Origin of the sequence: Proteus sp. G2669 (assembly GCF_009915245.1) — a bacterium.
In the GTDB taxonomy this organism is placed as follows: Bacteria; Pseudomonadota; Gammaproteobacteria; order Enterobacterales; family Enterobacteriaceae; genus Proteus.
In genome coordinates this window covers 1-57,671 of record NZ_JAABLX010000019.1, presented here as the reverse complement: position 1 = coordinate 57,671, position 57,671 = coordinate 1, and the positions used below count along the sequence as shown (strand labels likewise).

42 protein-coding genes, 1 tRNA gene and 1 riboswitch (1 of these 44 running past the window's edge) are annotated in these 57,671 nt (G+C 38.0%); of the genes, 23 read left to right on the top strand and 20 right to left on the bottom strand.

All coding sequences use genetic code 11. From position 1 onward, the window contains the following. Positions 1-1,526 carry the 3' portion of a methyl-accepting chemotaxis protein gene (locus GWI68_RS05240; RefSeq protein ID WP_109409141.1) on the top strand. 4 nt of this gene lie to the left of the window's left edge, so the window shows 1,526 of its 1,530 coding nt (coding positions 5-1,530); its start codon lies beyond the left edge, outside the window; it ends in the stop codon at positions 1,524-1,526. A 72-nt stretch (positions 1,527-1,598) separates the two neighbouring features. On the opposite strand, the gene GWI68_RS05235 is transcribed toward GWI68_RS05240, so the two are convergent. The 5 genes from GWI68_RS05235 to GWI68_RS05215 form a co-directional block, all read right to left on the bottom strand. After that, positions 1,599-2,765: a fimbrial protein gene (locus GWI68_RS05235; RefSeq protein WP_166539599.1), complete on the bottom strand. Its 1,167-nt coding sequence runs from the start codon at positions 2,763-2,765 to the stop codon at positions 1,599-1,601. A 3-nt stretch (positions 2,766-2,768) separates the two neighbouring features. Beyond that, on the bottom strand, positions 2,769-5,429 hold the full coding sequence (locus tag GWI68_RS05230; RefSeq protein ID WP_166539598.1) for a fimbria/pilus outer membrane usher protein: 2,661 nt from the start codon (positions 5,427-5,429) through the stop codon (positions 2,769-2,771). A gap of 38 nt (positions 5,430-5,467) precedes the next feature. Beyond that, entirely contained in the window at positions 5,468-6,184 is a 717-nt protein-coding gene (locus tag GWI68_RS05225; RefSeq protein WP_109409138.1) for a fimbria/pilus periplasmic chaperone, read from the bottom strand. Positions 6,185-6,249: 65 nt separating this feature from the next. Further along, positions 6,250-6,816 (bottom strand): fimbrial protein, encoded by a 567-nt coding sequence (locus GWI68_RS05220; RefSeq protein WP_166539597.1) that lies wholly within the window; start codon positions 6,814-6,816, stop codon positions 6,250-6,252. 318 nt (positions 6,817-7,134) lie between these two features. Continuing rightward, positions 7,135-7,434 (bottom strand): helix-turn-helix transcriptional regulator, encoded by a 300-nt coding sequence (locus GWI68_RS05215; RefSeq protein ID WP_109409136.1) that lies wholly within the window; start codon positions 7,432-7,434, stop codon positions 7,135-7,137. Between the two features lie 1,127 nt (positions 7,435-8,561). Here GWI68_RS05215 and GWI68_RS05210 point away from each other — a divergent pair. Continuing rightward, positions 8,562-10,091, top strand: a complete 1,530-nt coding sequence (locus tag GWI68_RS05210) for a methyl-accepting chemotaxis protein (protein ID WP_166539596.1) — start codon at positions 8,562-8,564, stop codon at positions 10,089-10,091. 206 nt (positions 10,092-10,297) lie between these two features. Next, positions 10,298-11,206 (top strand): LysR family transcriptional regulator, encoded by a 909-nt coding sequence (locus GWI68_RS05205; RefSeq protein WP_109409134.1) that lies wholly within the window; start codon positions 10,298-10,300, stop codon positions 11,204-11,206. Positions 11,207-11,268: 62 nt separating this feature from the next. Here GWI68_RS05205 and GWI68_RS05200 read toward each other — a convergent pair whose 3' ends face one another. Further along, the gene (locus GWI68_RS05200) at positions 11,269-13,554 is read right to left on the bottom strand and encodes an FdhF/YdeP family oxidoreductase (protein ID WP_166539595.1); all 2,286 of its coding nucleotides are present in this window, start codon (positions 13,552-13,554) and stop codon (positions 11,269-11,271) included. Positions 13,555-14,218: 664 nt separating this feature from the next. On the opposite strand from GWI68_RS05200, the gene GWI68_RS05195 reads away from it, so the two are divergent. From GWI68_RS05195 to GWI68_RS05185, 3 genes are read left to right on the top strand one after another with little or no spacing between them, the layout of a single operon-like run. Beyond that, the gene (locus GWI68_RS05195) at positions 14,219-15,571 is read left to right on the top strand and encodes a cytochrome ubiquinol oxidase subunit I (RefSeq protein WP_166539594.1); all 1,353 of its coding nucleotides are present in this window, start codon (positions 14,219-14,221) and stop codon (positions 15,569-15,571) included. After that, positions 15,571-16,578: a cytochrome d ubiquinol oxidase subunit II gene (gene cydB, locus GWI68_RS05190; protein WP_166539593.1), complete on the top strand. Its 1,008-nt coding sequence runs from the start codon at positions 15,571-15,573 to the stop codon at positions 16,576-16,578. Before GWI68_RS05195 ends, cydB begins: the two co-directional genes overlap by 1 nt. Beyond that, positions 16,562-16,735: a DUF2474 domain-containing protein gene (locus GWI68_RS05185; protein WP_109409130.1), complete on the top strand. Its 174-nt coding sequence runs from the start codon at positions 16,562-16,564 to the stop codon at positions 16,733-16,735. Before cydB ends, GWI68_RS05185 begins: the two co-directional genes overlap by 17 nt. Positions 16,736-16,808: 73 nt before the next feature. Here GWI68_RS05185 and GWI68_RS05180 read toward each other — a convergent pair whose 3' ends face one another. The 5 genes from GWI68_RS05180 to rpsU all read right to left on the bottom strand — a co-directional run bounded on the left by GWI68_RS05180 (position 16,809) and on the right by rpsU (position 22,795). Then, complete coding sequence (locus GWI68_RS05180; protein WP_166539592.1) at positions 16,809-17,726, bottom strand: bestrophin family ion channel; 918 nt, start codon at positions 17,724-17,726, stop codon at positions 16,809-16,811. Between the two features lie 543 nt (positions 17,727-18,269). After that, positions 18,270-18,346, bottom strand: a tRNA-Ile gene (locus GWI68_RS05175). Between the two features lie 332 nt (positions 18,347-18,678). Then, positions 18,679-20,532, bottom strand: coding sequence for an RNA polymerase sigma factor RpoD (gene rpoD / locus GWI68_RS05170; RefSeq protein WP_166539625.1), 1,854 nt, complete (start codon positions 20,530-20,532; stop codon positions 18,679-18,681). Positions 20,533-20,718: 186 nt separating this feature from the next. Continuing rightward, positions 20,719-22,467: a DNA primase gene (gene dnaG / locus GWI68_RS05165; protein ID WP_166539624.1), complete on the bottom strand. Its 1,749-nt coding sequence runs from the start codon at positions 22,465-22,467 to the stop codon at positions 20,719-20,721. A 112-nt stretch (positions 22,468-22,579) separates the two neighbouring features. After that, complete coding sequence (gene rpsU, locus GWI68_RS05160; RefSeq protein ID WP_001144069.1) at positions 22,580-22,795, bottom strand: 30S ribosomal protein S21; 216 nt, start codon at positions 22,793-22,795, stop codon at positions 22,580-22,582. A 342-nt stretch (positions 22,796-23,137) separates the two neighbouring features. On the opposite strand from rpsU, the gene tsaD reads away from it, so the two are divergent. Then, positions 23,138-24,160: a tRNA (adenosine(37)-N6)-threonylcarbamoyltransferase complex transferase subunit TsaD gene (gene tsaD, locus GWI68_RS05155; protein ID WP_166539591.1), complete on the top strand. Its 1,023-nt coding sequence runs from the start codon at positions 23,138-23,140 to the stop codon at positions 24,158-24,160. 70 nt (positions 24,161-24,230) lie between these two features. Here tsaD and plsY read toward each other — a convergent pair whose 3' ends face one another. Further along, positions 24,231-24,887 (bottom strand): glycerol-3-phosphate 1-O-acyltransferase PlsY, encoded by a 657-nt coding sequence (gene plsY, locus GWI68_RS05150; RefSeq protein WP_072070074.1) that lies wholly within the window; start codon positions 24,885-24,887, stop codon positions 24,231-24,233. Between the two features lie 104 nt (positions 24,888-24,991). Between plsY and folB the strand changes: the two genes are divergently transcribed. After that, positions 24,992-25,342 (top strand): bifunctional dihydroneopterin aldolase/7,8-dihydroneopterin epimerase, encoded by a 351-nt coding sequence (gene folB, locus GWI68_RS05145; RefSeq protein WP_109409125.1) that lies wholly within the window; start codon positions 24,992-24,994, stop codon positions 25,340-25,342. Here folB and GWI68_RS05140 read toward each other — a convergent pair whose 3' ends face one another. Both GWI68_RS05140 and GWI68_RS05135 read right to left on the bottom strand, forming a co-directional pair. Further along, a complete protein-coding gene (locus tag GWI68_RS05140) occupies positions 25,343-26,581 on the bottom strand; it encodes a multifunctional CCA addition/repair protein (RefSeq protein WP_166539590.1) in 1,239 nt (412 codons plus the stop codon). Positions 26,582-26,608: 27 nt separating this feature from the next. After that, entirely contained in the window at positions 26,609-27,229 is a 621-nt protein-coding gene (locus GWI68_RS05135; RefSeq protein ID WP_166539589.1) for a TIGR04211 family SH3 domain-containing protein, read from the bottom strand. A 219-nt stretch (positions 27,230-27,448) separates the two neighbouring features. On the opposite strand from GWI68_RS05135, the gene GWI68_RS05130 reads away from it, so the two are divergent. The 3 genes from GWI68_RS05130 to hldE all read left to right on the top strand — a co-directional run bounded on the left by GWI68_RS05130 (position 27,449) and on the right by hldE (position 32,759). After that, positions 27,449-28,372, top strand: a complete 924-nt coding sequence (locus GWI68_RS05130) for a CYTH domain-containing protein (RefSeq protein ID WP_166539588.1) — start codon at positions 27,449-27,451, stop codon at positions 28,370-28,372. Between the two features lie 26 nt (positions 28,373-28,398). Continuing rightward, complete coding sequence (glnE, locus tag GWI68_RS05125) at positions 28,399-31,239, top strand: bifunctional [glutamate--ammonia ligase]-adenylyl-L-tyrosine phosphorylase/[glutamate--ammonia-ligase] adenylyltransferase (RefSeq protein WP_166539587.1); 2,841 nt, start codon at positions 28,399-28,401, stop codon at positions 31,237-31,239. A 95-nt stretch (positions 31,240-31,334) separates the two neighbouring features. After that, positions 31,335-32,759, top strand: a complete 1,425-nt coding sequence (gene hldE, locus GWI68_RS05120) for a bifunctional D-glycero-beta-D-manno-heptose-7-phosphate kinase/D-glycero-beta-D-manno-heptose 1-phosphate adenylyltransferase HldE (RefSeq protein WP_166539586.1) — start codon at positions 31,335-31,337, stop codon at positions 32,757-32,759. Between the two features lie 96 nt (positions 32,760-32,855). On the opposite strand, the gene GWI68_RS05115 is transcribed toward hldE, so the two are convergent. Then, positions 32,856-33,560 carry a GntR family transcriptional regulator gene (locus GWI68_RS05115; protein WP_166539585.1) on the bottom strand — a complete coding sequence of 235 codons (705 nt, stop codon included), beginning with the start codon at positions 33,558-33,560 and terminating at the stop codon, positions 32,856-32,858. Positions 33,561-33,861: 301 nt separating this feature from the next. On the opposite strand from GWI68_RS05115, the gene GWI68_RS05110 reads away from it, so the two are divergent. Next, positions 33,862-35,490 carry an alpha-glucoside-specific PTS transporter subunit IIBC gene (locus GWI68_RS05110; RefSeq protein ID WP_166539584.1) on the top strand — a complete coding sequence of 543 codons (1,629 nt, stop codon included), beginning with the start codon at positions 33,862-33,864 and terminating at the stop codon, positions 35,488-35,490. Then, a complete protein-coding gene (locus tag GWI68_RS05105; protein ID WP_166539583.1) occupies positions 35,490-36,812 on the top strand; it encodes a 6-phospho-alpha-glucosidase in 1,323 nt (440 codons plus the stop codon). The genes GWI68_RS05110 and GWI68_RS05105 overlap by 1 nt, the downstream gene beginning before the upstream one ends. Positions 36,813-36,915: 103 nt before the next feature. On the opposite strand, the gene GWI68_RS05100 is transcribed toward GWI68_RS05105, so the two are convergent. After that, positions 36,916-37,236, bottom strand: coding sequence for an accessory factor UbiK family protein (locus GWI68_RS05100; protein ID WP_109409117.1), 321 nt, complete (start codon positions 37,234-37,236; stop codon positions 36,916-36,918). 202 nt (positions 37,237-37,438) lie between these two features. Further along, a riboswitch (FMN riboswitch) is annotated at positions 37,439-37,598 on the top strand. Between the two features lie 125 nt (positions 37,599-37,723). Here GWI68_RS05100 and ribB point away from each other — a divergent pair. Together ribB and ygiD are read left to right on the top strand one after the other, a co-directional pair. Next, on the top strand, positions 37,724-38,377 hold the full coding sequence (gene ribB, locus GWI68_RS05095) for a 3,4-dihydroxy-2-butanone-4-phosphate synthase (RefSeq protein ID WP_166539582.1): 654 nt from the start codon (positions 37,724-37,726) through the stop codon (positions 38,375-38,377). Between the two features lie 176 nt (positions 38,378-38,553). After that, on the top strand, positions 38,554-39,339 hold the full coding sequence (gene ygiD / locus GWI68_RS05090) for a 4,5-DOPA dioxygenase extradiol (RefSeq protein WP_166539581.1): 786 nt from the start codon (positions 38,554-38,556) through the stop codon (positions 39,337-39,339). 337 nt (positions 39,340-39,676) lie between these two features. Here the strand turns inward: ygiD and GWI68_RS05085 are convergent, their stop codons facing one another. The 3 genes from GWI68_RS05085 to tolC all read right to left on the bottom strand — a co-directional run bounded on the left by GWI68_RS05085 (position 39,677) and on the right by tolC (position 43,301). Then, complete coding sequence (locus GWI68_RS05085) at positions 39,677-40,840, bottom strand: glutathionylspermidine synthase family protein (RefSeq protein WP_166539580.1); 1,164 nt, start codon at positions 40,838-40,840, stop codon at positions 39,677-39,679. A gap of 8 nt (positions 40,841-40,848) precedes the next feature. Beyond that, positions 40,849-41,577, bottom strand: a complete 729-nt coding sequence (locus GWI68_RS05080) for a DUF1190 family protein (protein WP_109409115.1) — start codon at positions 41,575-41,577, stop codon at positions 40,849-40,851. Positions 41,578-41,906: 329 nt separating this feature from the next. Next, positions 41,907-43,301, bottom strand: coding sequence for an outer membrane channel protein TolC (gene tolC, locus GWI68_RS05075; protein WP_166539579.1), 1,395 nt, complete (start codon positions 43,299-43,301; stop codon positions 41,907-41,909). A 213-nt stretch (positions 43,302-43,514) separates the two neighbouring features. Here tolC and nudF point away from each other — a divergent pair, with 213 nt between their 5' ends. The 8 genes from nudF to pta all read left to right on the top strand — a co-directional run bounded on the left by nudF (position 43,515) and on the right by pta (position 57,039). Continuing rightward, positions 43,515-44,150, top strand: coding sequence for an ADP-ribose diphosphatase (gene nudF, locus GWI68_RS05070; RefSeq protein ID WP_166539578.1), 636 nt, complete (start codon positions 43,515-43,517; stop codon positions 44,148-44,150). 226 nt (positions 44,151-44,376) lie between these two features. Then, positions 44,377-45,216 carry a 3',5'-cyclic-AMP phosphodiesterase gene (gene cpdA, locus GWI68_RS05065; RefSeq protein ID WP_166539577.1) on the top strand — a complete coding sequence of 280 codons (840 nt, stop codon included), beginning with the start codon at positions 44,377-44,379 and terminating at the stop codon, positions 45,214-45,216. 3 nt (positions 45,217-45,219) lie between these two features. After that, entirely contained in the window at positions 45,220-45,795 is a 576-nt protein-coding gene (gene yqiA / locus GWI68_RS05060; RefSeq protein WP_109409112.1) for an esterase YqiA, read from the top strand. Between the two features lie 123 nt (positions 45,796-45,918). Then, complete coding sequence (parE, locus tag GWI68_RS05055) at positions 45,919-47,814, top strand: DNA topoisomerase IV subunit B (RefSeq protein ID WP_166539576.1); 1,896 nt, start codon at positions 45,919-45,921, stop codon at positions 47,812-47,814. A gap of 32 nt (positions 47,815-47,846) precedes the next feature. After that, entirely contained in the window at positions 47,847-50,804 is a 2,958-nt protein-coding gene (gene parC, locus GWI68_RS05050; RefSeq protein ID WP_166539575.1) for a DNA topoisomerase IV subunit A, read from the top strand. 64 nt (positions 50,805-50,868) lie between these two features. Next, the gene (locus GWI68_RS05045) at positions 50,869-51,618 is read left to right on the top strand and encodes a 1-acylglycerol-3-phosphate O-acyltransferase (protein ID WP_166539574.1); all 750 of its coding nucleotides are present in this window, start codon (positions 50,869-50,871) and stop codon (positions 51,616-51,618) included. A gap of 321 nt (positions 51,619-51,939) precedes the next feature. Further along, the gene (gene ftsP, locus GWI68_RS05040; RefSeq protein WP_166539573.1) at positions 51,940-53,361 is read left to right on the top strand and encodes a cell division protein FtsP; all 1,422 of its coding nucleotides are present in this window, start codon (positions 51,940-51,942) and stop codon (positions 53,359-53,361) included. Positions 53,362-53,814: 453 nt separating this feature from the next. Continuing rightward, complete coding sequence (gene pta, locus GWI68_RS05035) at positions 53,815-57,039, top strand: autotransporter Pta (protein ID WP_166539572.1); 3,225 nt, start codon at positions 53,815-53,817, stop codon at positions 57,037-57,039. A gap of 44 nt (positions 57,040-57,083) precedes the next feature. Here the strand turns inward: pta and GWI68_RS05030 are convergent. Next, positions 57,084-57,671: IS3 family transposase (locus GWI68_RS05030; RefSeq protein WP_166539075.1), on the bottom strand; the 588-nt coding region annotated here is incomplete at its 5' end.

Here is a 57,671-nt window from a genome sequence, read left to right as displayed (position 1 = left end):
GCATTAAACGATCTGCTAAGATAGGTTCGTCTGTATTATTATTGGTTTTTATTTTATCTTCGGCATTATCTTCATTTTTTATTTATAAAATGAAAAATAATTTCACCCAAGTGGAAACGTTGTTAACACGTTACACAGATGTATTAATGGCACGCTATGAATTAGCAACGATGCGTTCTAATGTGAATTTCTTAATGCAGGATACTGCATTAACAAACGCAAAAGATGCTGAGATTATTGAAAAAAACAAAAAATTGGCTGACAGCGCTAAACGTGCCATGGAAATGTGGACAAAAGAGAAAAAAGTAACTGTTGAAGCACAAAAAAGTGCCGATGCCATTGCAAAATTATTTTATAATTTAGTTGATAGATTAATTATCGCATCAAATACTTCAGGTTCAATAAATGTAAATGATGAAGAATTTGCTAATGATTTTGATAGATTAAATATTTTATTTGATAATTACATCACCATAAAAGCGAAGAATAGTGCTTCTCTTATAAATAACCAAGAAACCATGGTTAATTTTTCTATTTATTCAACCATTATTTCATTGTTAATTTTAGTGATTGTTTTATATTTTGTTATTCTTTGGGTAAATAAAACATTTATTTCTAATCTTCATACATTATCTGATATTTTAAATAAAGTTGGTCAAGGTGAGTTAGTTTTCACTTTACCTAAAATGAGAAAAGATGAATTTGGTGAACTATTCTCACATGTTGGCCATATGCAAAAAGCCTTAACTTCTACCATTCTTACTGTAAAGAGAGAGACTTTAGAGATAAAACGAGGTGCTTCTGAAATTGCATCGGGTAATCAGGAGCTTTCTTCTCGTACTGAAGAGCAAGCCAGCGCCTTGCAACAAACAGCGGCTAGCATGGAAGAGATTAAAACGGCTGTCGCCAATAACACCGAAAATACCCAAGAAGCCAATGTTATTATTAATCAATCCAATGATATCGTCATCGATGGCGCTAATGTGATGAAAGATGCGATGTTATCAATGAAGAAAATAGAACAAGGTGCATTAAAGGTTGGTGAAATTAATGAAGTTATTAATAGCCTTGCGAGCCAAACAAATATTTTAGCGTTAAATGCAGCAGTAGAGGCTGCGAGAGCAGGAGAACAAGGACGTGGTTTTACTGTTGTTGCTGCAGAGGTGCGAAATTTAGCCTCTAAAAGTGCAGATGCAGCCAAGGAAATAAGTCAGATATTAAAAGCATCTATAGAAGATGTGGCTGAAGGAACTGCTCTGGTTAATAAAACAGGGGAACATATGCAAGAAATTGTCACTTCAATTGCAAAAGTAAACAATATTATGCAAGGGATAAGTCTTGCTTCAGAAGAGCAACGTGTTGGTATTGAACAAATTGCGGTGGCAATTAATCAGATGGATACTGTTGTACAGCAAAATGCTTCTTTAGTGGATCAAGGCGCATCTTCAACGATGATGTTAGACGAAAAAGCGCAGATGTTGATGGATAATGTGGCCGTTTTTCAAATAGAAGAACAAGCATTATAACGATAAAAAACTCACTCTGAATTAACGTATCAGAGTGAGTTTTTATTTTATTCTGGTAAACAGAATAAGGGGTTAATAATATTCAATCATAAAGGTTGCAGCCCCATCCGCTCTACCTGCAGATATTCTGTCATCAACACGAATATATCGTGCACGTAATGGAACACTTACGACACCCGCTTTTTCAGTAATAGGTTGTACGAAGGTAGTTGGGGTGTTAAATTTAACAAAATCTTCGCCGACATCACCAAATGCAAGTTGGATCCCGACACCTGTTGCTGCACCAGGGACATCATTTACTTTAAAAGTACCCGGATATTCAGGAATAGCTGGATTAACAGGCTTTATTGTTACTCTTAGTTCGTTAGGATCGCGATCTGGGAAAGTCTGGCCGTTTTCACTGGTATATACATTTCCCTTGCCTCCTGAATAATAACCTCTAAAAGCAGGGCAATTGGTTAATATAATATCTGAGTTTATCCATTTTGTTGTACTGTTTTTATTGGGTAACTTAGATGTTTCATGCTTACCTAATTCCACTGTGTAATCTTGAGTTTTGCAACTTGAAGATGTGACAGTGATAGATCCTGTAACTTCTAAATATGAGTTAATAGCAGGAAACTCTGGTGAAATGACTTCATTTTTATCAGGAAAATTTACATCAAGTTGCATTCGCGCAATATTGGTTAAATTAAAAACGCCAGGTTGGATTGGTCCTATTTTAATTATCGAGTAATGTAAAACGGGTTTTGCCCAATAACCAAGCCCTGTCATATTTTTGTTGAGGTAACGCTGACCTTCCCAAGATAATTTGGGCACATTAAGTGGCAGTGTATTATTTTTATCTTTAGCTGCATAAAATACAATACCGAGACCAGGATTATTCGTTTTAAATACATTGGTTGGGATCCCAGCACCTGTTACTGGGGTGCCTGTTGTACTTAATAGTTTTATCTCTTGTCTTTCTTTAAAATAAACTGTCCTATCAGGATCTTTAGAGAAATCAGCACCACATTCATAATTAATTTTTGTGCTAGCGTAATCAAGCTGACCTTGGTATACGACAGCACCTATTGGCATATCAACACCAACATGAATAGCGCCATTTATTGTCATAAACTTATTATATGGAGCGCCTTTTAGAATACATTTGACTTCACCAGGGGCAGCCGCCATTACTTCAGTCACGGGTAAAAGTAGAAGCATTAAGGCTAATGAATTTTTAATAATCGGCTTCATACTTTACTCTCCACATACACTAGTCAGTTGAACAAAACTACTTTGGTTACTTTTATCTTGTGCTGGTGCACTATAGTTAATCGTACATTGCTGTATTTCACCTGGTCCCCACTTAATCGTTAAACGACCTGATGGATTTTTAACGCGGGCGTAGAGAAGTCCTCCCTGACCAATGCTACCCACTTCACTGTTCTGTTCATCGTAAGCGACACTACCAAATGGAATAGGTCCATTATTTCTTTGGATAGTAATCAACAATGGCGTACCCTTATCAGTTTCAAAGACAACTTTAGTTATTGCACCTTCAAATGGCGCGACAAAGGCTTGAGTATTTTGTAATTCAACGCTAGTGGTCATATTTTTAGGGTCAATGGTGATATCGTTTAATTGATACGGAGTTAAGTAAGGCACTAAAGCATAACCAAAGCTGTTAACTTCGATGCCTGGATAGCCACTCACCGCGGCCCCTTCTGCGCCATCAGCATCAACAATAGTGAAGGTGTTACCTTGATAAGGCGATGTAGCTAAACCACCTGACCAACCGACTAACGAACCACTCGCGCCAACTGATGCATTTTGATAGTGCTCACCAATACCGTAGGTTGCACTTAAGCTGCTAAAGTTTGTTCTTGCATTACCACTCATCGTCATACTTGAGCCAACGCCGTGGTTTGTATTCATTGCGGTTACACCATAAGAGTAACGGTTATCCGCACCCGCAGAGCCAGAAATACCGAGTCTTTCACCCACATAACCTCGACCATCACGAGTCACAGCGGCGGTTAGAGTTGGCATATGGTCAATACTGAGATCATACAATGGTAAGGTAAAGTTCATCTCAAAGGTGGTTTCTTTTTTACCTTCGGCATTACGGACTTGGCCTACGTTAAGACCGTAAGACAATCTACGCCAGTTGTTGTTATAACCCAATTGGTACTGTAAGTCGGTGGTATCATTATTCCAGTAGTTTTGGGTATAACCGGTGACATAAAAGTTCCCCCATCCCTCAGCTAACCCCTGATCGATGGTAACGTTAAAACGACTCTTTGGACGCCAGATATTACTAATACTTCTGCCATGTTTTTCTTCATTTATTGCCTGTACTGCAGAGGTATAGTCGTAGAAGTTTTCGGAGTTAAATTTATATGCCGCAATAGTCAAGTTACTGTTGGTATCTTGAATATATTTACTGTAACTCACCTGATAACTCTGTCCGCTATTAACAGCAGAAGCGGTCGTATTTAAATGCACTCGGGCTTGTGTGACGTCGGCAGAAAAGGCACCTAAAGGTGTACTTAATGCCAAACCAACTTGAACAGCGTAGTAATCTGCACCTGTACCCTGAACACCTGCATAGCCTGTAATAATATTGGTTAAACCACGGCGGTAGGTGGCTTGATATAGAGTAGGATCATAATCTACAGATTTGGAATTTAAATGACCTGCTGCAACAGTGTAGTTATGCTGCCCAGGGCGTAATAATTGCACTAGTGAAGCATAATAAACTTTGAAGTTTTGTTGTGAACCATCGGCTTCTTGAATGGTGACATCCAAGTTACCACCATAACCAGAAGGATAGAGGTCATCAATTTCGAATGGGCCTGGTGAAACCACCGTTTCGTGAATAACACGTCCATCTTGGCGAATAATGACTCGCGCATTGGTTTTCGCAATACCACGAATGGTTGGTGCAAACCCACGTTGAGAATCCGGTAACATTTTCTCATCACTAAAGAGTTGGATACCTCTTAGTGGTTGAGAGTCAAATAACTGGCCTGTTGTTAGCACATCACCAATTTGTACTACGCCTCTGATTGTGGTGATAATACGCTCTAAATAGTTATAGGTTGATGTGTAATCATGGCCATTGTTTTCGTCCCATGAGTAGTTACCAGTATGATGAAAACTCCATGTTCCCAAATTCACATGACTATCAATACCTGCAAACGCGGAATCATAATTTTTGCCGTTATTTCTAGATGTAAAATAGTTAGCATTATAATTCACTAATAGGGCATTGATCCCTCTATCCCATAGTGAAGGGCTTACATAACCTCTCGGTTTATAGCCAACAAGTGCTTGCGGCACTTCAACATTAAGGCGTTGTATTGAAGGATCATAGGTAACGGCTGTTGAAGGAACGAGATTGACTAATTCAATACATTCATGAAGCTCCATTGCACTTTTCAGCAATGGAGACTGTTTATCATTTTTGATATTGATAAGGCTCATCGTGTCTTTAGTGAGACAGGGTTCCACTTTTTGGCTAGCCATTTCTCTAAAAGTGATTTTTTGTTTAGCAATAAAATGATTATTAACGTAAACATCAACATCCCACGTACCAGGTAATATTGAGTTTTCCTTGTCAAAACGGCTGATATCAATATCACTTTGTGACGTATTCATAAAAATAGGGTTAAATGTGGTTGCGGTATTATTATTACCGTTTGTGGTAGGCAAATTATTGCCATTAGCACTTGCTGGTAAACTTTGTGTCGCAACATGCGCGGGTAATGTATTTACACCCGATAATGCATGATTACCATTCGGCAGCCATTTATTCTTCTCTGTTACTGTTATATTTTCTGCATAGGTATAGGGTGCGATTAGAAAAAAAGTCGCACCAGCAGATATTATAATAGTTTTTAAAATATAACTGCTCATTTAAATATTCCCGTATATTTTATGAAATCACTGGAGAATTAAAGTTTTGATTCAACTATTTTCATTGCGCCCCAATCGTTTACATATCGATAAACGACTTTATTTCCTATATTTGTTGATATGCCATTGGGTATAGCAAAATCATGGCTACCTAATGGTGGAACTAATTCACCATCAATAGGTTGTTTATCATTTCCATTAAGAGAAATAGAAACTAAAGAAACATAATAGGGGGCATTATTGATGACTTTTAACGTGTTACCTGAAACTGAAAACTTTAAGCCTTCAGCTGCTTCAATGGCTCCCATTTTGTCTTTTAGTGCTATTGGGCGATAAAATAGTTTTATTCTAGAGCGGTAAGCAATTTGTAATTTATTTTCTTCACCTGTTGCATTAGGTGGTATTTCTAATACGTTTAGCCAATAAATAGTTTCTTTATCTTTTGGTAAAGCAACGCCACCGGTATAACCAATTCTTAATGTCTGGGATTTAGTTGGTTCAATACGAAAAACGGGGGGCGTTAATACAAAAGGAACTTGAATAGTTTCTGGAGCTGCATCGACATCTCCGGTATCAAGCCAATTTTGAATTAATACAGGTACAGTTCCTTCATTAGAAACTTTAAGCGTTACTTCTTTTTCATTTTCATTATAAATAACACGAGTGCCACTAATAACAACGGCAGCATTTACCCATGTTGGAATAATAATTAATAAACTCAAAAAAAAGCTTTTAATTAATTTAGTGGTTTTCATATTTATCTTTATTCCATTAATAAAAAGCAAACAGGAGGGAGAAGCCTCCCCCCTGTTTATTTCGATTATTTATACTGCAGAGTATAAATAACGCTACTTGTTACTTTACCAGCCTCGGTTTTACCAATAGCGTAGTATTCAACAGCGTATGGCAGAGTGGCTTTTTCATCAGTAATTTGAACGTAAGCAGTTGCATCTACTTGAGAAGTATTACCAATTTTGATTGGTGCGAATGCATTGCTACCATCTAACAGTTGTAATTGAACCAGTTTTGCACCAGTTGTGGCGATATCCATATTGTTCAGACGACCAGCGGCTTGGTCAACAGTTGCACCAGTTTCAAAGAATGCAGATACTGTTTTATGACCTGCTTGACCGACTTTACAATCAGACAGGTTCATATTGAAACCAGTACGACCAGTTACTTGGCCAGCAGCTGTTAAAGTTGCAGTACTGACTGTGGGCAGAGTAATCGTTGCATCAGGGCCTTGGCCTTCGATATCAACTTTACAAGTTGTATCCGTTAATTCACCATTAAAAGTAATCGTACCAGTATTATCAACAGCAAATGCATTACCAGCCATCAGACCAAATGCCATTGCTAAAGATGCACCAATGATAGATTTTTTCATTCTAAATTCCTTCGTTTTATATTAGATAACTACGTTTTAATAAATCGCTAAATATAAATGATATTTAGTAATTTATTATTTGACTCGCTATTAGTGTAAAAACAAATAAAAGCTATCCATGGCGAATAAAAACACTTAATAAGTGTTTTTTATTTTCCTAATAATTATCTATTAATACGAAATAATAGTTTCGTCGGTTGTTAACACCCCTAACTTCATAAAGCTAATAGCTCATGAAAATAAAACATAATTAAATATCTTATTTTCATGGTTAATTGCTTATAGTGATGCTATAGTGATTTTTTTAAATATTTATTTTTAATTTAGTTGGCTAGCGGTTGTGCCACTAAATTCATAGTCTCTTTTTTTTGATTGTGTATTTGGCACCTTTTCGTTGTAGGTACTTATTACTTCACGATTTAAATCATCCCATGTTTTATCAAAAATAATGAGTAACTTATTTATTAAACTAAGTGACATGCTATTTTTGCCATTTTCATAACGAGATATTTGTTGTTGGCTAACAGAGATTATTTTTGCCAGTTCACGACCTGATAATTTCTTCTCTTTTCTCGCCTTTTTAAAAAAAAAGCCTACTTTAGTGTCTAGATCGTTCATAAATTAATTCCAATAACATGAGGTCTAATATTTAGAAGTTATCACATATTAAAATTAGCCATTTCGGTTTGAGTAACTATATTACACATAAATAAGTGCGTAAAAATGGTTTACCCTATGCGATATCACTATGTAATAGGTAATACCTATCAAGAGAGTAATTATTGTAAGGTTATACTTAAGTTTTAGTAAGTGATAGGCATATCAATATGTTAAGAAATTTAATGCAAACGCAAACTAATTCCGATACTCGTTTTATGAGTTTTTATTAGGTGAAAAATCTGGTTTGATAAGTTATATATTAAGTTATATTTCACTTTTAGTCTTTATAGGATGGATTGTATGAAAAGGTTAGGTAATGTAAGGAAGTATGTTTTACGCGTAAAGTGAGTATTTGTGAGAAAAGTAGAATGTAAGAATTCTCTGAATAAAATCAAAAATTGGGGTATATGATGAAAATGGATTATGTGTATTTATAAATAATCCATGAAATCCTTCTTTTTGGTGAATAAGACAGAAAATTAAAATTGATCTAACTCAATAATTATTGAGAGGAATATTCATATAAAGAGGAGTTGATTGTTTGATGCTAAGAAAATAACTTTTTGAACGCATTAATTGCAATGATGTTTTAGGCACTTTCTCTAAGGTTCGATTTATTCTTCTATATGAAAGTTAAAATAGCTTGTAGGTTCTATTTCTCCTTTCTTTCTAAAAGAAGCGATAATTTTTCATTAATAATATCCTAAGTGTTTATACCTTATCTGTGATTTTTTTAGAAGCTATTTATCTCTAATTTATGGATTGAGTTGTAAAAATACTTAAGATGTTTTAATCGTTAAATGATATTTGTCATTTATTAGAGTGTGCAAAATGTTTGCTGTGTTTTATTTAAATGAAAAATGCGTTCAAAAAGCGACCAATTAATAACACTGAAATATTATTTCACAACGGTATATGATCAAGGTTAACACTTGAATCTAAGAATAAAAAACTAATTGCCATCATTGATTGAGAACTGTATTAATCGTTTGTATCGATAATTCTGATTAATAAGTAAATAAAATCTATTTTGTGCCGATAAATGAATGCATTTGTATCATTTTATTATCGGGGAAGATTATTTCATGAGTATTGAAAGATCAGCAAAAGTAGGTTCCATCATACTGTTAACTATTTTCTTATTATCATCAGTATTGTCGTCATTTTTTATTTATCGCATGCAAGAAAACTTTGCATCATTAGATTCTTTGAATACAAGATTAAATAACGTTCAGGAAGCAAGGTACGAATTAGCCACTATTCGTTCTCATGTTAATTATCTGATGTTGTTAAAAACCATGACAGATGAAAACAAACAAGAAACGATTAAATCCATTGTTGCTGAAGCAAAAGAGTTAGCAACAAAATCAAAAGCGACTATTACACATTGGGTTGAAGTAAAGAAGATCAGCCCTGATGCACAACGCAATTCAGAGCAACTTTCTGTACTATTCTATTATCTTCTCGATGAACTTATTGCGCCTATAGATACACTAGATTATACAGAATCAAACCTTTCCAGTGATTTTAATCGCTTATCAGATCTCTTTGATGAATATCTCATAATAACTAAAGGTGTGAATGACGATATTAAATCGGAACAAGCTTGGATGGTGCAGTTATCAATTTACACAACCCTCATTGCTTTGGGGATCATTCTTGTTCTTCTTTATATTGTTATCCGTTGGGTAAATAAAACGTTTATCTTTAATTTGAATACTCTATCAGACATTTTGCAGAAAGTGGGAGAAGGGGATTTAAGTTTTACTTTACCTAAAAAACGAAATGATGAATTTGGAACTTTGTTTTCTAATGTTGGTGATATGCAAGTTGAGTTAACATCGACTATTCAACTTGTTAAAGAAGAAGCGTTAGAGATCAAAAAGGGCTCGGCAGAGATTGCTTCTGGTAATCAAGATCTTTCTTCTCGTACTGAGGAGCAAGCAAGCGCCCTACAACAAACAGCTGCGAGTATGGAAGAGATAAAAATTGCCGTTGTTAATAATACTGATAATGCGATTTTAGCAAACTCTATTACAGCAGAAACTCGTGATTTAGCAATTGATGGTTCTAATATCATGAATGATGCAATTAATTCGATGAAAAAGATCGAAGTAGGCACATTAAAAGTTGCTGAAATCAATGATGTAGTTAATAACATTGCAAGCCAAACTAATATTCTGGCATTAAACGCAGCGGTTGAAGCAGCGCGTGCCGGTGAACAAGGCCGTGGATTTACTGTTGTTGCAACTGAAGTGAGAAATTTAGCCGCAAGAAGTGCGGATGCTGCGCGTGAAATTAACCAAATTATCAGAGAATCCGTTGCCGATGTGGCTCATGGCCGTGAGTTAGTGAATAAAACGGGTGAGCATATGCAGGACATTGTTTCTTCTATTACTAAAGTCAGCGATATCATGCAAGGTATTAGTATCGCATCAGAAGAACAAAAAGTAGGTATTGAACAGATCGCAGTCGCCATTAACCAAATGGATTCTGTTGTTCAGCAAAATGCGGCTTTAGTTGAACAAGGTGCGACTTCTACGATGATTTTAGATGAGAAAGCACAAAATTTAACAGATAAAGTGTCAGTCTTTAAAATTAAAGAACAATATTAATCCGTTAAGTTAGTCAGTTAATATTGTATTTAAAACAAGCTCACTCTGAGAGTAAAATGAGAGTGAGCTTTTTTATTTAGTTAGGATTTCCCATTTTTATCTTCTATCTTTACTTATAGATAAAAAAGCTGGAAGGTAAATAAAACTGCGCGTACTGTTTATCTTATAGTATAAGAACGGCTATTTTTTCTATTCACCTGCTTATCATGAGGTCATCGCATATCGACATAAAACAATTATTTTATTTAATCGCATTAGATAAAACTCAACATTTTGGCCAAGCTGCTGAAATGTGCCATGTCACACAACCTACTTTATCCATGCGATTACGTAATTTAGAAAAAGAGCTAGATGTTGTGCTTATTAAGCGGAGTTCTCGTTTTGAAGGATTTACAGAAGAAGGCGAGAAAATCCTAAAGTGGGCGAAAACAATGGAGTCTGCTTATAATGGATTACAGGCAGAAGCGGCTAATTTTCGACAACAGTTATTAGGACAATTGCGTATAGGCATTGTGCCATTAACTAATTTAAACCCAATGAAAATGTTGCAGAAAATCTCATCCGTTTTTCCTGAAATTCGCTTTCAGGTTATGTCGAGTGATAGTGAAAAGATAGTCGATTGTCTTAATAATAATAGCCTTGATATTGGTATTTGCTATTTAGAAAAAGCGAATACTCAGCAACATGAAATTTATGCTTTAAAGCAAACAGAATTGGGGCTTTTATTTCATCGTAATCATTTTATGCCTTCGGCAAAAACGATTTCATGGAATGAAGCAGTTAAATTGCCATTGGCACTGCTTAATAAAGAAAATCATTTTAGACAATCCGTTGATCTGGCATTTCAGCGCTATAATTTGCATCCGAAAGTATTAGTTGAAAGTAGTTCTACACTTCATCTTATGCAATCAGTCGATGCAGGATTTTGTGCCTCAATTGTTCCTCTTTCAAAAGGAATTGAAAAATTGAACCCAAATCTTGATGTTGTTCCTATTGCTGATGCCACAATAAATTCTCCTCTTGGTATTATTATTCGGCGCGAAGAGCCTCGTTCGATACTGATTGAGAAATGCTTTACTGAAATGTGTACATATTTAGTTGATATGAGTTTGTAGATAAAAAGAGAAGCTGAGACTAAATATAGACTCAGCTTTTTATTTTTTAGTTGGATGAAACCTTAGGCAACTTGTGCTTTTTGGGCGTGAATTCTAACAGGTGTCGCTTTATATGAAGGTGTTCCACTTTCTTTATCAACATAGTCCAGTGGAATAAGGACATTAGCTTCTGGGTAATAAGCAGCAACAGTACCCGGTGCAATACTAAATGAAACAACAGTAATATCATTAAGCTGTAGCTTTCTATTTTGACTTACTGTTTCAATAGTCACTTTGTCGCCTTGTTTTAAACCTCTTGCGATTAAATCAACCTCGCTCATAAAGAGCACATCACGCCTACCGAAAATACCACGATAGCGGTCGTCTAATGCATAAATGGTTGTATTGTATTGGTCATGACTACGTATTGTGACGAGACGTAAAATATCATCTCCAGCGACTGGTTCATTTTCGTTAACACCCTCAAAAACAGAAAACATCGCTTTACCCGTTGGTGTATCCCAAATTCTTTCAACCGCAGGCAGTGGCATACGAAATCCACCTGGTACACGAATACGTTGATTATAGTTTTCGAAACCCGGAATGGTTTTTTCAATCATGTCACGAATGAGATCATAACTTTCCGTAAATCTCATCCAAGGTGTTTTGCTTTCAGATAACGTTGTTGCCGCCATTTCGGCAACAATAGATGGCTCTGATTTTAATAATGGAGACGCTGGCGTTAATTTACCTGAAGAGGCATGTACCATCAACATAGAGTCTTCAACGGTGATTGATTGGCGGCCTAATGCTTGTATATCTGATTCAGTACGGCCTAAGCAAGGCAAAATAAACGTATTTTTAGCAGTTAATAAATGAGAGCGATTTAATTTAGTTCCAATATGAACACTGAGGTCCAGTTTTCGCATTGCTGAAAAAGACAGTTCGGGATCAGGCAATGCCACAGCAAAATTACCTCCTAAGCAAATTAATGCTTTTGCTTTACCTTCAACCATAGCTTGCATGGCATTAACAGCATCATGACCATGTTTATAAGGTGGTTTGAAACCGAAGATTTGTTCTATTTTTTGCAGAAATTCTGTAGAGGGTTTTTCAGTAATACCGACGGTTCGATTGCCTTGAACATTAGAATGCCCTCGTAATGGACATATTCCAGCCCCCAGTTTTCCAATATTACCTTTCATTAATAATAAATCGGCAATTAAGCGAACGTTAGCGGTTCCTTTATTATGCTGGGTAATACCCATACCATAAGTAATAATGGTGGCAGGGGAATTCGCGTAAAGTGATGCGATACTTTCAAGAGAATCTTGTGAAAGCCCACTTTCATTTTCAATATCTTGCCAAGTTGTTTGGTTTAAATCGTCAATAACGGCTTCAAATCCTTGAGTATGTTCTGCGATAAAATCATGATCAAGAATATCGCCACGCTCTAAATCCCAAGCTAATAGCGTTTTCATAATGCCTTTTAAAGCCGCAGCATCACCCCCCGCCTTAACCTGATAGTAAGATGATGCAATATTGGTTGAGCTATAAGTTGCCATCTCAATTATGCTTTGAGGATCGGTAAAGCGTTCTAATGCACGTTCTTTTAATGGGTTTAAGACGACAATGGGGACACCTCGACGAGCCACTTCATGTAATGTTCCCATCATTCTAGGGTGATTGGTTCCGGGATTATGACCGATAGCAATAATTAATTGTGTACTATCGAAATCATCTAAAGAAACAGTCCCTTTACCAATACCAATTGATTGTGGTAACCCTACGCTAGTAGGTTCATGGCACATATTTGAACAATCTGGAAAATTATTTGTGCCATATTCTCTAGCAAAAAGCTGGAATAAATAAGCGGCTTCATTTGAAGCTCTTCCCGAAGTGTAAAATTCCACACTATCTGGTGAAGGAATATCTCTTAATAATTGACCTATACGATCAAAAGCCTGTTCCCATGATACAGGAACTAGAGTGTCAGTTATTGGATCATAAGAAAGAGGGTGAGTTAAACGGCCATAACCTTCAAGTTCAAAATCTGATTTTTTTAGTAATTCAGTCACTGTGTTTTGTGCTAAAAATTCTGGTGTGACTCTTTTTTTCGTCGCTTCCCAAGTCACGGCTTTGGCACCATTCTCACAAAATTGAAAAGTAGAGTGATGCTCTTTATCTGGCCATGCACAACCTGGGCAATCAAATCCATCAGGTTGATTGGTATTAAGTAGTGTTTTAGGTGCAATTAAAGCATCCATTTGAGTACGTACTGCAATAGCTGTTGCTTTTAATGCTCCCCATCCTCCGGCTGGGCCGTTATAGGGTTTTACTCCAGGAATAAGCGATTTATTTTTACTCATATAGATATTCCTAAAAAACAAATAATAATATTTATTTATGAAAATAAATGGGCAGGTGAATATAAAAACAATATGCTTATATAATTAAATATATAATGCTATTTGAACGCAATAATATATTTATACTTGTTAAAATTAAAATCTAGTAAATGGAGGATAATAAGATAATATAAACATACAAATTTTTTGTTATTTAAAAAGTTAAAACAATGTGACTTGGTTGTCAACGCCCTAAATACTCTCTATAGCCCTTTATACGGATATATCGAGTGGCGATAGAGCATATCTATCACTCAATAAAATCAATTTATTTGACTAGCTGTTACGTGATGGTTAACAATATTAACACGATAAAGAATGAAAATATTTTACTTCATTTACTTTTATTACTAGTTAAAAAATCAACCTAATAGGTATTTTTATCGATATATATAAAGCTATGTATCGATTTGTCTGTGTTGTTTTTTTATTCACTTACAATAGGGAGAGATAATCTTAATAATAAATTTAAATATGAATTAAATACTTTGTTGTTAATATTAAAGCAATAAAAGTAATGAGATTAATAATAAGAAGATAATAGTGATTTATTTGAGAAAAACATAAATAGGAAAATAGAAATGAATAAATTTATGATAAATAGATTTATACGAAGAGGGACATTATGTTTGGGTTAGACGCTTTTCATTTAGCAAGAATACAATTTGCTTTCACGGTCTCTTTTCATATTATTTTTCCTGCTATTACGATAGGACTTGCGAGTTTTTTAGCGCTATTAGAAGGCTTATGGTTAAAAACTAAGGAGCCAAGTTATTTTACGTTATACCAATTTTGGATAAAAATTTTCGCAGTGAATTTCGGAATGGGTGTAGTTTCTGGGTTAGTCATGGCATACCAATTTGGTACAAACTGGAGTGGTTTCTCGCAATTTGCAGGTAGTATTACAGGCCCAATGTTGACTTATGAAGTGCTCACTGCATTTTTTTTAGAAGCTGGGTTTCTTGGTATTATGCTATTCGGATGGAATAAAGTTGGGCGGAAGCTTCATTTTTTTGCTACTTGTATGGTGGCATTAGGAACTCTTATTTCAACGTTTTGGATCTTATCTTCAAACAGCTGGATGCAAACACCACAAGGTTATGAAATAGAAAATGGTATTGTTGTGCCTGTTGATTGGTTACAAATCATTTTTAATCCCTCATTTCCTTATCGCCTATTACATATGTCAATCGGGGCATTTTTAGCCAGTGCTTTATTTATTGCTGCATGTGCGTCATGGCTTTTATTAAAAGGGAAAGATACAGCTGCAGTACGCAAAATGTTATCTATGGCATTATGGTTAGTGTTGATTATTGCACCAATACAGGCTTTTGTAGGTGATGCACATGGTTTAAATACACTAGAACACCAACCCGCAAAAATAGCGGCTATTGAAGGGCATTGGGATAATTCATCACAAGAAGCGACACCACTTATTTTATTTGGTCTTCCAGATATGGATGAAGAAAAAACAAAGTATGCAATAGAGATCCCGTATTTAGGTAGCCTTATTCTTACTCATAGTCTTGAGAAACAAATTCCTGCACTTAATACATTTGCACCAGAAGATAGACCTAATTCCACCATTATATTTTGGTCATTTAGAATAATGGCAGGCCTTGGTATGTTGATGATTTTCCTTGGCCTATTAAGTGTCATTTTACGCAAGCAAAAAAAACTCTATAACTCTCCATTTTTTTTACGATTTACATTATTAATGGGGCCTACGGAATTGATTGCTATCCTTGCCGGTTGGTTTACGACAGAAATTGGTCGCCAGCCTTGGGTGGTTTACGGCGTGCAACGGACTAAAGATGCCGTTTCAGCGCATGGGGATTTGCAAATGAGTTTGAGCTTATTAGCTTTTATTTTGGTTTATTGTTCAGTATTTGGTATTGGTTATTTTTATATGATGCATTTAATGAAAAAGGGCCCTGTTGAATTGCATTCAGTACCATTAATCGAAGGTGAAAAATAATGAATGTTGATTTTTCGATTATTTGGTTCGCTATCATCATATTTGCCACGCTGATGTATATTATCGCGGATGGATTTGATCTGGGTATTGGTATTATTTTGCCGTTTACGAAAGATAAAATACAAAGAGACACGATGATAAATAGTGTGGCACCAGTATGGGATGGCAATGAAACATGGCTTGTTTTAGGTGGTGCTGCGTTATATGGCGCATTTCCTCTGGCTTATGCTGTGATTATTGAGGCACTGACTATTCCATTAACATTAATGTTAATCGGTCTTATATTTCGTGGTGTGGCTTTTGAGTTTCGTGTTAATGCGTTACCTAAACATCGTCTGTTTTGGGATTCAGCTTTTATTGGTGGCTCCTTTTTAGCAACTTTCTGCCAAGGTATTACGGTTGGTGCAGTAATTAACGGTTTTGAAGTAATTGGGCGTAGCTTTAGTGGCTCTGCACTAGATTGGTTAGCGCCATTTCCTCTCTTTTGTGGTTTTGCCTTGCTAATTACTTATGCACTTTTAGGAAGTTCATGGCTAATAATGAAAACAGAGCATCAACTGCATCGTAAAATGTGTTCTATTACTGTTTATTTAGCGATTACATTATTGGTTGCGATTGCAATAGTCAGTCTATGGACACCTCTAGTACATGAAGATATTGCACAGCGCTGGTTTAGCTTACCTAATTTATTCTTTTTATTACCAGCACCTTTATTCGTATTAGCGTGTACATGGGGCATAGTGCGTAGTGCTTATAACTATGGGCATTATTTGCCATTTTTATTATCACTTTTATTGGTCTTTATCGGTTTTGCTGGATTGGGTGTGAGTATTTTCCCTTATATTATTCCACCAACAATTTCTATTTGGGATGCGGCATCACCCGTTTTAAGTCAGAAATTTATGTTGGTTGGTGCTGTGATTATTATTCCTGTTATTCTTATGTATACCAGTTGGAGCTATTATGTTTTTCGTGGAAAGGTAAACCCAAATGAAAGCTATCATTAGTCATTTTTTAACGATAAAACCCGTTCAAAAAAAAACATATTGGTACCAACAAATAGGATGGATGATAATTATTTGGAGTTTAAGTGTATTAAGCTTAGCTATTATCGCTTCTTTATTTAAATTATTAATGTACAGTGCCGGAATGAGAACACATTAGCTTTTAGATGGTCATTAACAATAAAAAACAGTGTAATTTTTTGCACTGTTTTTTATATTTTTATTATTTTCAATTACAATAAATTATAATGTTTATCTGGTCTTACAGTTATCGGTAATGGGCTAATATCTTGCATTTCTAATAAGTTTCTTTCAATCGTATTACAAATAGCATTTAGGGGTAAGTCATTTGCAGATATACCAAAAGGATCTTCTAATTCCTCAGCTAGTGAATCCCAAGACAAAAAGGTATAAGAGATAAACACGGATACAAATGGTGTCATGTAGTGGAGATCGGCTACTAAAGCAAAAGGCAATAATGCACAGAATAGATAAACAGTACGCTGTAATATCAAGGTATAAGCAAAGGGAACCGGGGTATTTGAGATACGCTCACAACCGCCTAAAACGTCAGATAAATTATTAATATCTTTATTAATTGATTGAAAGATAACATCACTTATCATTTTATTATCTCTCAATTCGCCTATTTTTAAACCAATATGTAATAAGATACGATTGGTAGGATAAGGACTATTCATTATTTCATCAAATAAAGGCCGAGGTAATAAACGGTAGAGATCAACCATTGGATTAGTTTTTCTTAACTCGTGTTTTAAACTCCAACTAAAAGCAATTAATAGATTAGAAAAGTCTCGGTTGAATTGTTTATCTTCAGGTAATAAAGCCTTTATATTTCTTAATATATTACGATGGGTAATTAACATATTACCCCATAAGGTTCTTGCTTCAACCAACCGGCTATAGCTTGCATTGTTTCTGAAACCAAGAAATATCGCAATGGCGATACCCAACAAACTAAAAGGCGCAACAGTTAAGTGTATACCTAATTGTTCATACCATTGATAAATTAAAATAGCGATAATTGACATAATAATATTAAGGCATAAGCGAAATATTATTTTTGCAAGCACTGAGCCATGCCAATCAAATAACCGAAAAAACCAGTGTTGATTAGGACGTATAACCATAATAATAATATAAAACGAGGTTTGAATTTGTTGGAATATTATCTCAATAAAAGAAGTAATAAGCTAATTAATTCTCTTGAAAAATAAAGGGGTAAAAATCTGATTCATATCTGCATGTATGAATCAGAAAGATAAGTTTATAAATATTAAATATAACTATTGTTAATATAATAATATATGCATAGTTGATCTAATATATGCACCAAAGTAATGGAAGCGATTTAAATATACATGGGTAAGTTATTTTTAAAAATTTTTATCATATTGTAATGGTAAGATAATATTTACAATGTGAATGTGTTTTGGAAAACTTTATCTGGTGAAAATAAATAGAAATATAATATGTTGTTTTTTCTGAGGAGCAACGAGTTATTAATATTCTATTAATGAAAATGTAAAACTTGAGGTGTAGAAAAAGAGAGCCGATAAAAAATGAACCTAGTTAAAGATATCTGATGGGGCAAAAATAGGGCAACGATTTGTAAAAATAAAAAAGCCACTTGCTAAGAAGTGGCTTAATGCGCTGATTTAACAGCTAAAATTTGGTGGCCCCTACTGGACTTGAACCAGTGACCAAGCGATTATGAGTCGCCTGCTCTAACCAACTGAGCTAAGGGGCCTAATGGAGTGAGATTATACGTGCCATTTGGCACTAGGTCTAGCCTTTGAATGACTGTATGCGCAATTTATGCTCAATATAAACAATAAAAAGATAAAATAGAGAATAACTGTGATATCAATAACCTAGTGTAAGAATTGAGAGATAAGCATAGGCAGATGCGTAATATTATAAATAAAGAGGCTATTTTTTATAAATGTACATTGTAGAGAATGGTTGTTGAGAGGCTCTGAACAATAACCATTAAACGAGAGATAGGATCGTGATTAACCGATAAAAAAACGCCTGTGAATATCACAGGCGTTTGTTATAGCATAAATGAGTGTAAGCTAATTACTCGTCAAGGAAGCTACGTAATACTTCAGAACGGCTTGGGTGGCGTAATTTACGCAGTGCCTTCGCTTCAATCTGACGAATACGTTCACGGGTAACATCAAACTGTTTACCCACTTCTTCTAAGGTATGGTCTGTATTCATATCAATACCAAAACGCATACGCAGGACTTTAGCTTCACGTAATGTTAAACCAGCTAACACTTCGTGAGTTGCTGAACGTAAGCTTTCTGATGTTGCAGAATCCAGTGGTAATTCGAGAGTAGTATCCTCGATAAAATCACCTAAATGTGAATCTTCATCGTCACCGATTGGGGTTTCCATGGAGATTGGTTCTTTAGCGATTTTCAGTACCTTACGGATTTTATCTTCAGGCATCAGCATGCGTTCTGCAAGCTCTTCTGGTGAAGGCTCACGTCCCATCTCTTGCAACATTTGGCGAGAGATACGGTTTAGCTTATTAATCGTTTCAATCATGTGAACAGGGATACGAATTGTACGTGCCTGATCAGCGATTGAACGAGTAATTGCTTGGCGGATCCACCATGTTGCGTAAGTTGAGAATTTATAACCACGACGGTATTCAAATTTATCAACCGCTTTCATCAGACCGATATTCCCTTCTTGGATCAAGTCAAGGAACTGTAAGCCACGGTTGGTATATTTTTTTGCGATAGAGATAACTAAACGTAAGTTCGCTTCAACCATCTCTTTTTTCGCACGACGAGCTTTTGCTTCACCGATAGACATACGACGGTTAATATCTTTAACCTGTTCGATTGTCAGACCAGTTTCAACTTCAATTTGCTGCAGTTTTTGTAAGCTGCGTTGTACTTCTTCTTCAATACCTGCCAGTTTTTCAGACCAAGGTTTATTCATTGCACGAGCAGCAGTGAACCATGTGTCATTGGTTTCGTTACCTGTAAACAGCGTAATGAAGTTTTTCTTAGGCATTTTAACTTGATCAACACAAAGACGCATGATGTGACGTTCTTGAGTACGAACTCTGTCCATCATCTCACGCATGTTGTTAACCAGATAATCAAACTGTTTCGGTACTAAACGGAACTGTTTGAAAATTTCAGATAACAATAAGATCTCAAGTTCTGTATCTTTGTGATTACGACCTTTGGCCTTGATAGTCTGGCGAGTTTTCTCGTATTGTTCACGAAGCTCAGTAAATTTTTGGCGAGCTAATTCAGGATCGATGCTGTTATCATCATCGCTATCGCTGTCATTATCGCCATCTTCATCTTCGTCTTCATCTTCGTCTTCAGCATCGTCAACTTCATCATCACTTTTGCCTAAATTGACCACTTCACTCTCTGCCACTTCTTCGGCATTTGGGTCAATAAACGCAGTAATTAAGTCAGAAAGACGTGCTTCACCAGCTTCAACACGATCGTATTGTTCAAGAAGATAAGTAATTGCTTCTGGATATTCAGCAACAGAGCATTGAACTTGGTTAATACCATCTTCAATACGTTTTGCGATATCAATTTCACCTTCCCGGGTAAGCAATTCAACCGTACCCATTTCGCGCATATACATACGCACAGGATCGGTTGTACGGCCAATCTCAGATTCTACACTAGAAAGTACCTGAGCCGCGGCTTCTGCCGCATCATCATCAGTGTCATTTGAATTTTCTGCCAGCATCAGATCATCGGCGTCAGGTGCTTCTTCCATAACCTGAATGCCCATGTCGTTAATCATCTGGATGATGTCTTCGATTTGATCTGAATCGACGATATCTTCCGGCAGATGGTCATTGACCTCAGCATAGGTCAGGTAGCCTTGCTCCTTACCTTTAGTAACAAGTAGCTTCAGCTGTGACTGCGGGTTTTGCTCCATAAGACGGTATCCACACTTCAAAGTAATTTGGGTTGGTGTCGGTCGGCGATAACTGTTCAGCCAACAATAACTACGGAGGGGCATTTTCATTGTCGATTGCTACGGTCCCCTCAGCGTAGCAAATGTAGGTTTTTAGTACCTACCGATAGCGGCAATTAAGCCGTGTTTTTAATCTTAATTCTGTATTTACTTTTTAACGCGTGCCTGTATTATCAATTGGACTTCTTCGCGTTCATCTTGCGTTAGGCCTTCTGTTCTCTCTTTTGCAATAAGGGCGTTTAAACGTTCGTCCATTGCGGTTAGAAAAAGATGATCTAACGTGTCGGTAAAGGTTTTTTCTGCAATCTCATCTATATCTATATCGTTCCACATTGCCAATTTTTCAAGCTGTTTACCGAATTTATTCTCTCTGTAGAGTTCGATAATCTGTCCTGTATTAAGGCCAGGTTGTGCTTGGCAAACGGAAACAAGTTCACTAAAGAGTGACAAACCTGCAATTTTTTCTGTATTTAACCCCTCAAGAGGGGGTACTAATTTAGAGAATTCTGGGTTTTGTATCAATAAGGCAATTAATATACGCATTGGCGTTGGACGTAATATCGTTGGTTGATACGATAATTCGTGGCTCGCCGCTGTTCTACCAAATAAACGATCCATTTGCTCAATATCGGGATTTCCCGTTAAGCTTCCAAGCTCTCTTAATAAATATAGACGTAAAGTTTCACTTGGGATCTTATCTATTAATGGTCGAGCTAAACTGTATAACTTACCATTGCCTTCTTGAGTACTCAGATCCACCTGAGGAACGAGCGAATCAAATAGAAATTCTGATAATGAATGTGATTGTTCCATACGTTTTTCAAAGGCTTCTTTACCTTCACGACGTACCAATGAATCAGGGTCATCGCCTTCAGGTAAAAACATAAAACGTAAAGAACGGCCATCATTTAAAAAAGGAAGTGCAGTTTCTAGTGCTCGCCAAGCGGCATCTCGTCCTGCTCTATCTCCATCATAGCAGCAAATAATGTTATCCGTTGTTCTAAAGAGCAACTGAATATGTTCTGCTGTCGTGGAGGTTCCTAATGAGGCAACGGCATAATCAATACCAAACTGCGCTAATGCCACAACATCCATATAACCTTCAACAACTAATAGCTTTGTAACGTTATTATTAGATTGTTGTGCTTCATAAAGACCGTAAAGTTGACGTCCTTTATGGAATATCTCTGTTTCTGGTGAGTTCAAATATTTAGGTAAATCATCACCTAAAACACGTCCACCAAAGGCAATAACACGGCCACGTCTATCTCGGATAGGAAACATGACGCGTTGACGAAAACGATCATAAGTACGGCCATTATCGTTTGTTATTACCATGCCTGCTTCAAGAAGTAGGGCTTTATTATCGGCATTTTGACCAAACCGCTTTAGGATATTATCCCAACCAGTAGGAACAAACCCAATAGAAAAACGACTAATAATATCTTCACTAAGACCACGATGCGCAAGGTAATTTCTGGCTTCCTGAGCATCTGACTTATTGAGAGCACTACTATAATATTGGTTCAACTTCTCCATCACTTGATAGAGATTTTGTCTTATATGTCGTTCAATTGGGCTACTGCCAGTTCCTGATTCATAAGGAACTTCTAACCCATGCATTGCTGCTAACTCTTCAATGGTTTCGACAAAATCGAGTCTGTCGTAGTTCATTAAAAAATCAATAGCATTGCCATGCGCGCCGCAACCAAAACAGTGATAAAACTGTTTGTCGCTATTTACTGTGAATGAGGGCGTTTTTTCGTTATGAAACGGACAACACGCTGAATGATTTTTGCCTTGTTTTTTTAACGGCACACGAGCGTCGATAAGATCGATGATATCGGTTCGAGCTAGTAAATCATTAATAAATGAACGTGGAATTCGTCCAGCCATAAGCCCTTTTACGCCTGTTGTTGAACGAGAATAAGCCGCGCTCTCATAAGAAAGCACGGCCTTTAACTGCGACTACAGTGTCTGCATATGTTGCGGTATAAGCCGCAAAATATTAGTACAGACGAGTACGACGTGCGTTTTCGCGAGCTAATTTTTTAGCGTGACGTTTTACTGCTGATGCTTTAGCGCGTTTACGTTCAGTCGTTGGTTTTTCATAAAACTCACGACGACGAACTTCTGCTAATACGCCTGCTTTTTCACAAGAGCGTTTGAAACGACGAAGAGCAACGTCAAATGGCTCGTTTTCACGTACTTTGATTACCGGCATGTGCCTCTCACCTCAATAGAAATCGGTTTGCGCTGGCATTATTTAAGCCAGCCGACATTTAAAATGGTGCGGAATTTTACTTCAAAGCAGGGCACTTTGTAAAGAGATGCACAAAATTGAAACGCAAACTCCCACTTTTGTGTCTTTTTAGTGAGTACACAAAAAGCGAAAGTTGCTAACCACACATTTAAATCACTTAAAATAGGTGAATAATTATAGACCAGAAAAAGGAATTTGTCACATGCTGGTATGTAAAAGATGTTGCGAAGGCGTATAAAATCACCGAAATAATGGTACAATTGATTTATTACGCGAGTCTGCGAAGAAGAATTTGGAAGCGTTATGCGAGTTTTAGGTATTGAAACATCTTGTGATGAAACCGGTATTGCAATTTATGATGATAAAGCCGGTTTATTAGCGAATCAACTTTATAGTCAAATTAAACTGCACGCTGATTATGGTGGTGTGGTGCCTGAGCTTGCTTCACGGGATCATATCCGTAAAACAGTGCCTCTTATCCAAGCCGCACTAAAAGAAGCAAATTTAACGGCAAAAGATATTGATGCTGTTGCTTACACTGCAGGCCCAGGCCTTGTTGGTGCATTATTGGTGGGAGCGACTATCGGACGCTCACTCGCTTTTGCGTGGGATGTTCCTGCTATTCCAGTTCATCATATGGAAGGCCATTTATTAGCACCAATGCTTGAAGAAAAAACGCCTGAATTTCCTTTTGTTGCCCTACTGGTTTCAGGTGGTCATACACAATTAATTAGTGTGACAGGAATTGGTGAATACTCCTTATTAGGTGAATCTATTGATGATGCTGCGGGTGAAGCCTTTGATAAAACGGCTAAGTTACTGGGGTTAGATTACCCGGGGGGACCTGTATTATCAAAAATGGCGCAACAAGGTACAGAAGGGCGATTTGTTTTCCCTCGCCCAATGACAGACCGGCCAGGGCTTGATTTTAGTTTTTCAGGCTTGAAAACCTTTGCAGCTAATACTATTCGTCAAAATGATGATTCAGACCAAACTCGCGCAGATATCGCTCGTGCTTTTGAGGATGCTGTTGTTGATACTTTGGCGATAAAATGTCGTAGAGCTTTAGAACAGACGGGCTTTAAACGTTTAGTGATGGCCGGTGGCGTGAGTGCAAATCGTACATTACGAGCCAAAATGGAAGCGGTTATGAAACAATTAGGTGGTGAGGTTTTCTATGCTCGCCCCGAATTATGTACCGATAATGGCGCGATGATCGCATTAGCAGGTATGATCCGTTTTAAAGGTGGTACAGAAGGCCCATTAAGTGTGACTGTAAGACCACGCTGGCCATTGGCAGAATTGCCTGCACTGGAAAATAAATAACGTATCAGTAAAAGAAAAGCCACTGTTGAAGTGGCTTTTTTGTGTCATTTATCTTTAAAACTGAGTGAAATTAGTCTTCTTTTTCTTGCTCTTTCGCTTCTTGAATAATTTCTTTTTCTGTTTTTTCAGTTTTCTTCTTTAACTTATGCCAGATCCGGCTCTCTTGACCTCGCCATAAACGTTGAATATTGTCATGATGACGGTAAAGTACCAGACATGATAGTAAAGCAACAGGATAAGTGAATTCTGGCTTAAACCACCATACATAAAAAGGGGCTAGCAATGCGCTGATGATGGCGCCAAGTGATGAATAGCCACTGAGTAATACGGTGAGTAACCAAGTTCCAGCAATAAGACCACTTAAATCCCAACCAATAGCGGCGATAGCACCAAAGGCTGTTGCAACCCCTTTTCCGCCCTTAAAGTGGAAGAAAACCGGGTAGATATGCCCAAGGCAAGCCGCAATGGCAACAATGCCAAGGTAAAAAGGAGGCACATTTAAGTAATAGGCGAGCCAAACAGGGATCATCCCTTTTAGGACGTCACAGATAAGAACTGCCGCAGCGGCCGCTTTTCCACCAATACGTAGGACGTTGGTCGCTCCGGGATTGCCAGAGCCGGATTTTCTTGGATCAGGTAATCTTGCCAATCGGCAAATCAATATCGCGCTGGAGATTGAGCCGCACAAGTAGGCGAAGATGATCATTCCAAGTGCGTTAGCACTCATTTGTATTCTCCAATGTTTATGTAAGTTCGTTAGGCATGTATGGATAATACGCATATTTCATCGGAAGTGGTATCCGATGAGCAGAAAAAATAAGAGATGACGTGATGGATATCGTATTTATTGAGCAATTATCAGTAATAACCACAATCGGTGTTTATGATTGGGAAAAAAACATAAAACAAAAATTAGTGTTCGATATCGAAATGGAATGGGATAACAAACGCGCATCCCAAACCGATGATGTTGCTGATTGTTTAGACTATGCAAGTGTAAGTAGTGCAATTATTGATTATGTTGAGACGCGACGTTTTGAGCTGGTTGAACGTGTCGCAGAAGAAGTGGCACAGCTTTTGATAACGCAATTTGCTGTACCTAGAGTAAAAATAAAATTAGCTAAACCAGGCGCGGTAGCACAAGCGACGAGTGTGGGTGTGATTATTGAGCGTAAAGCTTAATTATTCGTTATCCTGATTAAGTCGCGATTTCCATTTTATAATCGCGACTTCTCGTTGTTTTGTTAATGCTTCTCGTATTGCGCTGCCCTTTAATCCGCTTTCAATGATTGGCTTTATATCCACATTATTTGCTATAGCAAAAGCTTGGCAAAGAAAAGAACGTTGTGGATAAGCTAGGTTTTCTAACCCTAGACGTCCTCTAGCATCCGCTTCACTGACCATCGCTAATTGTTCAACACGTTCAGGTTTTCGCCATGCATCAATGGCATCAAATAAGCGGATAATTTTAGAAGGGCGCATTCTATCAATACGATGGATATGATCGTGAAATCTTGCCGTTAAGCGAGCTAAATCACGAATGTGATTTGGAATACGATATCGTTGACACAATGCTTCAACTAAAGGTATGCCAGCAGGGCCATGCCCATGATGATGAGGCCATTTTTCAGGTGGAGTTGTTCCTTTTCCTAGATCATGACATAAGGCACTAAAACGCACAGCAATATCATCTGTTAATTGACTGGCGATATTAAGCACCATCATGGTGTGAACGCCTGTATCAATTTCAGGATGCCATTTTTCAGGGGCTGGTACGCCAAATAAGGCATCAATTTCGGGAAAAAGAACCTTTAAAGCACCGCACTGGCGTAAAACTTCAAAGTAAACCTGAGGAGCATGGCTCTCAAGGGCTTTTTCAGTCTCTTTCCAAACACGTTCTGCCGTTAGTGCGTTTAGTTCGCCACTTTGCGCCATTACTTTCATTAACTGTAGTGTTTCTGGTGCTACGCTAAAACCTAAAGGCGCAAATCGAGCCGCAAATCGTGCAACACGTAAAACTCTTAAGGGATCTTCTGAAAATGCGTCAGAGACATGGCGAAGTAATCTTGCATTGATGTCATCTATGCCGTGGTAAGGATCGATATATTCGCTATTAGCAGAATAAGCAATAGCGTTTATGGTGAGATCTCGACGGGCTAAATCATCTTCTAAGGTAACATCCTGTGCGGCGTAGCAGGTAAATCCCGTGTAGCCAGAACCCGATTTTCTTTCCGTACGCGCAAGGGCATATTCTTCATGTGTATCAGGATGAAGAAAAACGGGAAAATCTTTGCCAACTTGTTGATAGCCTTGTTGTAACAGTTCATCGGGTGTTGCGCCAACAACAACCCAATCTCTGTCTTTTACAGGTATCTGTAATAATTGGTCACGCACAGCGCCACCAACAAGGTATATTTTCACGGGATCATGATTCCTTTTGGCTGAATATTAGTTCATCCAACGATCGTTGCGTTTACGGCGACGAGGAATGATATGCGGAAGGATCAGACCAAAAATAAGACCCGCACCAGCAACACCACCACCATACATAAACCACTGTAAGATGATGTCACGTTGTCGATCATCTAACTGTTGATTAGCAAAATCGAGTTTTTTCTCAGCAACCGCGAGTTTTGTTCTCATCTGCTCATTTTCTTTTTTCAAACCGTTGATTATGTCATCGCTGTTTGAGACTTTATTTTGCATATCTATAGTACGTTGATTCCAGCTTTGGTCGATATTCGCTAGTTTATCGCGTAGTGTTTGGATCTCTTTTTCCATAGCAGGAATACGAGTACGCATACTTGGTTGGGCGCTTAGTTGGTTTTCTGGCAACCAGACAGTACGATCTTTATCATCTTTAATTTGTACATAACCTGTTGCCGCATTGCGAGAAAGTACGGTCACTGTTGAACCTGAATTTAAAGAGCCAACAATTCGGTACTGATTTCCTGGTCCACTATGCACATAAGTGGATAATTCATCGGAAACATAGCGAGTTTCTGCGTGTGAGCTCAGAGAAACACCTAAGCTAAGTAAGGAAATAAAAAGTAAGGGTAATTTTCGCATTATGTTTTCAACTTTTTTATCTATACAAGAGAATATTTTTACTGATACTAAAGAGTAAAGTTTGCGTAAGCAAATAGTAAACCAGAATGAGAACAGTCTTAACTGGTAGAATATAGGGGTAATCTGCCTTTTATTCATTATTGTTATTAGGCTATCACTTGCTAAATGAAAATGCGTCAAATATTTTACTAATCAATTGATTTACTTAAGGGAAATAGAATGAGCCAATTAGAAACCGAACTCAAAATGAGTGCCATACCTGCCGCTATTCCTCATATTATTCAGCGCATTCTGACTCTACCACATCAGCACTCTGCACCCAAAAAGCTGACTAATCTTTACTTTGAGACGACAGATAATCAAATTCGTCGTTGGGATATGGGGCTGCGTATTCGTGGTGTTGATGACAGTTATGAAATGACAATTAAAACAGCCGGCAAAGTTGTTGCAGGTTTGCATCAACGTCCAGAATATAATGTTGAGTTAACACAACCTAAATTAGATTTAGCTCGCTTTCCCGCAGAAATCTGGCCAGAAAAAACGGATCTAGCTTTATTAGAATCCCAGCTTAATGTGTTATTTCATACGGATTTTTATCGTGAAGTCTGGCTTGTTGAGTATCAAGATAGTCAAATAGAAGTGGTTTTAGATCAAGGCGCTATTCGTACTGAGCAATATGAATTACCGATTGAAGAGTTTGAGCTAGAACTTAAAAAAGGTAAGGTGTCAGACGTTATTGCATTAGCGACGTATTTAGGTGAAAAAGGTGGATTACGTCTTGCCTCTCGCAGTAAAGCAGCTCGAGGTTATTATCTGGCAAAAGATAAACCTGCGTTATCGTTGAGTGTCGTGAATCTGTCTCCTAGTGATACAACGGCACAACAACTTACAAAATGGTTAAGTGCAATACAGGCATTAGAAGAAGCTATTTTTGCTAATCCAACACCTCCGACAATTACTATGCCAGCAATGTTGGCGTTATTTTCAGATTGGTGCAAAAAACAATCTGATCTGCCTGAATTTATGCAACAGTCACTCAATGCAATTTCACCGTTAACATTTACAACCGCAACCGACTATTATCACGTTTTATGGCTGAACTTTAAGTTATCTTCTACGTCGTGGTTACTGTCTATTGCTTAATTTCCTGACAACGTGAGAGTCTATTTATGTCTGTTATCAGTGTACTTCAATCATTGTGGGATAAAGCACAGTGTGGTTTTTCTTCTCAACTTAATGCGCTGGCACCTTTTAGTGAACAAGAACAACAATTTCTTGCATTTAGTCCCTTTGCCACCGAGCATTTTCGAGTTAATCCTCAATGGTTGACTGATATCAGGCAGAATCCACCCACAGGTATCGAATGGCAGAGTTATGAAACTCAACTAACAGCAATGTTAGCCAATGTTAATAATGAAGATGATGTTATGCGGATCTTACGTCAATTTCGCCATCAACAATTAGTGCGCATTGCATGGTTACAATTTTTCCAATTAGGCGATATCCCTTGTGCGCTAAAACATTTAAGTGTACTGGCTGAAACCCTAATTTGTGTCGCAAGAGACACGCTTTATCAGCAATGTTGCCAACAATGGGGAACACCTTGTGATAGTGAAGGTAAACCTCAACCATTTCTGATCTTAGGTATGGGGAAATTAGGTGGATTTGAACTTAATTTTTCTTCTGATATCGACTTAATTTTTGCTTATCCTGAAAATGGATTTACCCAAGGTGGACGTCGAGAGCTTGATAATGCTCAGTTTTTTACACGATTAGGCCAAAAGCTGATTAAAGTACTGGATCAACACACTATTGATGGCTTCGTCTATCGTGTTGATATGCGATTGCGTCCATTTGGCGAAAGTGGGCCTTTGGTAATGAGTTTTGCAGCGCTTGAAGATTATTACCAAGAGCAAGGGCGAGACTGGGAGCGCTATGCAATGATCAAAGCGCGCGTATTAGGGGCAGAAAAGAAAGCGTATTGCCAAGTTTTACGTCAAATGCTACGTCCTTTTGTTTATCGCCGCTATATTGATTTCAGTGTTATTCAATCGCTACGAAATATGAAATCCATGATAAGTCGTGAAGTACGTCGCCGTGGCATGATTGATAACATAAAACTCGGTGCAGGTGGCATTCGTGAAATTGAATTTATTACACAAGTTTTTCAGTTAATTCGCGGTGGCAGAGAGCCTGATCTACAGAGTAACTCACTATTAACAGTATTAAAGGCGATCACAACGCTTGAATTATTAACAGAAAAAGAAACAGCACAATTAGCTGAAAGCTATCTCTTTCTTCGTCGATTAGAAAACTTATTACAATCCATTGGTGATCAGCAGACGCAAACCTTACCAGATAATGAAGAGGATAAAGCGCGGCTCACTTTTGCAATGGGATATGATAATTGGGAAACGCTTTATCAAGAAATTAGCCACAAAATGCAGGCTGTTTCTGTTATTTTCACGCAATTGATTGGTGAAGAAGATGAAAATGATGAAGAAGAGGATATCTCTGAGTTTAAACGTCTCTGGTTACTTGGGCGTTTGCCTGAAACGTCGTCATTACTTCATCAATCACTTACGGTTGAGTCACTGAATGCGATTAATCAGACGTTACAGATATTTCGCCAAGATATTGGTAAGCGAACGATAGGGCCGAGAGGGCGAGATGTTCTTGATACATTAATGCCAAAATTACTGGCTAAGATTTGCCAACAACCTCAAACGTTAGTTACGTTACAACGAGTTACCCCGTTACTATTAAGTATTGTGAGTCGTACAACCTATTTAGAGTTGATGCAAGAGTCTGATGAAGTTCTCACTCATGTTATACGATTATGTGCAGCATCTCCGATGATAGCAGAACAGTTGGCACTTCATCCTTTACTGTTAGATGAATTACTTGATCCTAATTCACTCTATCAGCCACTACCTTTAGATGCGTATCGTGATGAATTACGTCAATATTTATTACGTGTACCAGAAGAAGATGAAGAACAACGACTAGAAGCACTGCGCCAATTTAAACAAGCTCAACTGTTGCGCATTGCTGCGGAAGACATCACGGGTGTATTACCCGTGATGAAAGTTAGCGATCACTTAACATATCTAGCGGAAGCCATCATTCATGCTGTTGTTCATCAAGCTTGGTCATATATGGTGAAGCGTTATGGTGAGCCTGAACATTTAGCCAATCGTGATGGGCTAGGTTTTTCGGTGATTGGGTACGGCAAATTAGGGGGATGGGAATTAGGCTATAGCTCAGATTTAGACTTGGTATTTTTATTAGACTGTCCAATGAATATCGTGACAACTGGAGCAAAACAGATTGATGCTCGTCAGTTTTATTTGCGCCTAGCTCAACGCATTATCCATTTATTTAGTACACGAACCTCCTCTGGCGTCTTGTATGAAGTTGATGCGCGTTTACGCCCTTCAGGTGAATCCGGTATGTTGGTTAGTACTATTCAAGCATTTGATGAATATCAGAAAAATGAGGCTTGGACTTGGGAACATCAAGCGCTAATTCGTGCCAGAATGATTTACGGTGATGATGAATTACAACAGATGTTTTCACGTATTCGTCATGAAACGCTATGCCTTTCTCGTGATGCTAATGTATTACAACATGAAGTGCGCGAAATGCGCCAAAAAATGGTGCAACATCTTGCACCAACACAAGCAGACAAGTTTGATTTAAAAACCTCATCAGGCGGTATTACCGATATTGAATTTATCGCTCAATATTTGGTATTGCGTTTTTCTCATCAATATCCTGCATTAACACGTTGGTCTGATAATGTGCGTATTTTTGAGTTAATGGCAAAATATCAAGTGATGGATGAAGAAGAAGCTCAGGCTTTGACACATGCTTATGTCACATTACGTAATGAATTACACCATCTTGCGCTACAAGCGTTACCTGCGATTGTCGATAACAATTGTTTTATTGTAGAGCGAGAACACGTATTAAAAAGCAAGCAAAAGTGGCTTGGTGAGCAAGAATAAGGGTTTGTTAGCGGGAACGCTTATGAGTGTCTCTTTTTGCTTAACAAGTTATGGTATTATTTCGGCTTATTTTGAAAATAAATGTGGAGTATGGGATGAAAGTAACGCTGCCGGATTTTAATAAGGCCAATGTACTGGTTGTCGGTGACGTCATGTTAGACCGCTATTGGTATGGCCCCACAAGCCGTATTTCACCAGAAGCCCCAGTGCCAGTGGTCAAAGTAGATACCACAGAAGAGCGCCCCGGTGGTGCGGCAAACGTGGCAATGAATATTGCTTCACTTGGTGCTAATTCACGTTTAGTGGGTTTAACGGGTATTGATGAAGCCGCCAAAGCATTGAGTAATACATTAAATCAGGTCAATGTACGCTGTGATTTTGTCTCTGTTGCGACACATCCAACCATTACAAAATTACGAGTGCTTTCACGTAATCAACAATTAATCCGTCTTGATTTTGAAGAAGGGTTTAGCAATGTTGACCCTCAACCTATCTATGAACGAATTCAACAAGCCTTGCCTTCTATTGGCGCACTGATTTTATCAGATTACGCGAAAGGCGCACTTTCTCATGTTCAAGAAATGATCCAACTTGCAAAGAAAGCGGGTGTTCCAGTATTAATCGATCCTAAAGGGTGTGATTTTGAGCGTTATCGTGGCGCAACGTTATTAACGCCAAATATGTCAGAATTTGAACAAGTTGTCGGCGTTTGTAAAAACGATGATGAGCTAGTGGAAAAAGGTACTCAATTAGTTCGAGATTTAGAGCTTGATGCTTTACTGATCACACGTTCTGAACGTGGAATGAGCCTTATTCGAGCGAATGAAGCGCCATTACACTTACCAACACAAGCCCAAGAAGTTTATGATGTTACTGGTGCGGGCGACACTGTAATAGGTGTATTAGCAACCTCTTTAGCTGCAGGTAAACCTTTAAGTGAAGCCTGTTTCCTTGCAAATGCTGCTGCGGGTGTTGTGGTGGGTAAATTAGGAACATCGACAGTATCACCTATTGAACTGGAAAATGCCATTCGTGGTCGTGCCGACAACGGTTTTGGTATAATGGAAGAAGAACAATTAAAACAGGCAGTTGAATTAGCACGTCAGCGCGGTGAGCGCATTGTGATGACTAATGGATGTTTTGATATTCTTCACGCAGGCCATGTCAGTTATTTAGCAAATGCACGTAAATTAGGTGACCGCCTTATTGTTGCTGTAAATAGTGATGCATCGACTAAGCGATTAAAAGGTGAAACACGTCCTGTTAACCCATTAGAGCAGCGTATGACAGTGCTTGGAGCCTTAGGTGCAGTAGACTGGGTTGTTGCGTTTGAGGAAGATACACCACAGCGCTTAATTGCTTCTGTCTTACCAGATATTTTAGTCAAAGGTGGGGATTATAAACCTGAAGATATCGCGGGTAGTAAAGAAGTTTGGGCTGCAGGCGGTGAAGTAAAAGTGCTGAATTTTGAAGATGGCATTTCTACAACGAATATTATTAATGCGATTAAAAAGAAATAATGGCATAAATTAACGACGAAAAGCACTCTTTGGAGTGCTTTTTTTATAATAAAGGATCCAACTATTATAAATTTTTAATGATACTTTTATTAATGGTTATTGTTCTCTTTTTAAATGATACTCAACAATATAATCTAGAGTGTTTCTATACATAATTGAATAGTTAATATAATCGCCCTGAGTGCTATATGATAATGTGCTGAGTCTTAATATTGGAATGTTAGTTTCTATTTTTAATAATTGACAAATATTGCTATCAGGCATAATAGGGTGAAAAGTTTCATAACTTCCTGATATTTTTATTTGACAAATATTTTCAATAAAATCAAATTTAGAACCTTCTAAATGGGTTAAGGTTAAATTATGAAAATATTTAACAGGCATGTAACTGTCTTCAACAATAAGCGGTTTATTATCGACGTAACGTATTCGCCTTGAATAAAAAATACGTTCATTTGAGTTGATACGTAATTTACTGGCGATAGATAAAGGGCAGGGAATAACACAAAACTCTATGACTTCACTTTTTACATTGTGACCAGTATTTGCCATTAGTTCGACAAAACCTTTTAGGCTAGCATTTTCATGATGAACATCTTTTTCTTTAATATAAGTACCAGAACCATGTTTTCGTTCTAATAATCCTGCGTTCACTAATAAATCCACTGCTTTACGTATTGTCATTCTTGATACGTTGTATTGTTGTGCTAATGATTTTTCTGCTGGTAAAGGGTCACCAATTTGGTATCCAGCCGAATTTATTTGAATTCTTAGGCTTTTTACAATGTCTTTGTAGATCACTTTTATACCTCTTTTTATTCTTAAAATCGGCTCTCTTTATTTAATCTATCTGAATATAATTTTTTGATATATAAGATAATCATTTATACCTCTGAAATGTGCACGTTATCAAAAAATAAAAAGTGATCTGCTTTTTGACTAAAAGTGAGATCACTTTGCCTGAAAGATTAGTATGAATCAGATCACGAATAACTCATTTCAGATGAGAGAATAAAGAGAAAAGAATCTAATCTGAATTTACAGAAAAAGAATGAATTAAATAGCATATCGTTTCAGTAGCAGTAAATAAGAGGATATTTTTATGCTCAGTCAAATACAACGATTTGGTGGAGCCATGTTTACTCCTGTCCTACTATTTCCATTTGCAGGTATTGTTGTAGGCATTGCCATTTTATTACAGAATCCATTATTTATTAGTGAAGATTTATTAAGACCCGATAGTTTATTTGCCCAAATTGTTCATATTATTGAAGAGGGGGGATGGACTGTTTTTCGTAATATGCCTCTTATTTTTGCAATTGGCTTACCAATCGGTTTAGCTAAAACTGCACAAGCAAGAGCTTGCCTTGCTGTAATGGTGAGTTTTCTCACTTGGAATTATTTTATTAATGCAATGGGAATAGTTTGGGGAAGTTATTTCGGCGTAGATTTTACAAATGAAATTGGCGGGAATAGTGGCTTAACAATGATAGCTGGAATTAAAACATTAGATACCAGTATTATTGGGGCGATTATTATTGCGGGTATAGTTACAGGTATTCATAATCGTTATTTTGATAAACAGCTCCCTGTCTTTTTAGGTATATTTCAAGGAACTTCGTATGTTGTATTAATTAGTTTCTTTGTTATGTTACCGTTAGCGTGGATAACATTATTTTTCTGGCCAAAAGTGCAAATTGGTATTCAATCTTTGCAAGTATTTATGGTTGAATCTGGCTCTTTAGGTGTTTGGATATATACCTTTCTTGAACGTATTTTAATTCCTACTGGCTTACATCACTTTATTTATGGCCCATTTATTTTTGGCCCAGCAGTCACTGAACATGGAATTCAAGTTGATTGGGCCCAAAATATGCAATATTTCAGTCAAAGCACTGAATCTTTAAAAACGTTATTTCCAGAAGGTGGCTTTGCACTACATGGTAATAGCAAAGTCTTTGGTTCTATTGGTATAGCACTTGCTCTCTATTTTACTGCTGCACCTAAAAATAGAGCCAAAATTGCAGGTTTACTTATACCCTCTGCATTGACCGCTGTATTTGTGGGAATAACAGAACCTTTAGAGTTCACATTCTTATTTATCTCTCCGCTATTGTTTGCCATTCATGCCGTGTTAGCCGCCACATTAGCGACAACGCTTTATCACTTTGGAGTTGTCGGAAATATGGGCGGAGGGATCATCGATAATTTCCTACCTATGAATTGGATCCCAATGTTTCATAACCATTACGGGATGATTATTACGCAAATAGTTATAGGTCTGATTTTTACAATGATTTGGTTTGTGGTGTTTAGAACATTAATTATCAAACTTAATTTAAAAACACCAGGTCGTGAAGAAGATGATGAAGAGATCAAGCTCTATAGCAAACAAGATTATAAAAATAAAAAATCACAGGTTTCGGATAGTTCAAAAACAGCAAAAGAAGATCGCAAACTCGCACTCCCTAAAGGCATTCTTGAAGGCTTAGGAGGAGGGGCAAATATCAAATCTTTAAATAACTGCGCAACACGTTTACGTATTGAAGTGATTGATAACGAAGTAATTGAAACAGATGCCTATTTTAAAGGGCTCGGTGTACATGGTGTAGTGCGTAAAGGCCATGCATTGCAAATCATTATCGGGCTACACGTTTCTCAAGTGAGAGACAAAATTGAACAACTTATGAAAGAAGATCCACAAAAAATCACCTTGTCGGAGGCTATATAATGAAGAAGTTCTCAGTCGTAATTGCAGGTGGCGGTAGTACATTTACACCCGGTATTATTTTGATGCTACTGGAAAATTTAAAACGTTTTCCATTAAGAGCCATCAAATTTTATGACAATGATGCCGAGAGGCAAGAAACCATTGCTAAAGCTTGTGAAATAATTCTTACTGAAAAAGCACCTGAAATTGAATTTTGCTATACCACAGATCCTAAAACTGCCTTCACGGATGTTGATTTTGTTATGGCTCATATTCGTGTTGGTAAATATCCAATGCGTGAAAAAGATGAAAAAATTCCTTTACGCCACGGCGTATTAGGGCAAGAAACCTGTGGGCCTGGTGGTATTGCTTATGGTATGCGTTCTATTGGGGGCGTATTAGAATTGGTTGAATATATGGAAAAATATTCACCTAATGCATGGATGTTAAATTATTCTAACCCAGCAGCCATTGTCGCCGAAGCTACTCGCCGCTTAAAGCCGAATGCAAAAATCTTAAATATTTGTGATATGCCAATTGGTATTGAGTCACGTATGGCGCAAATTGCAGGGTTAAAATCACGTAAGGAGATGCGTGTCCGCTATTACGGCTTAAATCACTTTGGCTGGTGGACGCAAGTTGAAGATTTACAAGGTAATGATTTACTGCCTATTATTCGTAAACATGTTGCTGAGCATGGGTATATTCCTAAAGTAGCAGGAGAGCCAGTTGAAGCAAGTTGGAACGATACCTTTGGTAAGGCAAAAGATGTTTGGGCGTTAGATCCAGCAACTATGCCAAATACTTATTTGAAGTATTATTTGTTCCCTGATTATGTTGTTGCGCATTCTGATCCTCATCATACGCGTGCTAATGAAGTGATGGAGCACAGAGAAAAGAACGTTTTCAACGCTTGTCGAGCCATTACAGCCGCGGGTAAATCATCAGCAGGTCATCTTGAAATAGATGAACATGCTTCTTACATTGTCGATCTTGCAACGGCTATCGCGTTTAATACCCAAGAAAGAATGTTGCTGATCGTTCCTAACAACGGATCAATTATTAATTTTGATCCTGAAGCAATGGTGGAGATCCCCTGTATTGTCGGAAGTCATGGACCAGAGCCTTTAGTCATGGGCAAAATTCCATTATTTCAAAAAGGGATGATGAGTCAGCAGGTTGCCGTTGAAAAATTAGTGGTAGAAGCCTGGATTGAAAAATCCTATTTGAAACTGTGGCAAGCCATAACGATGTCTAAAACTGTGCCAAGTGCGACCGTTGCAAAAGCAATTTTAGATGATTTAATTGAAGCGAATGAAGACTATTGGCCAGAGCTAAAATAGTGAGTAATTGATTTATAGAGCACATAAAAAATAACCCTGTGTCTGGGTAAGATACAGGGTTTTTGCTTTATTAATAAAGAGAATAACTAATAAAGTAAATAGATTAAGCTTTATTTTCTGCTTGAGTTTCTACTGTAATTTCAACGTCTTCAACTTGGATAACTTCAGCTTGAGGTTTTGCAATCAGACCAGCTTCTAGCTCATTTAAACGGTGTTCTAAGCGTGTTAGTTTTTCACGAGTGCGTAATAAGACTTGAGTCTGTACATCAAACTCTTCGCGATTAACTAAATCCAACTTGTTTAATTGAGATTGCAGAACAGTGCGGATTTTTTTATCAATATCATCACCAAAATCTTTGATGCCTTGTGGCAGAACGTTTTGGATTTGGCGCGCGACTTGTTCAAGTTTTTTCGGGTCCAACATGGGAAGTCCTCACAAATAAAATAGAAAGCTGAGGCTAAGTGTAATATGAGGGCTGAGGGAATAAAACTAGATATCAGGATTATTGTTACTTTTTTATTATAAATCGTTAAATAACCGTATGTCATAAAGTGATTATGTGATTAAACAAGTATTGTCACGGATTGATGATTGCCTCTTATAATTTTAAAGCGTATAGTTTCTTCGTTAATCTCAGGGCGGGGTGAAAGTCCCCACCGGCGGTAGATACTTGAAGATCCAAGTAAAGCCCGCGAGCGCTTTGTGTTGCCATTGTAATGCAAAGGTCAGCAGATCCAGTGTGATTCTGGAGCCGACAGTTAAAGTCTGGATGGGAGAGAATAAAATAGCATCAGTAGGATCATTGTATCCATTCCTGTTGTTTCTGCTTATGTTTTTTATTAAGCAGAGATCCACTCCTAAGACTGCCCTGGTTCTGGTAACTTTCATTAATTATTGAGGTTTTTTTACCATGAATCAGACGCTACTTTCCGAATTCGGTAATCCATTTGAGCGTGTTGAACTTGCTCTTGAAGCCCTTCGTGCTGGTAAAGGCGTGATGGTGCTCGACGACGAGAACCGCGAAAATGAAGGCGATATGATTTTCGCAGCAGAAACGATGACCACAGAACAAATGGCGATGTCTATTCGTCATGGTAGTGGCATTGTGTGTTTATGCATTACAGAAGAACGTCGCCAGCAACTTGATTTGCCTATGATGGTGGAAAATAACACTAGTCATTTCCATACAGCATTTACAGTAACGATTGAAGCGGCACAAGGTGTAACAACAGGTGTTTCAGCATCTGATCGTTTAACCACAGTACGTGCAGCTGCTGCTGACAATGCAAAACCAAGTGATTTAAATCGTCCAGGCCATGTATTCCCATTACGAGGCCAACCTGGTGGTGTATTGACTCGTGGAGGACACACAGAAGCGTCAATTGATTTAGCAACATTAGCTGGTTTTAAACCAGTTGCAGTGTTATGCGAATTAACCAATGACGATGGCACAATGGCAAGAGCACCTGAAGTGATTACTTTTGCTAAAAAGCACAATATGCCTGTGTTAACTATTGAAGATTTAGTGGCTTATCGTCTTCGTGAGGAGAAAAAAGCTGGCTGAAATTAACATGTTATAACCGACACTGAAAACACACACACACTTATTCAAGCCACTTAAGGAAACTTAGGTGGCTTTTTTCATATTTTTTGAATAACTATTTCATACTTCTTTGACTATATTTCAAGTAAGAAGGCGCTATGCTAACGCCATAAGATCACAAGCCATAAGAGGTGATTATGGACACAAAAATGATGCCAGCGCTGTTTATTGGGCATGGTAGCCCAATGAATGTATTAGAAGACAATACATATACTCGCCTCTGGTCAAAATTAGGGGAAACACTTCCTCAACCTAAAGCGATTTTAGTGATTTCTGCCCATTGGTATACCGATGGAACTTATGTAACGGCAATGTCGCAACCAAAGACAATTCATGATTTTTATGGATTTCCTGCAGAATTATATGCAATAGAATATCCAGCACGAGGTTCGATAGGTTTAGCTGCGCTGATTGAAGATCTTATTGATCCGATTAAATTAAAACTCGATATGGATCAATGGGGATTAGATCATGGAAGTTGGGGGATACTCGAAAAAATGTATCCCAACGCGAATATTCCTGTTGTTCAATTAAGTATTGATGCACACCAATCAGCGCAATGGCATTATGAATTAGGGCAAAAGCTGGTTGAATTACGTAAAGAAGGCGTCTTAATTATTGGTAGCGGTAATATCGTTCACAATTTAAGAATGATGGACTGGCAAAATAGCGATGCGACACCTTATCCTTGGGCATTGGCTTTTAATGAGACAGTCGAAAATAGTTTACAAAGCGATAAGGTACCAGAAGCGTTATTTACGATTTTATCAACAGAAGAAGGGAGATTGTCACATCCCACTCCCGATCATTTTTTGCCTGTTTTGTATCTATTAGGTTTAAAACAAGCGGGTGAAAAGGCAACAGTGCTGAATAATGATATTGTGAATAAATCACTAAGTATGATGACGTTTCAAATTGGATAAAACCATCCAATAAAACCTATTGATATAAATAAAAGGCCAAATTCATTTTATGGAATTTGGCTTTTTTTAAATTAAATATAATGTATCGACTCATTATATTTCCCTCGTTATTGACCTTTCTAATTTTCTATATAGATATAATTAATATACTTAACATTTTGTTTATATTGTGTGTGTTAGGCCTGAGATCCATACAGCAATAGTGTCTGCTATGGATATGATCATCTCTGGAATATAGTCTTATATTGAAATCATCAAAATAGAAAGCTATTTTGAATAAAAAAACACCTTACCGCTAACAAGCAATAAGGTGCTCAATATAATTTTAAGATTTCTATCAATCTAAAATAATATGTGGATAGAAGCGTGAGAGATCTTGCGTGATAAGCTCTCTATCTTCTCTAATGCAAATACCTGCGGATTGATCGTTAACCAGCCAGCTACCAATTAATGTATAACTATCACCAAATTTTGGCAGTGGATGGAAATCTTGAACAATAAAGCCTTCTTCACCGTAAGGGCCATCTGCGACAGCAATATCCTTGCCGTTTTCAACAATACGAATATTTGCACCTTCGCGTGAAAACAGTGGCTTGATAACATAACGTGATAATGAATCAGGCGCTTTACCTTCATAGAAATAAGCAGGTAGCAGATTAGGGTGATTAGGGAACATTTCCCAAAGCATTGGTAATAATGCTTTATTTGAGATAATGCTCTTCCAAGAAGGTTCTAACCAACGAATACCAGCATCAGCCAGTTTAGTTGAGAAGTCTTCACGGAACATAAATTCCCAAGGGTAAAGCTTAAACATGTTGCTGATTATCTGATCTTGCAGATCAGTTAATTCACCACGCTCACCTAAACCCAGATCTTCAATAAAGACAAAATCAGTTGTTACTTGGGCTTCTTCGGCACAATCTTGTAAATATTGAACTGTACCGCGATCTTCTTCAGTGTCTTGGCAGCAAGACATATGCAGATAACGCATTCCGTATTGATCACGAAGCTCAGCAAAGCGATCAATTAACTTTTCTTGAATACTGTTAAATTGATCTGCATTTTGCGGTAAACGGCCAGCCTTAACTTGATCTTCAAGCCAGATCCATTGAAAAAAAGCAGATTCATACAGTGAGGTTGGAGTATCTGCATTATTTTCTAACAGTTTTGCTGGGCTTTTACCGTCATAGGCTAAATCAAGACGTGAATAGAGTGAAGGTTGCGATGATTTCCAAGAGTCACGCACAAAATCCCAGCAGTGACGCGGGATTTGAAAACGAGTTAGCAACTCTTCACTGTTCGCCACTTTATCCGCGACTTGTAAGCACATCTGATGAAGCTCTTCCGTGGTTTCTTCTAGAGTTTCAACTTCATCCATTGAGAATTGATAATAAGCATCTTCAGACCAATAAGGCTCGCCATACATGGTATGAAAGTTAAAGCCAAATTCCGTTGCTTTTTCTCGCCAATCCGGGCGTTCAATAATATTTTCGCGTTTCATGGTGTTAATTAGCCACCTGAACGGTAAGAAGATGAACCGGTTGAGCTACGGTTATTATTCGTTGCACTGGTACGCTGAGCCGCAGCTTGTCTTGATACTGTATTACCGAAGCCACCTCGAGTTACCGTTGAGGTTGTTGATGGTTTTGGCGTCATTGCTGTTTTTGGTACGTTCATTTGACGACCACCAACCGCAGGACCATAGTTACGGCCTGTTGCATCCACAAATTTACCGTTTGCAGGGCTTGTTGGATTACGCGAGCTAAACAGTGGTTGTGCTGGTGCGCCACCACCCATAAGACGACCCATCATATAGCCCGCCATTAATGGCATAAAGAAGCTACCACCTGAGTTAGCTTGTGCCATTTGTGAGCTGTCTGGGTTTAAATTATTGGCATTTTCAGTACTAACAGGCTGTCCATCAATAGACGCAGTTTGAGTACATTGAGCATCACCGAATTCAGCTACGCAGTCTTCTAATGTGGCGTATTTAGGTGCTGTACGCTGCGCTTCTTGCAATGCAGTGCGATAAGAGTCTTCACACTGTGCCGCTTGTGACGGATTCGCTTGAGCACATTCTTGTGCGTTCATATACAGTGAAACTGTCTCGTCGCTCTCTTCACATCCTGAAAGCGCGAATACAGCAGTGATGGCGATTGCAACAGGCGCCAGACGATAAGGACGAAATGCTTTACGGAAAGCATCACGATTAATCGATTTGGTACGTTTCATTGGCATATTGATAAGATCCATAAAAGGTAAAACGTTCAAAATAAAAGCTAGGATAGGTTAAATAGTCTAGAAAATAAATAAGAAACGCCTAATCATCAGGGATAACCAGAAATTTGTGATCTTTATAAGGTTAAGGGTAATGAAATTAGGTAAATCCTCTCTTTTTAACCTAATTGTAATTAAGGTATTTGTTAATACAAGAATATAGATATTGTTGAGATCTTAATTTAATTCATAACACAATATCTTATGTGAAGAGAAAGCATAAAAAAAACCGCTTATCAGTTTATCGCTGAAAGCGGCTTTTTATAAGTGACTAAATTCTTAATTTACGATCAAGGCGCAACGTTAAGAGCAGGGCTTGTTAACGGGCGAATAATGTTATCTGGTGAAGTTGAAACTTCTTCTCCTAGTGCATTATTAAGCTGAATTAAGTCATTCTCGTTTAATGTGCCACGCGCGTATTCAATATTTAATTGGTTAATTAAATAGTCATAACGTGCGTTAGATAATTTCTGTTTTGCATCATAAAGCGTTGTTGTGGCATTCAACACATCAACAATAGTACGAGTACCCACTTGATAACCCGCTTCAGTTGCATCTAATGAACTTTGTGCAGAAACAACAACTTGTTGATACGCTTTGATGCTACTGATTGATGCAGAAATATTGTTATAAGAAGAGCGCGCGATTTGGACAATAGAGCGATAAACCGACTCTAATTGTTCGCTTGCACTTGTAAAGCCATATTGTGCTTGTTCAACTTGTGAGCTTGTTCTGCCACCAGTATACAGAGGGATGCTAACAGACAAACCAATGCTATTTTGACCACTGTAACTATTACGGCTACTAACATCTGCTGGTGGTAATGCACTACCATGATTATGGCTATTTGATACGCCAGTTGATGCATTTAAGTCTACAGTTGGTAAGTGACCTGATTGCGCTAAACGAATATTTTCGCGAGCTAAATCTTGACCTAAACGTGCGCTCAATAAACTTAAGTTACGTTCTTCGGCATCTTTTAACAGTTTCTCAATAGAATCTGGTGAAGTTGTTGAAAAACGGCTGATGTTCAGTGATGCTAGATTAATATAATAGATACCACTAACTTGGCGCAGTTTCTCTAATGCGTTATCTAATTGATTTCGACCCGCCACTTCTTGTGCCAGTACGCTATCATAATTAGCTCGCGCATTTTGTACGTCAGTAATTGCGACTAAACCTACGTTAAAACGTTGAGTTGTTTGATCTAACTGGCGGTAAACTTGTTCTTTTTGCGCTTCAATAAATGATAACGAATCAATAGCGCGTAAAACATCAAAGTAAGCGGTAGCAGTGTCTAAAATCAGCTTTTGCTGACTTGTTTGGTAAGTGACATCACTCATGCCCGCTGTTTTTTCTTGAATGTTTAATTGGCGCCATAACGCCATGTTAAACACACTTTGAGTTAGCGTTAAACTTGCACCAATAGAATTGGATTCGGTATCTCTTGCGTCACGGTAGCCGCTTTTATAATCTGCGGATGCGCCTAATCCTAATTGTGGTAATAATGAGCCACGAGCTTCATTAATTTTTTCAAAAGCTTGATTTCTTTCAGCTAATGACTTGCGTAACTCAGGGTTACTGTCCTTTGCTTTTTGATAAACTTGAAGCAGATCCTCAGCCTGGCTTGCAGTGCTGAATCCTGCCAAACTCATCGTGACCAAAAGAGAGAGCAGTTTTTTCATTTTAATTCCTTGTTGCAACAGTTTCGCTGAGTTGCCTCTGTTAATCTTGATTGGGGATAATTCTAGCAGATTGTTTCCCTAAGTAGGGGTAGCCATTTGTGCCATATCCTTTTATTTTAGATTAACTTTACATGAATTGTTGGCAAATTTCTTTAAATCTGTATTAAACGTAAGCAATAAAAAGACTCTTAAATGTAACTTAAGGAACATTGTATGAAGAAAAGGGAAAATATACCATTTTTATACGGTCGTGAAGACGTGAAATTGCTCTCTCAAAGAGATTTATATAAAGGCTTTTTCCGTATGACTGAGTACCGCTTTAAACATCGCCTTTTTGAAGGTGGATGGAGTGAAGAAGTTAAACGTGAAGTCTTTGAGCGAGGCAATGCGGGGGTTTTGTTAGCTTATGATCCTAAACGTGATGAAGTTGTATTAATTGAGCAAATTCGTATTCCTGCGTATGAAACCAGTGAGACACCTTGGTTGCTAGAAGTGATTGCCGGTATGGTCGAACAAGGGGAAAGCCCAGAAGACGTTGTTAGGCGCGAAGCCCAAGAAGAAGCGGGCGTTATTGTTGGGCGATGTGAGCCAATTATTAGTTATCTTTCTAGTCCTGGTGGCACCAGTGAAAGAATGCATGTCTATGTTGGCGAAGTTGATGCAACAACGGCAAAAGGTATTCATGGGTTAGCGTGTGAGAACGAAGATATTCGTGTTCATGTAGTGAGCCGAGAACAAGCCTATCGTTGGGTTGAAGAAGGCGTTATTGATAATGCAGCATCTGTTATTGCTCTGCAATGGTTACAACTTCATCATATTGCACTAAGAGAGCGTTGGTCAGTAATTTAATGCATTAATAAACGGTTAAAGGGTGTTTTTAACGATATTATCAAGTAGAGTAACTATCTCTAAGTATACGATATCAAATGAATTAAATTGTAAAATGAAGTGAAAAAAACGTGACTGAAAGCGAGAATATTTCTCACTAATCTTTTGAAATGTGTATTGGTTGGCAGATCTTTACTACGAAAATACGTTAACATAACGGCTAATGAGAGTGAAACAAGGAAACCTTTTGGAAAGCCAGCTTGAATTATCGGTGAAACACAAAAACACCGTAAGAATATTACAGATCACAGACACCCACCTCTTCGCTAATGTGGAGGATACTCTGCTGGGCATTAATACCTATCGTAGCTACCATGCGGTATTAAATGCAATTAGAGAGCAGGGGCTTGAGGTGGACTTGATTGTTGCGACAGGTGATTTAGTTCAAGATCAAACCTTTGAAGCTTATCAGCATTTCGCTGATGGTATTGCAACACTAACACCACCTTGTGTTTGGTTGCCAGGTAATCATGACTATCAACCTGCGATGATTGATGCTTTAAATCAGGCAGGTATTTTGTCGGCAAAACAAGTGTTGATTGGTGATAGTTGGCAAATGCTGTTATTAGATAGCCAAATTCAAGGCGTTCCTCATGGTGAGTTATCAGATTGTCAGCTAGATTGGCTAACACGTTGCCTTGAAAGCCAAAAACACAGGGATACGATCATTTTGTTACATCATCATCCTATGCCTTCTGGATGTACATGGTTAGATCAACATAGTTTAAGAAACTCTCAAGAATTATCTGAGCGCTTAAAAGGCCATACTCAGGTGAAAATGATGCTTTGTGGTCATATTCATCAAGAAATGGATGAAATGTGGAATGGTATTCGTATGTTGGCAACGCCTTCGACTTGTATTCAGTTTCGCCCTCATTGCACAAATTTTACCTTGGATACGGTTTCTCCAGGTTGGCGCTATTTAGAAATGTCTCTTTCATCGGATGAAAAAGGTAAAGTTGAAACACAGGTATATCGTTTATCAGGCACTGAATTCTGTCCTGATCTTGATGCGGATGGCTATTAAGTCATGTCTCGTATTCTTTACTTACATGGCTTTAATAGCTCACCAAAATCCGCTAAAGCCCAAGCTTTTCGGCAATGGTTAGAAGCAACGCATCCTGAAATTGAATTAATAGTGCCTCAATTGCCACCTTATCCTAAAGAAGCGGCTCAATTAATTGAAACAATAGTCAAAGAAAGTGCAAATGATAAGCTTGGATTAATTGGCTCATCATTAGGTGGCTATTTATCGATCTGGTTATCTCAGCGTTTTAATTTACCTGCTGTTGTTGTTAATCCCGCTATTCGTCCTTTTGATCTCTTACAAAATTTCTTGGGTGAAAACGAAAATCCCTATACACATCAAAAGTATAAATTAGAACCTCATCATATGGATGAGTTACTTGCCTTACGTATTCCCGTAATTACATCACCCGAACTTATTTGGTTGCTTCAACAAACCGGAGATGAAATACTTGATTATCGTCAAGCTGTCTCATATCTTGGCGCGTGTAGGCAAACCGTAGAATCGGATGGAAATCACGCATTTGTGGGTTTTGAACGTTTTTTTCCGAAAATTATTCAATTTTTAAAGATAATTTAGCCTTTCGGTTAATTAACCTGTAAAACGTAGGTTGATGTATCTACCCGAAAATTAATATCATATTGCCGCAAACACCTGTTATTATAAACAGTATTTTCTAACAGCGAACCGCAGATTAAAACAATGACTCAATCAAGTTATAACGCAAAGGATATTGAGGTTCTTAATGGTCTAGAACCAGTACGTCGCCGTCCTGGCATGTACACTGATACGACTAGACCGAACCATTTGGCACAGGAAGTGATAGATAATAGCGTGGACGAGGCGCTTGCGGGACACGCATCGAAGGTCGATGTCATTTTATATGAAGACCAATCTATCGAAGTTATCGACAATGGGCGAGGAATGCCTGTCGATATTCATCCTGAACTTAAGGTCTCTGCTATCGAGTTAATTCTTGCTCACCTCCACGCCGGAGGAAAATTCTCTAATAAAAACTATCAATTTTCCGGTGGGCTACATGGTGTAGGGATCTCGGTTGTTAACGCACTTTCTAAGCGTATTGAAGTGACCGTTCGTCGTGATGGTAAGATTTATCAAATTGCTTTTGAAAATGGCGACAAAGTCGAAGAGTTACACGAAATTGGAACTTGTGCAAAGCGAGATACTGGAACAAGTGTGCATTTTTGGCCTGATGGCTCTTATTTTGATGTTCCTCGCTTTTCCGCCAAAAGCTTATCTCACGTATTAAAAGCCAAAGCCGTATTGTGTCCCGGTGTTAATGTCTCTTTTGTTGATAAAGTGAATAACACACAAGAAAACTGGTGCTACGCTGACGGCTTAACCGATTATTTAAGTGAAGCTGTCGCTGAATTTATTCGCCTTCCTGAAGAGCCTTTTACTGGAAAATTTGAAGGGGATAACGAAGCGGTTGAATGGTCTATGTTATGGCTGCCTGAAGGTGGCGATCTACTCACTGAAAGCTATGTTAACTTAATTCCGACAGTTCAAGGTGGTACACACGTAAATGGTTTACGCCAAGGTGTGTTAGATGCAATGCGTGAATTTTGTGAATTCCGTAATTTACTACCAAGAGGTCTTAAACTAACTGCCGATGATACATGGGAGCGTTGTGCTTATGTATTATCAGTGAAAATGCAAGATCCTCAATTTGCAGGGCAAACTAAAGAGCGACTCTCCTCAAGACAAACCAGTGCATTTGTTGCAAATGCTGTAAAAAATGCTTTTAGCTTATGGCTAAATCAGAATGTTCAAGTCGGTGAATTACTTGCTGAAATGGCAATTAGTAGCGCTCAACGTCGTATGCGTGCTGCCAAAAAAGTGGTGAGAAAGAAACTCACTTCAGGGCCAGCATTGCCGGGTAAATTGGCTGATTGTACTTCTCAAGATTTACGGTATACCGAACTGTTTTTAGTTGAAGGAGACTCTGCAGGAGGCTCAGCGAAACAAGCGCGTGATCGTGAGTATCAAGCGATTATGCCACTACGTGGTAAAATTCTAAATACATGGGAAGTATCTTCAGATGAAGTGTTAGCGTCACAAGAAGTCCATGATATTTCGGTAGCGATTGGTATGGATCCTGATAATGATGATTTAAGCCAATTACGTTACGGTAAAGTTTGTATCCTTGCGGATGCGGACTCAGATGGTTTACATATCGCAACCTTACTGTGTGCTTTATTTGTGCGCCATTTCCCTGCGCTTGTTAAGCAAGGGCACGTTTATATGGCGATGCCACCGCTTTACCGTATCGATTTAGGTAAAGAAGTTCATTATGCCCTTGATGAATCAGAAAAAAATGCCATTTTACAACGTTTAAGCCGTAAAAAAGGAAAGCCCAACGTACAGCGCTTTAAAGGTTTGGGTGAGATGAACCCAATTCAATTACGTGAAACAACGCTTGATCCTAATACGCGCCGTTTAGTGCAATTGGTAATTGATGATGAAAATTATCAAGAAACCCTAGGCATGATGGATATGTTGTTAGCGAAGAAACGCTCTGAAGATCGCCGAAATTGGTTACAAGAGAAAGGCGATGAAGTTGACATCGAAGTGTAATGGATACCACAAGAGTCTGAGGAAAAAATTGAATGAGTGAATTGACTCATGATGGTGTAGAGCGCCAAGCGCTCCACTTATTTACAGAAAATGCCTATCTCAACTACTCCATGTACGTCATTATGGATCGTGCATTGCCTTTTATTGGAGATGGGCTAAAACCTGTGCAACGTCGCATCGTTTATGCGATGTCAGAGCTTGGTTTAAGTAATAACGCTAAATTTAAAAAGTCAGCCCGTACTGTTGGTGACGTGCTAGGTAAATATCATCCACATGGTGATGGTGCATGTTATGAAGCCATGGTACTTATGGCTCAGCCTTTCTCTTATCGTTATCCGTTAATTGACGGACAGGGTAACTGGGGGGCGCCGGATGATCCGAAATCTTTCGCTGCAATGCGTTATACCGAATCCCGCCTTTCAAAATATTCACAAACTCTATTAAGTGAATTAGGACATGGTACGGTAGATTGGATCCCTAACTTTGATGGCACAATGCAAGAGCCGAAAATGTTGCCTGCCCGCTTACCTAATATCGTGCTTAATGGCACAACAGGTATTGCGGTTGGGATGGCAACGGATATTCCACCGCATAATGCACGTGAAATTGGACAAGCCTTAGTGATGCTTTTAGATAATCCTGATGCGGGATTATCTGAGGTGATGCAATATGTTCAAGGCCCTGATTATCCAACTGAAGCTGAAATTATTACGGCTCAAGACGATATTAAAAAAATCTATAAAACGGGTCGCGGTTCGGTCAGAATGCGAGCTGTTTGGCAAAAAGAAGAGGGATGCGCCGTTATCACAGCGTTACCTCATCAAGTTTCTGGCGCCAAGGTACTTGAGCAAATTGCAGCCTTGATGCGAGCAAAAAAACTGCCTTTAGTTGAAGATTTGCGTGATGAATCCGATCACGAGAATCCAACCAGACTTGTGATTGTTCCTCGTAGTAATCGTGTTGATTTAGAGCAAGTGATGTACTACTTGTTCGTAAATACCGATTTAGAGAAAAGTTATCGCGTTAACCTGAATATGATTGGGTTAGATAACCGTCCAGCAGTAAAAGGATTACTGACGATTTTAAATGAATGGCTGGTGTATCGTCGCCAAACAGTCACAAATCGTCTAAATCATCGCTTAGAAAAAGTGTTGCGTCGCTTAGAAATTCTCAAAGGTTTATTAATTGCTTATCTTAATATTGATGAAGTGATTGAGATCATTCGTCATGAAGATGAGCCAAAAGCAGAATTAATGCGCCGCTTTGAGTTATCTGATATTCAAGCTGAAGCTATTTTAGAGTTACGTTTACGTCATTTAGCCAAACTTGAAGAGATGAAACTAAAAGGTGAAAGTGATGAGCTTGAAAAAGAACGTGACAGTATTGAAAAATTATTAAGTTCACCACGCCGTTTAAATACGCTACTGAAAAAAGAGATTGAAGCAGACGCGAAAGAATTTGGTGATGACAGACGTTCCCCTATTCGCCCTCAGGAAGAGGCGAAAGTGGTTAATGAACAAGATATGTTGCCATCAGAGCCTGTGACCATTGTGCTGTCTGAAATGGGTTGGGTACGTAATGCAAAAGGACATGATATTGATCCTAGTGGTATGAGTTACCGTGCCGGGGATAGTTATCACAGTGCAGTCCGAGGCATGAGTAATCAACCTGTTCTGTTCCTTGATTCTACTGGTCGAAGCTATACGTTAAGCCCGAATGATATGCCTTCAGGGAGAAGTCAGGGGGAACCACTAACAGGAAAATTAACTTTCCCACCTGAAGCCAGCGTGAAATACATGTTAGCAGGCAGTGCTGGGCAAGAATATTTACTGGCAACAAAAGAAGGTTATGGTTCTGTTCTCTCTTATGATGAGATGGAAACAAAAAATAAAACGGGTAAAGGGTTACTGACAGTTTCAGAAGAAACAGAGTTACTAGAGCCTTTCTTAGTTGATCCACAGAAAAAGAATGATCAGTATTGGTTTATTATCATCACGGATAAAACACGCATTTTAGCTATTTCAGCAGAACAACTGAATGAAATGAACAAAAAAGGACGTGGAACTCGCTTAGTTGCGTTAGGTAAAGAGCAAGGTGATGTCATTGAACAAATGCTGTTTGCCCCTAAAAATGAGGCATTAATCTTTACTGTAGATGGTCAGCACGAAGTGCTTAAAGCCGAAGAGATTAGCTATTTTAGTGGTAATGCAGGTGATGAACCTATTCCATTAAAACATCTACATCCTGAAGCTGTTACGGTCATTATGTCGGAAAAAGGACTCATTCGTTGCCAGAAAGGCCATAATATTGATGCTCAATCTGTTGGTTTTAAAGCAGGTGATGATTATTTCGCTGCTATTGAAGGAATGAGCAATCAGCCTGTACACTTAATAGATACCACAGGTCAAAGCTATACCGTTGATGTTGATGCCTTGCCTTCTGGTCGTAGCAAAGGCGATGCGCTGACTGAACGATTAAAAATTCAGAAAGGTGCCCAGTTACGCCATGTTGTTATGGGCGAAAGCACTGATAAGATCTTAATGGCATCTGATGCTGGTTATGGTTTCATCTGCCAAGTTGATGATTTAACTTCTAAAAATAAAGCAGGAAAATCATTACTAACATTACCTGAAAATGCATTACCTTTACCGCCACAACGTTTGAATAATGAGTTAACTGATCTCATCATGATCATTACTAAAGGCGGTAGAATGCTGATTTTTGAAGCGGCAGAATTGCCAACGATGGTAAAAGGAAAAGGAAACCAGATGGTTTCTATTCCAGCTTCACAAGCTGCAAGTGGTGAGGATAATGTCGCTTGGTTACGTGTATTACCAGAAAATGCTTCAGTAACACTGCATTTTGGCAAGCGTAAACTGACAATGTCGATGAATGAGCTAGTTAGCTTTAAAGCGAAACGTGGACGCCGAGGAACTTCATTACCTCGTGGTGCTCAAGTTATCGATCATATTGATATTGAAACAAATTAAACTTAATACTTAATTGATATTTAGTGGGTCTATTGACCCACTTCTATTTAGGACGCTAAAACTTATGTTAGCCATTATTCGAGGCATTATTGTCATTCTTTACACCATTATTGTGGTGACGTTTGGAATAATTTATTGCATGTTTTCACCAAGAAATCCAAAACATGTAATGACTTATGGACGAGCATTTGGCAAGTTATCTCGTATTTTTGGGATTAAACTTGTTGAACGTTTTCCAAAAGATGCAAAAAGCTATGGCCCAAGTATTTATATTGGAAACCATCAAAATAATTTTGATATGGTAACAATGTCGAATGCAGTACAACCTAATACAGTGACTGTGGGCAAAAAAAGCTTAATCTTTATTCCTTTTTTTGGTCAATTATATTGGATCACGGGTAATATTTTGATTGATAGAGCAAACCGCTCTAAAGCACATGGCACAATTTCACAAGTTGCCGATCAAATTAAATCGAAGAAAATTTCAGTGTGGATGTTCCCTGAAGGAACGCGTAGTCGTGGTCGTGGACTTTTACCGTTTAAGACAGGAGCGTTTCATGCTGCAATTCAAGCTGGTGTACCTATTATTCCGGTTTGCGTGTCGACAACACAAGGTAAAATTAAAATCAATCGCTGGAATAATGGCTACGTGATTGTTGAAATGTTGCCTCCGATTGATGTTTCAAAATACACCAAAGATCAAGTTCGGGAATTAGCCGAAGATTGTCGCCAAATTATGAAAGAGAAAATTGAAGAGCTAGATAAAGAAGTTGAAGAGATGAATAAGCGTGATTTTCCTGGCAAATTAAATTAACGTCTACACATTATCTATATGAGACATAAGCCTGATTTTCAGGCTTATACTCGTCATACTTCAAGTTGTAGCGTTGTCGTCTAGCTGCATCTTGAATGATTTAAAGTATATGTTTGTATGTATCTTACTTATCCCCTAACTACATCTCGAATTATTTAAAGTATAGTTATCAACTATTTTTAGGATTTATGTCACATCCGCGCTATTATGCTCCCGTAATTTCATTTAAGTCCTTTTGTCTTTAAATCACAGCAGCTTTTTTTCCTGTCCAATGTTTTTGATTATGCGGTAGGAATATTTGTATTTTGTTGCGGAGAAAGTATGTCATTTAGTCGTCGCCAGTTTATTCAGGCTTCAGGCTTAGCGGTATGTCTGGGCTCAATATCTTCTTCTGTTCGTGCTGGATCAGTCAATGATAAACAATTACCTATACCGCCATTGTTGGAATCTCGTCGTGGCCAGCCTCTGTTTTTGACTTTGCAAAATGTGCATTGGGCATTTAATGGTACGCAAAAAGCGGAAGTTTGGGGGATCAATGGCTCAACACCGGGACCGACAATCAAAGTTAGAAGTGGCGATGATATAAAACTTATTTATAGTAACCGTCTTAGTGAAGCTGTATCTATGACCGTAAGTGGTTTATTAGTTCCTGGTACACAAGTCGGGGGGGCTGCTAGATTAATGTCACCAGGCGCGTATTGGTCGCCGGTATTACCCATTCGCCAAAAAGCAGCAACGTGTTGGTATCACGCCAATACTCCCTTTAAAATGGCGCCTCATGTTTATAACGGGCTGGTGGGAATGTGGATTGTGGAAGATGAAGAGAGTCGATCCCTACCTTTACCCAAAGAGTATGGTGTAAATGATTTTCCGCTGATAATCCAAGATAAACGAATTGATAATTTTGGCACACCGCAATACGACAAAGAAGCTGCAAGTGACGGTTTTTATGGTGATACGTTGCTCGTGAATGGGCGTGAAGATCCTTATATCGAAGTTTCTAGAGGGTGGATTCGGTTACGTTTAGTTAATGCATCTAATGCTCGCCGTTATGAATTAACTGCAAATGATGGTCGATCGCTTTACCTTATCGCCTCAGATCAAGGTTTATTAACATCCCCCGTAGAGTTGAAATCAATTCCAATGGCTCCGGGTGAACGACGTGAAATACTTGTTGATATGTCTGAAGGTGGTGAAGTCATCATTACAGCAGGGCAAAGTGCCGGATTTATGGACAGACTTCGTGGTATCTTTGAGCCTTCCGATTTATTACGTAATGCCAATATATTGACGATTAGACCGACAGGATTAATGTCATTAGTTACTGATAAAGCGCCACAGCAATTAGCGCTGGATGACACTCAAATTACCACCTCGATTCAACCTAGAACCATTCAACTTCATAACAGTCCTCCAGGTATCAATAATGCTCGTTGGGAGCTTTCAAGAATTGATTTGGTGGGTAAACAAAATGGCTGGGAACGTTGGCTTGTCACTGTACCAACGCCTCAATCATTCCATATTGAAGGCGCTCGTTTTAAAGTCATTAATCATAATGGGCAAAAACCTTCACCTGCGGATTTTGGTTGGAAAGATACGGTTTGGATAGAAAGTCAGAGTGAGTTATTAGTGGAGCTAAAACAACCTTCTTATTCCCACTTTCCTTTCTTGTATTACAGCCAGTTACTAGAAAATGCAGATAAAGGAATGGTAGGACAAATGGAAATCACGCCTGTAGAATAATAGCTTAGTCATAGTGCTAAATTAAAATAAAAACAGTATTTTTAAAATAAAAATACTGTTTTTTTTTATATCTAAATAATGCAGATTATATTTTTTCGACTAAAGTTAAATAGAGAATAATATTCTCATTTTTAATTTGTTAATAAATTTAGAGTAATTGTTTTTTTATCTACACTCTCTTTATTAAATTGATTTAAATATTGATATTAATAGAAACAATGTTGATTAAAGTTGGTTTTAACTTTTTGTAATATAATGTATTGCGATCTAAATTTGTTTAATCTATCTGTTAATTTGTGATTACATAGTCAATCTATCTATTTTTCTGGCATGAAAACATATTTTTGAGATGCCCTTCAAGTAATTATTTCTCTAGAAACAAGAGAATCTTTGCGTCTTTTATTTTTGATCCTTAATAAATGTTATTAATTTAAATATAACTGAAGGTACAGAATGAACAAAGAAATAGCTTTAAGTCACCATCACAAAATGAATAAAAATAATAGAATAAATAAAAATATATTCCAACTATCCCTTGTTGCATCCGCGTTATTTTTTTCTGGATATTCCGTTGCATATTCAGAAGCTGGACAATTAGGTGATACAAAAAGTTGGGAAAGCCAAGAATATCAAAAAGACTGGGGCTTGGCGGCTATGAATGCCTCTAGTGCTTATGCACTTGGTTTCCATGGGCAAGGTGCCAAAATCGGTGTAATGGACTCTGGTGCATTATTATCACATCCAGAATTGAATGATGCTCGGTTTCATGCTGTGAAAGCCAAAGGCCAATATGGTTCAACGGGTATGCGTTACCCTCAGGAAATGGGGGGACATTATGAAAAAGGTCAGGCCTTTGATGTTGATGGAGGTTGGATCAAAGGAGTGAATGATACACACGGAACACATGTTACAGGCACCGTAGGCGCAAGCCGTGATGGCAATGGTATGCATGGGGTAGCGTGGGGAGCTGATGTTTATTTAGGAAATACAGGCGCAACAGACAGCAATAACTACGGGCCATATCAAGATTACACCTATTTCTACACTGGCTGGAAAGCCATGGTCGATGCAGGGGCTCAGGTAATTAATAATAGCTGGGGTACAAACCCTCGTATTATTAACGCAGATAAAACGGTAGGCCCTGATGGCGGTAATACAACAGTGCATATGCCAGTAGATACCACTGCACAAACTGAATATGAATATTTCTACTTTAAAAAAGTCTATGGCGATAAACCTTCCTTTGTTGATGCGGCTTATGATGCAGTAAAAGGCACTAACGTTGTACAAGTATTTACAACCGGTAACCGTGACTTTGCTCAGCCTTATTATCGTCCTCTTTATCCTTACTTTAATCCTGAAGCAGAAAAACATTGGATTGCGGTTGCGGGTCTGAAACAGAATGCGGACAAATCAGGTTATGAATTAGAAAAAATCTTTAATGAAGCGGGCAATGCGAAATGGTGGACGGTTGTTGCACCAGGTCGCAACATTTATTCGTCAGTTGTTGATGAAGAGGGAAATGCAGGTTGGAATACCTTTAGTGGTACATCAATGGCTGCTCCTCATGTTACAGGTGCCATGGGCGTATTGATGTCACGCTATCAATCAATGAATGCGATGCAAATACGTGATGTGATGTTTACAACAGCCAATCACCGTAATCCAGATGGCTCTTTATATGATAGCTGGACTGCGGCTGAAGGAACGCCTGATGTGCGTTATGGTTGGGGTACGCCGGATTTAGATAAAGGGATGTATGGTCCGGGTCAGTTCTTAGGTAAATTTGAATATAACTTAAGCATGACTCCACTTGATGTTTGGACAAATGATATTTCACAAACTGCGTTAGATCTACGTGAACAAGAAGATCTCGCATGGTTGAAGGAATATACAGATAAAGGCATTGCAGCTGGTGGTGATTACAATCTAGGTACTGATTTTGTTATCAACGATGGTAACCCTGATCCAACTTCCCATATTGTTAGCAAAGAAGATGCTGAAAAATGGCGTAAAGAGTATTACCAAAAACGAGCTGATGCTATTCAAGCTAAAATTAACGCTGGTTTGTATGATGGGGCTTTAGTTAAGAAAGGCGAAGGTACATTGGTTATGACTGGCGATAATACTTATCGTGGCGGTACAACAGTCGAACAAGGTACTTTATATGGCTTTACCGAATCGTTTGGCACTGAAGCTGTTAACGTTAATGGTGGTAAATTAAGTGTTATTGATCGCTATAACGATACCTTTACACAACAAGGCCAACTAGCATCAAACGAAAGCCACAAAGCTAATATTAATATCAACGATAAAGGCACGTACTTAGTTACCGTTGGGCATGATGTTAATGTCGGAGATATGGCCTTAAATAAAGGGGCAAGTTTAGATATTGGTGCTGATAGTGAAGGTCAATTAAAAGATATTTACCTTAATAATACCGTCACAATAGGTACCGTTAATGCAGACAATTTAGTTGATAATCGTACTAAAACTAAAATGTTAGCGAATAACAATCCAGGCAGTGATTATGCATTATTTGATAAAAATGTTTCTGTAAAAGACAACACAATTACAGGTACATTAAGTAAGAAAGAAAATACCTCTTTAGCCACATTTGCGAATAATGAAAATGGCCGTTCTATTGCTAATACTTTAGATAGCACAGGTCGTGGCGATTTATTCAATGCTGTATTACCAATGAATGAAAGAGATCTGAATAAGACTTATGGATCATTGGGCAGTGATATGTACCTTAATGCTAACAGTGCAAGTGTAGTGAATGTGTTAGGTTTAACACGCACAGTGAAAGATCAAGCAATGGGTATTGGACAAGGCCGTTATGCTAAATTGGATAATAGTAATGCACGTATTTGGATGACGGGTATTGGACAATGGGGCAACATCGATTATGGTCATAGTAATATGGATGTTGATTTCTATGTCGGTTTATTAGGCGCAGAAATAGATGTGACCGAAAATACCAAAGCAGGCCTCTTCTTCGGTGCGGGTTCAACCAAATATAAAGGGAATGAACACGGCAAAATAGATAGCAACGATATCCATATTGGTGCTTATGGTGTGTCTAATTTATTTGATGTGGCTTCGTTAAACTATGGTTTTACACATACTAACCAAGATAGAGATGCTAAAAGAACACTCTGGGTAGGACAAAATGCAGGTTATAACTCTACAAGTTATGATGCAAAAATTACTCAAATTTTCTTAGAAGGTGCTTATACTCAATTTAATACGAATCAGTACTCTATTGAGCCATATGCAGGATTCAGTTGGTTACGTGTATCAACTGATGATATCAATGAAAATGTCGGTAATATGAAATTTATCACTAAGACTGATTCACAAGATATTCAAGTAGGTACTATCGGTTTACGTGGTGGATATCCATTTATGGCTGGTAGCGTTAATATGGCATTAAAAGGCGATATTTCTGCAAGTCATTTATTTGGTGATAACCGCCCTGAATCACGTCTTTTCTTATCTAATTCCGGTGATGCAACTTTACGTGGTGGCAAACTGGATAATCTGTTTGGTGTTGGTCTAGGTGTTGATGCACAATTAAGCAAATCAACAACTTTCGGGCTTTCTTACCAAGGTCAATATAATAGTGATGTAAGCTCAAGTGGTATTAATGCAACACTGAAAATTAATTTCTAAAATTTATTTGTTTTTGACTAGTCCTGATATAGGTTGACAATTTTTCAGGCATAAAACGCTCGATGTACTTCATCGGGCGTTTTATAGTTTAACGATAAGTGTGGCCGTTTTTCATTATAGAGTTGAATTGATTCTTCTACTAATTTTCTTGCTTGTTCCAGATTACTCGGTTTTATCAGTAGATACTCCATTTTTAATATTCCATTAATTCGTTCTGCTAAGGCATTTTGATAACAATCATACCCATCAGTCATAGAACATTGAATATTATGCTCTTTATGTATCTTCTGATATTCCGAAGAACAATACTGTATCCCTCGATCTGAATGATGGATTAACGAAGTTGTCGAAGTCCGTTTTTTTAACGCCTGAACCAACGATTTCTTCACTGAACTTGTTTTCATATTGTTATCTAAATGATATCCCACGATTTTTCGTGAATACGCATCCGTAATTAAACTTAAATAAGTATCACCTTCATGCGTCGATAAATAGGTAATATCTGCCACCCAAAGCTGTTCTGGTTGTGTGGGGATAAACCCTGACTTAATTAAATTTGGATGCCGATGAAAACGATGATGGCTTAAGGTTGTTCGATGATAAGCCCGTTTATTAGGCACCAGTAACTGATG

What these genes read in the sequence shown, in the direction of transcription:
- dnaG (WP_166539624.1), bottom strand. Translation starts at nt 22,467, where the DNA reads ATGGCTGGACGAATTCCACGTTCATTTATTAATGATTTACTAGCTCGA.
- nudF (WP_166539578.1), top strand. Translation starts at nt 43,515, where the DNA reads ATGAAGAAAAGGGAAAATATACCATTTTTATACGGTCGTGAAGACGTG.
- hldE (WP_166539586.1), top strand. Translation starts at nt 31,335, where the DNA reads ATGAAAGTAACGCTGCCGGATTTTAATAAGGCCAATGTACTGGTTGTC.
- GWI68_RS05220 (WP_166539597.1), bottom strand. Translation starts at nt 6,816, where the DNA reads ATGAAAAAATCTATCATTGGTGCATCTTTAGCAATGGCATTTGGTCTG.
- GWI68_RS05200 (WP_166539595.1), bottom strand. Translation starts at nt 13,554, where the DNA reads ATGAGTAAAAATAAATCGCTTATTCCTGGAGTAAAACCCTATAACGGC.
- GWI68_RS05135 (WP_166539589.1), bottom strand. Translation starts at nt 27,229, where the DNA reads ATGCGAAAATTACCCTTACTTTTTATTTCCTTACTTAGCTTAGGTGTT.
- GWI68_RS05205 (WP_109409134.1), top strand. Translation starts at nt 10,298, where the DNA reads ATGAGGTCATCGCATATCGACATAAAACAATTATTTTATTTAATCGCA.
- tsaD (WP_166539591.1), top strand. Translation starts at nt 23,138, where the DNA reads ATGCGAGTTTTAGGTATTGAAACATCTTGTGATGAAACCGGTATTGCA.
- ygiD (WP_166539581.1), top strand. Translation starts at nt 38,554, where the DNA reads ATGGACACAAAAATGATGCCAGCGCTGTTTATTGGGCATGGTAGCCCA.
- ribB (WP_166539582.1), top strand. Translation starts at nt 37,724, where the DNA reads ATGAATCAGACGCTACTTTCCGAATTCGGTAATCCATTTGAGCGTGTT.
- GWI68_RS05195 (WP_166539594.1), top strand. Translation starts at nt 14,219, where the DNA reads ATGTTTGGGTTAGACGCTTTTCATTTAGCAAGAATACAATTTGCTTTC.
- glnE (WP_166539587.1), top strand. Translation starts at nt 28,399, where the DNA reads ATGTCTGTTATCAGTGTACTTCAATCATTGTGGGATAAAGCACAGTGT.
- folB (WP_109409125.1), top strand. Translation starts at nt 24,992, where the DNA reads ATGGATATCGTATTTATTGAGCAATTATCAGTAATAACCACAATCGGT.
- plsY (WP_072070074.1), bottom strand. Translation starts at nt 24,887, where the DNA reads ATGAGTGCTAACGCACTTGGAATGATCATCTTCGCCTACTTGTGCGGC.
- parE (WP_166539576.1), top strand. Translation starts at nt 45,919, where the DNA reads ATGACTCAATCAAGTTATAACGCAAAGGATATTGAGGTTCTTAATGGT.
- GWI68_RS05235 (WP_166539599.1), bottom strand. Translation starts at nt 2,765, where the DNA reads ATGAAGCCGATTATTAAAAATTCATTAGCCTTAATGCTTCTACTTTTA.
- GWI68_RS05100 (WP_109409117.1), bottom strand. Translation starts at nt 37,236, where the DNA reads ATGTTGGACCCGAAAAAACTTGAACAAGTCGCGCGCCAAATCCAAAAC.
- GWI68_RS05225 (WP_109409138.1), bottom strand. Translation starts at nt 6,184, where the DNA reads ATGAAAACCACTAAATTAATTAAAAGCTTTTTTTTGAGTTTATTAATT.
- tolC (WP_166539579.1), bottom strand. Translation starts at nt 43,301, where the DNA reads ATGAAAAAACTGCTCTCTCTTTTGGTCACGATGAGTTTGGCAGGATTC.
- cydB (WP_166539593.1), top strand. Translation starts at nt 15,571, where the DNA reads ATGAATGTTGATTTTTCGATTATTTGGTTCGCTATCATCATATTTGCC.
- GWI68_RS05210 (WP_166539596.1), top strand. Translation starts at nt 8,562, where the DNA reads ATGAGTATTGAAAGATCAGCAAAAGTAGGTTCCATCATACTGTTAACT.
- rpoD (WP_166539625.1), bottom strand. Translation starts at nt 20,532, where the DNA reads ATGGAGCAAAACCCGCAGTCACAGCTGAAGCTACTTGTTACTAAAGGT.
- ftsP (WP_166539573.1), top strand. Translation starts at nt 51,940, where the DNA reads ATGTCATTTAGTCGTCGCCAGTTTATTCAGGCTTCAGGCTTAGCGGTA.
- GWI68_RS05080 (WP_109409115.1), bottom strand. Translation starts at nt 41,577, where the DNA reads ATGCCAATGAAACGTACCAAATCGATTAATCGTGATGCTTTCCGTAAA.
- GWI68_RS05230 (WP_166539598.1), bottom strand. Translation starts at nt 5,429, where the DNA reads ATGAGCAGTTATATTTTAAAAACTATTATAATATCTGCTGGTGCGACT.
- pta (WP_166539572.1), top strand. Translation starts at nt 53,815, where the DNA reads ATGAACAAAGAAATAGCTTTAAGTCACCATCACAAAATGAATAAAAAT.
- GWI68_RS05180 (WP_166539592.1), bottom strand. Translation starts at nt 17,726, where the DNA reads ATGGTTATACGTCCTAATCAACACTGGTTTTTTCGGTTATTTGATTGG.
- GWI68_RS05105 (WP_166539583.1), top strand. Translation starts at nt 35,490, where the DNA reads ATGAAGAAGTTCTCAGTCGTAATTGCAGGTGGCGGTAGTACATTTACA.
- GWI68_RS05110 (WP_166539584.1), top strand. Translation starts at nt 33,862, where the DNA reads ATGCTCAGTCAAATACAACGATTTGGTGGAGCCATGTTTACTCCTGTC.
- rpsU (WP_001144069.1), bottom strand. Translation starts at nt 22,795, where the DNA reads ATGCCGGTAATCAAAGTACGTGAAAACGAGCCATTTGACGTTGCTCTT.
- GWI68_RS05045 (WP_166539574.1), top strand. Translation starts at nt 50,869, where the DNA reads ATGTTAGCCATTATTCGAGGCATTATTGTCATTCTTTACACCATTATT.
- GWI68_RS05085 (WP_166539580.1), bottom strand. Translation starts at nt 40,840, where the DNA reads ATGAAACGCGAAAATATTATTGAACGCCCGGATTGGCGAGAAAAAGCA.
- parC (WP_166539575.1), top strand. Translation starts at nt 47,847, where the DNA reads ATGAGTGAATTGACTCATGATGGTGTAGAGCGCCAAGCGCTCCACTTA.
- GWI68_RS05130 (WP_166539588.1), top strand. Translation starts at nt 27,449, where the DNA reads ATGAGCCAATTAGAAACCGAACTCAAAATGAGTGCCATACCTGCCGCT.
- GWI68_RS05185 (WP_109409130.1), top strand. Translation starts at nt 16,562, where the DNA reads ATGAAAGCTATCATTAGTCATTTTTTAACGATAAAACCCGTTCAAAAA.
- GWI68_RS05215 (WP_109409136.1), bottom strand. Translation starts at nt 7,434, where the DNA reads ATGAACGATCTAGACACTAAAGTAGGCTTTTTTTTTAAAAAGGCGAGA.
- yqiA (WP_109409112.1), top strand. Translation starts at nt 45,220, where the DNA reads ATGTCTCGTATTCTTTACTTACATGGCTTTAATAGCTCACCAAAATCC.